This window comes from Neisseria sp. (assembly GCF_041804105.1).
Classification (GTDB): Bacteria; Pseudomonadota; Gammaproteobacteria; order Burkholderiales; family Neisseriaceae; genus Neisseria.
On the sequence record NZ_JBHCJY010000053.1, the window covers coordinates 1 to 57,527 of the forward strand.

52 protein-coding genes, 4 tRNA genes and 2 pseudogenes (1 of these 58 running past the window's edge) are annotated in these 57,527 nt (G+C 56.1%); 18 read left to right on the forward strand and 40 right to left on the reverse strand.

The genetic code is table 11. The annotated features are described in order from the left end of the window. The 7 genes from ACEYDX_RS04920 to ACEYDX_RS04950 form a co-directional block, all read right to left on the reverse strand. Positions 1-150: GTP-binding protein (locus tag ACEYDX_RS04920; RefSeq protein ID WP_040669951.1), on the reverse strand; the 150-nt coding region annotated here is incomplete at its 3' end. A 46-nt stretch (positions 151-196) separates the two neighbouring features. Further along, positions 197-271: transfer RNA gene (locus ACEYDX_RS04925), tRNA-Thr, on the reverse strand. A 6-nt stretch (positions 272-277) separates the two neighbouring features. Then, positions 278-351: transfer RNA gene (locus ACEYDX_RS04930), tRNA-Gly, on the reverse strand. Between the two features lie 37 nt (positions 352-388). Next, positions 389-472, reverse strand: a tRNA-Tyr gene (locus ACEYDX_RS04935). A gap of 98 nt (positions 473-570) precedes the next feature. After that, positions 571-822 carry a YfhL family 4Fe-4S dicluster ferredoxin gene (locus ACEYDX_RS04940; RefSeq protein ID WP_373740918.1) on the reverse strand — a complete coding sequence of 84 codons (252 nt, stop codon included), beginning with the start codon at positions 820-822 and terminating at the stop codon, positions 571-573. Positions 823-950: 128 nt separating this feature from the next. Beyond that, on the reverse strand, positions 951-1,514 hold the full coding sequence (gene rsmD / locus ACEYDX_RS04945; protein ID WP_373740919.1) for a 16S rRNA (guanine(966)-N(2))-methyltransferase RsmD: 564 nt from the start codon (positions 1,512-1,514) through the stop codon (positions 951-953). A gap of 93 nt (positions 1,515-1,607) precedes the next feature. Continuing rightward, positions 1,608-3,056, reverse strand: a complete 1,449-nt coding sequence (locus tag ACEYDX_RS04950) for an OmpP1/FadL family transporter (RefSeq protein ID WP_373740920.1) — start codon at positions 3,054-3,056, stop codon at positions 1,608-1,610. Between the two features lie 537 nt (positions 3,057-3,593). Between ACEYDX_RS04950 and pyrB the strand changes: the two genes are divergently transcribed. The 5 genes from pyrB to ACEYDX_RS04975 all read left to right on the forward strand — a co-directional run bounded on the left by pyrB (position 3,594) and on the right by ACEYDX_RS04975 (position 8,024). Beyond that, a complete protein-coding gene (gene pyrB / locus ACEYDX_RS04955) occupies positions 3,594-4,514 on the forward strand; it encodes an aspartate carbamoyltransferase (RefSeq protein WP_373740921.1) in 921 nt (306 codons plus the stop codon). 45 nt (positions 4,515-4,559) lie between these two features. Beyond that, positions 4,560-5,018 carry an aspartate carbamoyltransferase regulatory subunit gene (gene pyrI, locus ACEYDX_RS04960; protein WP_373740972.1) on the forward strand — a complete coding sequence of 153 codons (459 nt, stop codon included), beginning with the start codon at positions 4,560-4,562 and terminating at the stop codon, positions 5,016-5,018. A gap of 503 nt (positions 5,019-5,521) precedes the next feature. Then, the gene (locus ACEYDX_RS04965; RefSeq protein WP_373740922.1) at positions 5,522-6,226 is read left to right on the forward strand and encodes a hypothetical protein; all 705 of its coding nucleotides are present in this window, start codon (positions 5,522-5,524) and stop codon (positions 6,224-6,226) included. 736 nt (positions 6,227-6,962) lie between these two features. After that, the gene (locus tag ACEYDX_RS04970) at positions 6,963-7,790 is read left to right on the forward strand and encodes a GNAT family N-acetyltransferase (RefSeq protein WP_373740923.1); all 828 of its coding nucleotides are present in this window, start codon (positions 6,963-6,965) and stop codon (positions 7,788-7,790) included. Between the two features lie 102 nt (positions 7,791-7,892). Continuing rightward, positions 7,893-8,024, forward strand: a complete 132-nt coding sequence (locus ACEYDX_RS04975) for a hypothetical protein (RefSeq protein WP_373740924.1) — start codon at positions 7,893-7,895, stop codon at positions 8,022-8,024. Positions 8,025-8,094: 70 nt separating this feature from the next. Here the strand turns inward: ACEYDX_RS04975 and ACEYDX_RS04980 are convergent, their stop codons facing one another. Beyond that, complete coding sequence (locus tag ACEYDX_RS04980; RefSeq protein WP_373740925.1) at positions 8,095-8,478, reverse strand: helix-turn-helix domain-containing protein; 384 nt, start codon at positions 8,476-8,478, stop codon at positions 8,095-8,097. Positions 8,479-8,603: 125 nt separating this feature from the next. Between ACEYDX_RS04980 and ACEYDX_RS04985 the strand changes: the two genes are divergently transcribed. The 3 genes from ACEYDX_RS04985 to ACEYDX_RS04995 are packed head-to-tail and all read left to right on the forward strand — an operon-like array spanning position 8,604 to position 10,793. Then, positions 8,604-9,752 carry a hypothetical protein gene (locus tag ACEYDX_RS04985; protein WP_373740926.1) on the forward strand — a complete coding sequence of 383 codons (1,149 nt, stop codon included), beginning with the start codon at positions 8,604-8,606 and terminating at the stop codon, positions 9,750-9,752. 20 nt (positions 9,753-9,772) lie between these two features. Further along, on the forward strand, positions 9,773-10,090 hold the full coding sequence (locus ACEYDX_RS04990) for a hypothetical protein (protein WP_373740927.1): 318 nt from the start codon (positions 9,773-9,775) through the stop codon (positions 10,088-10,090). A 7-nt stretch (positions 10,091-10,097) separates the two neighbouring features. Then, the gene (locus ACEYDX_RS04995) at positions 10,098-10,793 is read left to right on the forward strand and encodes a hypothetical protein (RefSeq protein WP_373740973.1); all 696 of its coding nucleotides are present in this window, start codon (positions 10,098-10,100) and stop codon (positions 10,791-10,793) included. Between the two features lie 55 nt (positions 10,794-10,848). Here the strand turns inward: ACEYDX_RS04995 and ACEYDX_RS05000 are convergent, their stop codons facing one another. The 14 genes and pseudogenes from ACEYDX_RS05000 to def all read right to left on the reverse strand — a co-directional run bounded on the left by ACEYDX_RS05000 (position 10,849) and on the right by def (position 25,353). Next, positions 10,849-11,235 carry a type II toxin-antitoxin system VapC family toxin gene (locus ACEYDX_RS05000; RefSeq protein WP_373740928.1) on the reverse strand — a complete coding sequence of 129 codons (387 nt, stop codon included), beginning with the start codon at positions 11,233-11,235 and terminating at the stop codon, positions 10,849-10,851. Beyond that, positions 11,232-11,474, reverse strand: coding sequence for a type II toxin-antitoxin system Phd/YefM family antitoxin (locus ACEYDX_RS05005; RefSeq protein WP_373740929.1), 243 nt, complete (start codon positions 11,472-11,474; stop codon positions 11,232-11,234). Before ACEYDX_RS05005 ends, ACEYDX_RS05000 begins: the two co-directional genes overlap by 4 nt. Before the next feature lie 177 nt (positions 11,475-11,651). Next, entirely contained in the window at positions 11,652-13,976 is a 2,325-nt protein-coding gene (gene topA / locus ACEYDX_RS05010) for a type I DNA topoisomerase (RefSeq protein ID WP_373740930.1), read from the reverse strand. Between the two features lie 171 nt (positions 13,977-14,147). Then, positions 14,148-14,603, reverse strand: a complete 456-nt coding sequence (locus tag ACEYDX_RS05015) for a DUF494 family protein (RefSeq protein ID WP_373740931.1) — start codon at positions 14,601-14,603, stop codon at positions 14,148-14,150. A gap of 244 nt (positions 14,604-14,847) precedes the next feature. Then, positions 14,848-15,000: pseudogene (locus ACEYDX_RS05020) on the reverse strand (DNA-protecting protein DprA); the annotation flags it as partial. Between the two features lie 192 nt (positions 15,001-15,192). Next, positions 15,193-16,116: pseudogene (gene dprA, locus ACEYDX_RS05025) on the reverse strand (DNA-processing protein DprA); the annotation flags it as partial. Between the two features lie 70 nt (positions 16,117-16,186). Next, positions 16,187-16,561, reverse strand: a complete 375-nt coding sequence (locus ACEYDX_RS05030) for a hypothetical protein (protein ID WP_373740932.1) — start codon at positions 16,559-16,561, stop codon at positions 16,187-16,189. A gap of 300 nt (positions 16,562-16,861) precedes the next feature. After that, positions 16,862-18,142, reverse strand: coding sequence for a sigma-54-dependent transcriptional regulator (locus tag ACEYDX_RS05035; RefSeq protein WP_373740933.1), 1,281 nt, complete (start codon positions 18,140-18,142; stop codon positions 16,862-16,864). Beyond that, a complete protein-coding gene (locus ACEYDX_RS05040) occupies positions 18,129-20,267 on the reverse strand; it encodes an ATP-binding protein (RefSeq protein ID WP_373740934.1) in 2,139 nt (712 codons plus the stop codon). The genes ACEYDX_RS05035 and ACEYDX_RS05040 overlap by 14 nt, the downstream gene beginning before the upstream one ends. Before the next feature lie 3 nt (positions 20,268-20,270). Continuing rightward, complete coding sequence (locus tag ACEYDX_RS05045) at positions 20,271-20,867, reverse strand: DUF4390 domain-containing protein (protein ID WP_373740935.1); 597 nt, start codon at positions 20,865-20,867, stop codon at positions 20,271-20,273. Further along, entirely contained in the window at positions 20,833-22,095 is a 1,263-nt protein-coding gene (gene rsmB / locus ACEYDX_RS05050; RefSeq protein ID WP_373740936.1) for a 16S rRNA (cytosine(967)-C(5))-methyltransferase RsmB, read from the reverse strand. The genes ACEYDX_RS05045 and rsmB overlap by 35 nt, the downstream gene beginning before the upstream one ends. 357 nt (positions 22,096-22,452) lie before the next feature. Then, on the reverse strand, positions 22,453-23,145 hold the full coding sequence (locus ACEYDX_RS05055) for a GNAT family N-acetyltransferase (protein ID WP_373740937.1): 693 nt from the start codon (positions 23,143-23,145) through the stop codon (positions 22,453-22,455). A 385-nt stretch (positions 23,146-23,530) separates the two neighbouring features. After that, positions 23,531-24,457, reverse strand: a complete 927-nt coding sequence (gene fmt, locus ACEYDX_RS05060; protein ID WP_373740938.1) for a methionyl-tRNA formyltransferase — start codon at positions 24,455-24,457, stop codon at positions 23,531-23,533. Positions 24,458-24,849: 392 nt separating this feature from the next. Continuing rightward, complete coding sequence (gene def / locus ACEYDX_RS05065) at positions 24,850-25,353, reverse strand: peptide deformylase (RefSeq protein WP_373740939.1); 504 nt, start codon at positions 25,351-25,353, stop codon at positions 24,850-24,852. Positions 25,354-25,510: 157 nt separating this feature from the next. Between def and ACEYDX_RS05070 the strand changes: the two genes are divergently transcribed. Further along, on the forward strand, positions 25,511-26,791 hold the full coding sequence (locus ACEYDX_RS05070) for a LysM peptidoglycan-binding domain-containing protein (RefSeq protein WP_373740940.1): 1,281 nt from the start codon (positions 25,511-25,513) through the stop codon (positions 26,789-26,791). A 561-nt stretch (positions 26,792-27,352) separates the two neighbouring features. Here the strand turns inward: ACEYDX_RS05070 and ACEYDX_RS05075 are convergent. Together ACEYDX_RS05075 and ACEYDX_RS05080 are read right to left on the reverse strand one after the other, a co-directional pair. Continuing rightward, the gene (locus tag ACEYDX_RS05075) at positions 27,353-29,002 is read right to left on the reverse strand and encodes an ArnT family glycosyltransferase (protein ID WP_373740941.1); all 1,650 of its coding nucleotides are present in this window, start codon (positions 29,000-29,002) and stop codon (positions 27,353-27,355) included. 90 nt (positions 29,003-29,092) lie between these two features. Then, positions 29,093-29,260, reverse strand: a complete 168-nt coding sequence (locus tag ACEYDX_RS05080) for a hypothetical protein (protein ID WP_373740942.1) — start codon at positions 29,258-29,260, stop codon at positions 29,093-29,095. Positions 29,261-29,938: 678 nt separating this feature from the next. Between ACEYDX_RS05080 and ACEYDX_RS05085 the strand changes: the two genes are divergently transcribed. The 3 genes from ACEYDX_RS05085 (at position 29,939) to coaD (ending at position 33,230) form a co-directional block, all read left to right on the forward strand. Continuing rightward, positions 29,939-30,496 (forward strand): DUF2238 domain-containing protein, encoded by a 558-nt coding sequence (locus ACEYDX_RS05085; RefSeq protein WP_373740974.1) that lies wholly within the window; start codon positions 29,939-29,941, stop codon positions 30,494-30,496. A gap of 140 nt (positions 30,497-30,636) precedes the next feature. After that, positions 30,637-32,538 carry a bifunctional alpha/beta hydrolase/class I SAM-dependent methyltransferase gene (locus ACEYDX_RS05090; RefSeq protein WP_373740943.1) on the forward strand — a complete coding sequence of 634 codons (1,902 nt, stop codon included), beginning with the start codon at positions 30,637-30,639 and terminating at the stop codon, positions 32,536-32,538. Positions 32,539-32,714: 176 nt separating this feature from the next. Beyond that, entirely contained in the window at positions 32,715-33,230 is a 516-nt protein-coding gene (coaD, locus tag ACEYDX_RS05095) for a pantetheine-phosphate adenylyltransferase (protein ID WP_373740975.1), read from the forward strand. A gap of 361 nt (positions 33,231-33,591) precedes the next feature. Here the strand turns inward: coaD and ACEYDX_RS05100 are convergent, their stop codons facing one another. Both ACEYDX_RS05100 and ACEYDX_RS05105 read right to left on the reverse strand, forming a co-directional pair. Beyond that, positions 33,592-34,509: a peptidylprolyl isomerase gene (locus ACEYDX_RS05100; protein WP_373740944.1), complete on the reverse strand. Its 918-nt coding sequence runs from the start codon at positions 34,507-34,509 to the stop codon at positions 33,592-33,594. Then, entirely contained in the window at positions 34,506-36,911 is a 2,406-nt protein-coding gene (locus ACEYDX_RS05105) for an LPS-assembly protein LptD (protein ID WP_373740945.1), read from the reverse strand. The genes ACEYDX_RS05100 and ACEYDX_RS05105 overlap by 4 nt, the downstream gene beginning before the upstream one ends. A gap of 77 nt (positions 36,912-36,988) precedes the next feature. Between ACEYDX_RS05105 and amgK the strand changes: the two genes are divergently transcribed. Continuing rightward, positions 36,989-37,993, forward strand: a complete 1,005-nt coding sequence (gene amgK, locus ACEYDX_RS05110) for an N-acetylmuramate/N-acetylglucosamine kinase AmgK (protein ID WP_373740946.1) — start codon at positions 36,989-36,991, stop codon at positions 37,991-37,993. Between the two features lie 85 nt (positions 37,994-38,078). Here amgK and ACEYDX_RS05115 read toward each other — a convergent pair whose 3' ends face one another. After that, positions 38,079-38,276 (reverse strand): hypothetical protein, encoded by a 198-nt coding sequence (locus ACEYDX_RS05115; protein ID WP_373740947.1) that lies wholly within the window; start codon positions 38,274-38,276, stop codon positions 38,079-38,081. A gap of 82 nt (positions 38,277-38,358) precedes the next feature. Further along, the gene (gene trpC, locus ACEYDX_RS05120; protein ID WP_373740976.1) at positions 38,359-39,141 is read right to left on the reverse strand and encodes an indole-3-glycerol phosphate synthase TrpC; all 783 of its coding nucleotides are present in this window, start codon (positions 39,139-39,141) and stop codon (positions 38,359-38,361) included. Positions 39,142-39,607: 466 nt separating this feature from the next. Between trpC and murJ the strand changes: the two genes are divergently transcribed. Together murJ and ACEYDX_RS05130 are read left to right on the forward strand one after the other, a co-directional pair. After that, a complete protein-coding gene (murJ, locus tag ACEYDX_RS05125; RefSeq protein ID WP_373740977.1) occupies positions 39,608-41,146 on the forward strand; it encodes a murein biosynthesis integral membrane protein MurJ in 1,539 nt (512 codons plus the stop codon). Between the two features lie 94 nt (positions 41,147-41,240). Further along, on the forward strand, positions 41,241-43,100 hold the full coding sequence (locus ACEYDX_RS05130) for a ribonuclease catalytic domain-containing protein (protein ID WP_373740948.1): 1,860 nt from the start codon (positions 41,241-41,243) through the stop codon (positions 43,098-43,100). 76 nt (positions 43,101-43,176) lie between these two features. Here the strand turns inward: ACEYDX_RS05130 and ACEYDX_RS05135 are convergent, their stop codons facing one another. The 5 genes from ACEYDX_RS05135 to ACEYDX_RS05155 all read right to left on the reverse strand — a co-directional run bounded on the left by ACEYDX_RS05135 (position 43,177) and on the right by ACEYDX_RS05155 (position 48,588). Then, positions 43,177-44,670, reverse strand: coding sequence for a DUF1266 domain-containing protein (locus tag ACEYDX_RS05135; RefSeq protein ID WP_373740949.1), 1,494 nt, complete (start codon positions 44,668-44,670; stop codon positions 43,177-43,179). A 221-nt stretch (positions 44,671-44,891) separates the two neighbouring features. Next, positions 44,892-44,968, reverse strand: a tRNA-Met gene (locus ACEYDX_RS05140). A 239-nt stretch (positions 44,969-45,207) separates the two neighbouring features. Further along, positions 45,208-46,593: a GntP family permease gene (locus ACEYDX_RS05145; RefSeq protein ID WP_373740950.1), complete on the reverse strand. Its 1,386-nt coding sequence runs from the start codon at positions 46,591-46,593 to the stop codon at positions 45,208-45,210. 167 nt (positions 46,594-46,760) lie between these two features. Further along, a complete protein-coding gene (gene gudD, locus ACEYDX_RS05150; RefSeq protein ID WP_373740951.1) occupies positions 46,761-48,089 on the reverse strand; it encodes a glucarate dehydratase in 1,329 nt (442 codons plus the stop codon). Between the two features lie 190 nt (positions 48,090-48,279). Further along, positions 48,280-48,588, reverse strand: a complete 309-nt coding sequence (locus tag ACEYDX_RS05155; RefSeq protein WP_373740952.1) for a hypothetical protein — start codon at positions 48,586-48,588, stop codon at positions 48,280-48,282. Positions 48,589-48,684: 96 nt separating this feature from the next. Here ACEYDX_RS05155 and garL point away from each other — a divergent pair, with 96 nt between their 5' ends. Then, a complete protein-coding gene (gene garL / locus ACEYDX_RS05160) occupies positions 48,685-49,452 on the forward strand; it encodes a 2-dehydro-3-deoxyglucarate aldolase (RefSeq protein WP_373740953.1) in 768 nt (255 codons plus the stop codon). Positions 49,453-49,582: 130 nt separating this feature from the next. Beyond that, a complete protein-coding gene (gene garR, locus ACEYDX_RS05165; protein WP_373740954.1) occupies positions 49,583-50,473 on the forward strand; it encodes a 2-hydroxy-3-oxopropionate reductase in 891 nt (296 codons plus the stop codon). Positions 50,474-50,567: 94 nt separating this feature from the next. On the opposite strand, the gene ACEYDX_RS05170 is transcribed toward garR, so the two are convergent. The 4 genes from ACEYDX_RS05170 to ACEYDX_RS05185 form a co-directional block, all read right to left on the reverse strand. Beyond that, complete coding sequence (locus tag ACEYDX_RS05170; protein ID WP_373740955.1) at positions 50,568-50,858, reverse strand: hypothetical protein; 291 nt, start codon at positions 50,856-50,858, stop codon at positions 50,568-50,570. A gap of 41 nt (positions 50,859-50,899) precedes the next feature. Next, on the reverse strand, positions 50,900-51,145 hold the full coding sequence (locus ACEYDX_RS05175; protein ID WP_373740956.1) for a hypothetical protein: 246 nt from the start codon (positions 51,143-51,145) through the stop codon (positions 50,900-50,902). Between the two features lie 1,017 nt (positions 51,146-52,162). Continuing rightward, the gene (locus ACEYDX_RS05180; RefSeq protein ID WP_373740957.1) at positions 52,163-53,296 is read right to left on the reverse strand and encodes a glycerate kinase; all 1,134 of its coding nucleotides are present in this window, start codon (positions 53,294-53,296) and stop codon (positions 52,163-52,165) included. 198 nt (positions 53,297-53,494) lie between these two features. Then, on the reverse strand, positions 53,495-54,754 hold the full coding sequence (locus ACEYDX_RS05185) for a GntP family permease (RefSeq protein WP_373740958.1): 1,260 nt from the start codon (positions 54,752-54,754) through the stop codon (positions 53,495-53,497). Between the two features lie 182 nt (positions 54,755-54,936). Between ACEYDX_RS05185 and ACEYDX_RS05190 the strand changes: the two genes are divergently transcribed. After that, positions 54,937-56,091, forward strand: a complete 1,155-nt coding sequence (locus ACEYDX_RS05190; RefSeq protein WP_373740959.1) for a sugar diacid recognition domain-containing protein — start codon at positions 54,937-54,939, stop codon at positions 56,089-56,091. 78 nt (positions 56,092-56,169) lie between these two features. Here ACEYDX_RS05190 and ACEYDX_RS05195 read toward each other — a convergent pair whose 3' ends face one another. The 3 genes from ACEYDX_RS05195 to ACEYDX_RS05205 all read right to left on the reverse strand — a co-directional run. Further along, entirely contained in the window at positions 56,170-56,346 is a 177-nt protein-coding gene (locus tag ACEYDX_RS05195; RefSeq protein ID WP_373740960.1) for a zf-HC2 domain-containing protein, read from the reverse strand. Between the two features lie 17 nt (positions 56,347-56,363). After that, the gene (locus ACEYDX_RS05200) at positions 56,364-56,945 is read right to left on the reverse strand and encodes a sigma-70 family RNA polymerase sigma factor (protein ID WP_373740961.1); all 582 of its coding nucleotides are present in this window, start codon (positions 56,943-56,945) and stop codon (positions 56,364-56,366) included. A 97-nt stretch (positions 56,946-57,042) separates the two neighbouring features. Further along, a protein-coding gene (locus ACEYDX_RS05205; protein ID WP_373740962.1) for a DUF2063 domain-containing protein crosses the window boundary here: on the reverse strand, positions 57,043-57,527 show its 3' portion. Its footprint extends 244 nt past the window's final position; 485 of the gene's 729 nt are visible here — the last part of the coding sequence; its start codon lies off the right edge, out of view — the gene reads right to left on this strand; its stop codon occupies positions 57,043-57,045.

A 57,527-nucleotide genomic window follows, 5' to 3' on the forward strand; every position in this document is an offset into this window, starting at 1 on the left:
GATTTGGTCGTAACCTTTGGCCTGACCGCCGAATTTTTCGGCAAGAATGGTGGTCAGCGCTGCTGTCAGTGTGGTTTTACCATGGTCAACGTGACCGATGGTGCCAACGTTTACGTGCGGTTTGCTCCGCTCGAATTTTTCTTTTGCCATGGCAATTTCCTATCCTAAAAACTTTGGGTTTCGGGTAAACAATAGATGGTGCCCATGGGCAGAATTGAACTGCCGACCTCTCCCTTACCAAGGGAGTGCTCTACCCCTGAGCTACATGGGCCTGTAATGGAGCGGGTGAAGGGAATCGAACCCTCACCGTAAGCTTGGAAGGCTTCTGCTCTACCATTGAGCTACACCCGCTGACTTACTTCAATCTGCTCCAAGTAAGATTGGATTTTGGTGGTGGGAGAAGGATTCGAACCTTCGAAGCTTTCGCAACAGATTTACAGTCTGCCCCCTTTGACCGCTCGGGAATCCCACCTGAGTGAAGCCGTGATACTATCCAACCTTACTAAACGCGTCAAGCTATATTTTTAAAAATCCCTGCCACACCAACCAACGAAATGATTTATATGGGGTTTATTTTGCTTCTACGATACGGTAATACTTAGTCATCAACTCGTCGTGGGTTTCGGGGTTTTCTTCGTCAATCAGGATACAGTCGACCGGGCAGACCTGTTGACATTGGGGTTCGTCGTAATGTCCGACGCACTGCGTACACAGATTCGGGTTGATTTCGTAGATTTCTTCGCCTTGCGAGATGGCGTCGTTGGGACATTCCGGCTCGCAGACATCGCAGTTAATGCACTCATCTGTAATAAAGAGCGACATTTTTTATTTTCCTCTTAATTTGGATTTTCAAAACCGATGGCGGCGGATTATAGCACAGGCATCGTTCTTTTCAGACAGATATACTGGGATGTTTTTACCGTAGAAATGATTATCAAACCATATATGATTCAGACACTTGGCACATACAGCCGCAATTCGAAACCGCTCAATCCGGCTTTGCCGCTGCGGTGGCTTTGCAGCCAATCGGGGAAATCCGGCAGACGGCCTGCTTCTATATAGACTGCTGCATTGTCTTTCAGACGGCCTTTGAGCAATGCGAACAACACCTGCCAGTTTTGCCACGCAAACGGCGGATCGAGAAATACGGTATCGAATGTTTCATGAGTGTGTTTCAAATACGACAGGCCGTCTGAAAACACCGTTTCCACCTGCGACAATCCGAGCAGCTTGATGTTTTGCTGCAAAACCTGCACCGTTTGGCGATTGTTTTCCACCATAACCACCCGCGCGGCGTTGCGCGATGCGGCCTCCAGTCCCAATGCGCCGCTGCCCGAGAACAAATCCAACACTACTTTTCCGGTCAAATCCTGACCGAGCCAGTTAAACAGCTTTTCACGCACCATATCCGGGGTCGGGCGCAGGCCTTCGGCGGCGGAAAAGTTCAGCTTCCGCCCCCTGCAACTGCCGCCGATGATGCGGACTTGGTTTTGGTGTTTGCCGTGCTTCGACATAATGTTGCCGCTCCTGTTTGATTTTAAAGGCCGTCTGAAAACTTTTCAGACGGCCTGCTTCCTATGCTTACCGGAACTAAAAGAATTTCCGAATCAAAAACGGTAACTGTATTGCAGTCCGACGATGTTTGCATAATTATTGAAATCCGCGCGCGCGCCGCCTTTGCTGTCCACATTTGTGCCGTCTGAAGGCGCGGCCTTAAAGGCCGTATCGTTGATGTGGATGTGGCTGTAAGCGGCATCGAAAACGTGTTTCTTGCGGTATAGGTATTTCGCGCCTGCGGAAAACCAGATGCGGTTGCCGTCGGGCAATGTATTCAGACGGCTTTCGGCACTGCGCACGGGGCTTTGGTCAAACGCGATGCCGGCACGCAGTTGCAGCGGTTCGCTGTATTGGTAGGAACCGCCGAACGCCACTCTGTATGTATCGCGCCAGTCGGGCAGGATGACGGTACGGTCGGACAGGCGCGGTGTACCGTCGCCGTTGAGAGCGATATGTTTTGCGTTTTCAAACGTCAGGTCGGCACGGTTGAAACGGCTGTGGCGCGTCCAAGTTACATCGCCGAACAGATTGAGTTTGTCGCTGGCCCTGAACATGCCGTGTACCGACAAAGATTCGGGGGTAACGATTTCCACGGAAGCCTTTTCACCCGGCACATACCCCCTGCCGCCTTGGGCAACGGGACGGCCAATCAGACTGTCGAACACCGGTTTCACATACTCGCCGTCGGCTTTCCAATCGGCCGTGCCTTCAAGATTGTGTTTCACTTTGGAACGGTAGTTCACGCCGATGCGGGTGCGGTCGTTCACATCCCAAAGCCAAGCCAGGTGGTAGCCGAACCCCCAGTCTTTGCCTTTGACCGAAGCATGGCCGTCTGCTTTGCCTGTAGCATCGACGGCAACGGGCCGTCCGGCCGCGCGCGAAGCCTGTGCGCTTGCCAGCGCGCTTACCGTTCCGCCGACATCCCAATCAGCAAACTTGCGCATTTCGGCACTTGAATGCTGGGCAACCGCACCCACGCCGAACGAATGCCGTTCGTTCACTTTGAACGACACCACGGGTTCGACCGCAACCGATGTCAGCCCGAGCTGGTTCAGATGGTGGCGCAACACCGATTTTTCGCTGTATTCGGTGGACGATGCAAAAGGCACATACACGCCCACGCCGACAGCCACGCCGTCGTTGACTTTATATGCGCCGTAAAGATGCGGCGCAAGCGTGACATCATCGGTGATTTTACCGCCGGTTTCGCCTTCGACCGCTGCGCCCGTGCGCTTGTGCTGCGCCTCGGCATTGCTGTATTTGATGTGCGGGGCAACCAGATTGGCCGCCGCCGTGATTTCGCTGCCGCCGAGTTTCGACAGGCCCGCGGGATTGGTAAACAGGGTGGACGCGTCCGCCGCTTCTGCTCCTGCGGAGTTGGCGGTGCTCTGCGCGGTAACGGACTGCGTACCGAAATGGTAGCCCGAAGCCGATGCCGTCTGAACGTAAAATGCGGCGGCGATGAATGCCGTGTGCCGGATGCTGAAAATGGATTTCATGGTTGTAATCGGTTTCCCAAAACAATGCTGATCGGAAAAATGCCCTGCCTGGATGCATCGGCACGAGCAGGCCGTCTGAAACGGCGGAATACAGTCTTGCTGCCCGCCGTATTCCGCCGTTTTAAAGTAGGTGCTCGATTCTATCGAAAACAGACGGGTTTTCAAATGCTTTTTTTTACACAAGGTCTGCGGTTTCCCCGATACGGACACGCCGATACCGACAATGGCAATACCGACAATGGCAATACGTTCGCGAATGAAAGCCCGCACGTTCCGGCCATTTTGCATCGAAATTTTCCAACGGCATGCTAATATGCTGTCTTGAAAAAGTTTTTTCCTTTCCGGTATGGCGTGCGGCATCGAATCCGTGCGATAATCACAGCCGTTTGAATTCCAGTCCTAAGTCTGCCGCCATGACACCTGCCGTTTTTACAAACCGCACCATCTGCCGTGCTGCCTCATGCAGCGGACTTGCTGTTTTCCGTTTTCTTTAAGCCCGTGTTTACACGGGCTTTTTTATTGTTGAAAGGAAACCCGATGGCCAACCTGCTTTACCGACAACACATCATTTCCATCTCGGATTTGACTACCCCCCAACTCGAACTGCTGCTTCAGACGGCCTTAAAGCTCAAAAAAGAGCCGCGCAGCGACCTGCTCGAAGGCAAACTCATCGGTTCGTGCTTTTTCGAGCCGTCCACGCGCACACGGCTGTCGTTTGAAACCGCCGTACAACGTCTCGGCGGCAAAGTTATCGGTTTTGCCGACGGCGGCAACACCAGCGCCAAAAAAGGTGAAACGCTGGCCGATTCCGCCCGCATCATTTCCGGCTATACCGACGCGATCATCCAACGCCACCCGCGCGACGGTTCGGCACGCGTAACCGCAGAATTTTCATCCGTTCCCGTCATCAACGGCGGCGACGGCACCAACCAGCACCCGAGCCAGACCCTGCTCGATTTGGTAACGATTTACGAAACGCAAGGCACGCTTAACGGTTTGAAAATCGCCATGGCCGGCGATTTGAAATACGGCCGCACCGTCCACTCGCTCGCCCAGGCACTCAAACGCTGGGGCTGCGAATTCGCATTCGTCTCACCGCCCAGTCTCGCCATGCCCGACTACATTACCGAAGAACTCGACGAAGCCGGCTGCCCGTACCAAATCCTCAACAGTCTCGAAGAAGCCGCCCAATGGGCCGACATCCTCTACATGACCCGAGTCCAGCGCGAACGGTTCGACGAACAGGAATTCGCCAAAATCCAAGGCAAATTCAACCTCGACGCGTCCATGCTCGCCCATGCCAAACCCAACCTGCGCATCCTGCACCCGCTGCCGCGCGTCGACGAAATCCATCCGAATGTCGACGAAACGCCCTACGCCTACTATTTCGAACAGGCTGTCAACGGCGTGTACGCACGCATGGCGATTCTGTCGCTGGTGTTGAACGAAGAAGTGTGATGCCGTCTGAAAAAAGATTGAATTGAAAGGAATCCAAACATGGACATGGAAAACAAAAAACTGAGCGTCGAAGCCATCGAAAACGGCACGGTTATCGACCACATTCCCGCCGGACTCGGTCTGACCATCCTGCGCCAGTTCAAACTGCTGCACTACGGCAGCGCCGTTACCGTCGGCTTCAACCTGCCCAGCAAAACGCAGGGCAGCAAAGACATCATCAAAATCAAAGGCGTATCGTTCAGCGAACACGATGCCAACCGCTTGGCGCTGTTCGCCCCGCAAGCCGTGGTCAACCGCATCGAGCAGTTCAAAGTCGTCAAAAAAATGCACCTGTCGCTGCCCGACACCATCAGCGAAGTGTTCCGCTGTCCCAACCCCAACTGCGCCAGCCACAGCGAGCCGGTCAAAAGCCGCTTCTATGTACGCAGCCACCAGCAGCAAACACGGCTGAAATGCCACTACTGCGAAAAAACCTTTACCCGCGATTCGGTGGCCGACGCATAGTCCCGCCTCCGCCAGAAATGCCGCAACGGCGGGACAACGGGAATCCGTTCTTTCCGTTATATTACCGTTCGGCACATACCGCAAAGGCCGTCTGAAAAGCTGTGTTATGCTTTTCAGACGGCCTTTAAACATCGGGCAAACAAGATGTTAGCTACATCAGGGGCGAACACGCTTTCGGAAAATCGAAAGACGAGCGGATGATGTGCGGATGGATTCGGCTCCGTTGGCAAGCGTGATTCCCGCGCAGGCGGGAATCCATGCCGAACAGACTGATTCATGCCGTTGCAAATCTCCACAACAGCCTCCCGCCTGCACGGGAATGACGGCACCCCCACCGTGCGCTTGAACCACACCCCGACTGCCGATACCGCCGTACCCAAAATCCGCCGCCCTGCATCCATATTCGCCACGAAGCAACCGGCAAGACCCGTTAGCGCCTGCATCACAGTATGCGCTTACACTGCCGCACGGCATCCGTTTTCAGACGGCATCCGCAGCCGCAAATGCACACCCGACGCTTTGACCGCAAAGCCCTTCCCAACCCGCAACCGAACACGCCTACCGCCATGAACCCGTCCACCGTATCCCGCCGTTTCGCCCCCGCACTCTACATCCTGTTTTTCCTTACCGGCTTTTTGGCCGCCCGCCTCTGGTTCAACCCCCAAAACCATCTGGCCGAACTGCCCACCACCCTCGCCGCCGTTGCCGCACTCGCCGTCGCCTACCTTTCCTACCTGGTCGCCATGTACGGCATCCGCCTGCGCGCGGAAGAACACCGCCGCACCCAAACCGCCCAACGCGAAAGCATCCACCCCATCCTGCATGCCGCCGTTACTGTACCCGCAGACCGCCCCTACCTGCTCACGCTCGACATACACAACAGCGGCAAAGGCCGTGCCGCCGACATCCGCTTCCGCGCCGCACCCGTGGCCGACAAACCCGCAGCCCGCGCCCTGATTGACAACCTGCAAGCCCTGCCCGTGTTCGACACCGGCCTCGACACACTCGGCACAGGCGAACACAGCCTCATCGTTTTCGCCGACACCGCCGACATCTTCCAGCTCCTGTCCGAACACGGCCTGAACGGAGCCGTCCGCCTGACCGCCGAATACAGAAACATATTCGGCGAACCTTGCAAATCCGAAAGCATTTTGGACTTGGGTGCCGTAAAAATTCTCGCAGAACAAGGCGCATTCGCCGCCCGATGATTTCAGACGGCCTTATCCCGGCCTAACCGTCCATACCGTCCATTTCCACAAAAGCAGCTTGCCGGTTTCAACTCAACGGAACGGATCTGCCGTTTGGTTTTCAGGCAGGTTTTCAGACGGCTGCCGTTGGTTCAGGCAGACTTTTCAGACGGCCTGAACGTTTTATCCCCCAGTCCCCACAAGGGAGGGAGCAGGTTGCCGACGTGTTTAAAATCAGAGGAATAAATCTACCGTTTTGTTTTCAAACCAGCGCCGTTTTCCACATTTTGTAAGGTGGGTGCAAACCCACCGTTTATATTTTCAGACGGCCTGAAATTTTCAGGCAGACATTTGCTTATAGCTGATGCCGTCTGAAAAGTTTAGCGTTCCAACAACCCGTACCTTCTCCCGCAAGAGAAGAGCCGTTCAAGTTTAGATAAACGTTTCAGACGGCCTGAACATTTTACCCGCCCACCAACCCTTTCCCCCTTCCCATCCGCCACACACCATTCAGGCCGTCTGAAATACCTTTTCAGACGGCCTGAAGCCCCACTTGAAAAATGCGAACGGCTTCTGTTGTAATCTTGTGTAATTTTCACATTTTTCCACCGTTTTTCTTCTGAACTGCCCGCACAGTCGGTTATAATCCCGCCACCAAACGAAACCGAAGCAGCCGCAGGAAAACACCCGTTTCCCATAAAAAACAACCACCTGCACCAAGCCGCACCGACCGTCCACCTTTTCCGGAGGAAACACCATGCCCAACGGACAACCCTACGAAATCATCATCCACGGCACCACCAGCAAAGGCAAAGTCTTCCGCCCGAGCGACTGGTCGGAACGTCTCTGCGGCATCCTGTCCTCCTTCGACAAAGACCACCGCCTTTCCTACCACCAATGGGTTCATCCCGTTCTCATCGACAACGTCCGCAGCGTCGCCATCGACGCCAAACTCGAACAGATCAACCCGCCGATGTTCCGCTTCCTGATGGACTTCGCCGCCGACAACGACCTGCGCGTCATCAACCAAGCCGAACCCGCTGCGGAACCAAACGAAACCGCCGAACCCCAACCCCTTTCAGACGGCCCCGCCGCACACACAGCCGATACGCCGTCTGAAACCCCCGCAACGGCCGCAGACACCGCCGTCCTGCGCGAAATCCACCCCGAAGAAACCGCCACCGCCTTTGCCGCCCTCAGCACCCTGCGCCCGCTCCTGACCGACGTACAGCGTTTCGTCGAACAGGTCAACAACGTACAGCGTCCCGCCGGCTACCGGTTGATCGGCATCTTCGAAGAAGGCAAACACAACGCCGTGGCCGTCTGCGGCTTCCGCGAAACCTGCAACCTCGCCAGCGGCCGCCACATCTTCGTCGATGACATCGTAACCGTCCCCCAAAGCCGCAACAAAGGCTACGCCACACGGCTCCTGAACGAAGTGCGCCAAACCGCAGCCGACGCAGGCATCAAACAGCTCCACCTCAACGTACACGCCCGCCAAGACCGCACCGACGCCCACCGCCTGTTTTTCTGCAACGGCTTCGAAGTCAGCGCCCTGCACCTGCGCTGCCCGTCGGTATCCTGATAACGGCCCGCTACAATCCGTTACGCACTGTTCCGCAACATACCGTCCGCAATACACGCAGCCGCATCCATTCCGAAAACCGCTTCCCGAGAAAGGAAACCCATGAAAACCCTACTGACCTCATCCCTGCTCATCCTGCTCTCCGCCTGCTCTTCCGTTTCCGACAGCGGCAGCAGCCAAATGTACGGCGAAATCAAAACCGGCATCGAAACCAGCCGCACCACCGTGAAATAAAACCCGGGCATTCCAAAGCGGATTCAAACAAAAGGCCGTCTGAAAAAATTTTCAGACGGCCTTTTATATTTTATTTGCCCACTGTATCAACCAATTGGCGCAACAATTCGATTTCCCGTTCTTTCTGCGCTAGCATTTCACGGCAATGCTTCAATTCCTGTTTCAGCAATTCCAGCCTGCCGTTCATGTCTCCGGAAGCATAAAGGGCAATGTCGCCACCACTATCGCCTTCATTAATCTGCAACACCAAACCGCTGTTATTTGACTTTAACAAATCCCACATATCCACCTTAAAAATCGCCGCCAACTGTTCCAAACGCGGAATATTCAACTGCGTTTCGCCTCGCTCAATCTTGGCATACCCGCCTGCCGACATTTCCAGCTTCTCCGCCATGTCCTCCTGCGACCACTTGTGCAGTTCGCGCATCAAGCGGATTTTTTCGTGGGTTTCCATAATTGAACTTTCTGTATAGATGGTTAAATTTTAAGGATAGATTTTAAACTTTTGGACACTGGCTAGGCAAGCGCATGACAAATAAAATGGTCTATTTAACGTCTTAAAATCAAAGGGATATTTTCATGTCTAAAAAACTGCTTTCCTTTTTAGGAATCTGCCTGTCCATTACCTTAAGTCTGTTCGTATTTTCAATGATTTATGAAAATACGCTGCCCAAAATTGTCGAGGAAATCAATAACAGCGCAATCGGTGCAATTTTAACCGCGATTGTTACCGTTTTCCTGCTGCAAGGCCAGACCGCGCAGGAAGAACAACGGGACAAAAGTTTAAAAGTATTTGAAAAGAAACAAGAAGTCTATCATGAATTTCTGGATAAACTGAAAGAAATCGTACAAGACGGCAAAATCACTATTTCGCGTATGGAAAACGGCAACGACGGCACAGACGAATTAAAGGATTTACTGTTCCAGCTCTCTTATATCCAAATGCACAGCAATGATGAAAACACCAAAGCGATATTTGAGAGTGTTACCAACTTAATCCGCAAGATGAATCATTTTACCGTGCGCCTGAAAACTGCTCATGGCGACCGAAACGAACTCATCGCCCGATTTTATGCCGATTTTTCGGAAGAACTGTTTGCGATTGTAGCGATTTTGAAAAGCGATTTGTACAGCACCGACAGCAAGGCTATTAGCAAAGAATTGGTGCAGTCATTGCTGCACCAATGCGATTTGTATGTAGAAGGCCAAAAACTGGACAAATATCAAATGCAGACCATGTTTTGGCATGAACTGCAAAAACGTTTGCGCGAAAAACTGCCTGAAATGGCAATCGAGCAGCAGGATTTCACCAATGACGTACGCGAATATTATGCCCGCACACGCAACCGCCACCGCTATTTCGGTATTCAGTTTCCGATTTATCACACGCAACAGGGCGAACAGGTCGATTTTAAAGTGGAAATCGAAAACGATCTCTGCATCGGTTTCAAACGTAATCCGAATGCGGCTTATCCGTCTGAAAACAAACTGGTTGCCATCAGCCAAGCGCAGTATTTTCAAGGTGCTAACCAACATTGGTTCGGCTGGAAAAATCCTTCGCGATACCGCTTGAACTTTTGGAACTTGAACGATACGGCCGAATTAAGCGGCGACTTTGTCCATTTTAACCACCCGCAAAGCATGCAGCAGATGGTGGACGAAATGGCCGATGAAATCGCGAGTGCAGTTCAATTATTTGTGCAACAGGCAAAAGAACAGTCCCTTTAACAAAAAACAGGGTTAATAACATGAACAAGATTATTTTACCGCGCGATTATGTGTGCGACGGCAGCGAGTTAAAACCCAAATCAGGCGCACGCTTGGATAACACTTGGATTTTCAACGGTAGAGAATTAAAGCCGAAAACAGGGGCGCGTTTGGACAATACCTGGGTTTTTGACGGCAGGGAATTGAAACCCAAAACGGGGGCAAGATTGAGCAATACATGGGTAATGGACGGCGACAAAATCAAACCGAAAACCGGAGCGAGATTAAACAATACTTACGATATGAACGGCAAGACGATTTTGGCTGCATTCGGCCAATTGGTTTTACATTTATGGTAAAGGGAACATCATGTCAGATTTAAACTTAGGCAACAGCCTGTTTCAAGGCTATAACGATCAAAACGGTTTGATGATTTGCGGCTACGAGTGGGGCTGGAGCAAAGCCGATGAAGCGGCTTATGAGGCAGGAGAGCTTCATCAGCCCGAAACCGAAACTGAGCATACTTTCGCCAACAGAGCCCGTCATTACGGCGAACAGGCGAAAAAGTGGCGTTACGACAATGCGGTTAAAAAATGGTTCGAGCTGTGGGGGCACCCCTTAGATGAAAACGATTTGGGCGGTGCATTTGAAAAATCCATCGTACTGACCAATTGGGCAGCCACTCAGGGCAACCAAATCGACAACAAAAACAAATTTATCCAGCCCGAACACATCGAGAATTTTCTCTACCATATCGAAAAACTGCGCCCGAAAGTGATTCTCTTCATGGGCAGCAGACTGATGGATTACCTGAATCACCGCGACGTATTGCCGCGCTTTAAACAAATTGTCGGCGAGCAAACCGCACCGTTAAAGGTTGAACAGAAAGCATCTGACGGAACGCGCTTCAAAGTCCGTTTCCAATCCTTTGAACACTGTGAAGTAGTCTGCCTGCCCCACCCCAGTGCCAGCCGCGGCTTATCAGATAAATATATTGCGCTGTTCGAGCCGGAAATGAACCGGATTTTGTCGGACTTCAAAACCGAGCGCGGATTTAGATAAACTGTAAGGCAAAGGCCGTCTGAAAAATTTTCAGACGGCCTTTGCCTTTGCTGTCTCACACACCCAAAACCGTATGTCCGTACGCGATCACTTTCTCATCGGCACTCATCAGCGTAATACCTTCGGTTTGAGATTGTGCAATCAGAATGCGGTCAAACGGGTCTTTGTGAATATCCGGCAGGGTTTCGGTCAGCGCGGCATGGCGGCTGTCGATGGGCAACTCTTGGTAACCGTTGTCGAGCAACAGGCGACGGAACAGGCTGGCACTGACTTGAAATTCGGGCTTGCCCAACGCGGTTTTGATGGCGATTTCCCAAATGCTGCCCGCGCTGAAATATAACTCGTTGTCTTCGTTTTCTATGATGGCGCGCGCATCTGCGCTCAGTTTGGGGCTGTCGCCAGCCGCCCACAGCAGCAGATGGGTATCGAGCAGATATTTCATGAACCCTCCCCCGCAAACAGGGCTTGGATTTTATCGTCAGCCAAGGTATCAAAATCATCGGGAACCACCAAAGCCGGTAAGAAGCCGATACGCTTGGGCGCTTTCGGAGGGTTATGGTAAGGAACGACCTGTGCAACAGGCTTACCTGCCTTGGCAATCACAAACCGCTCGCCCTGTGCCACCGCTTCGGTAAGCCTGGACAAATGGGTTTTGGCTTCATGGATATTGACGATTTGCATGATTACCCTTTCTATTCAAAAGGTTTTGAAACAGGATTAAGTTAAACTAAGTTTAATGGACTAAGTAACAAATGGCAATAAAAGGCCGTCTGAAAAATTTTTCAGACGGCCTCAGACCTCTGTCTGATATTGTACAGCTTGCGTACGGTTACACCGCCTTTAGGCAGCTAACCGTACCTACTCTTCAACCTTACTTCCTTTCGGCGCAGGCGGTTCGATTTGCTCTTTCCAGCCGCATTCTTTCTGCGGGCAGACTTTTTCCACGCCCCAGCGTTTGGTGGTTTTGATGGTTAACACCGGCCATTGGCATTTGGGGCAGGTTTCGGCCACGGGCGGGTTCCAGGTGGCGTAGTTGCAGTCGGGGTAGGTGCTGCAACTGTAAAACAGTTTGCCGTAGCGCGATTTGCGCTCCACCAGATGGCCTTTTTTACATTGCGGGCATTCGACGCCGGTGTCTTTGGGTTTTTCCAAAGGCTCGATGTGTTTGCATTTGGGGTAGTTGGCGCAGCCGATGAATTTGCTGCCGGTGCGGCTGTATTTGTACACCAGTCCGCCGCCGCATTTGGGGCATTCGCGGCCTTCGAGTTCGGCTTGTTCGGCGGCGTCTTTGGCGGCGCGTTCGGCGGCCTGTTCGGCGGTTTCACCGATGTTGCGGGTGTAGCCGCATTCGGGGTAGCCGGCGCAGGCGACGAAGCGGCCGTTGCGTCCGAACTTGATTTGCAGCTTGTGGTTACCGCATTGCGGGCAGGTTTCGTCAAGTTCTTCGGTGGTGAATTTGGCGCGTTCGATACCTTCTTTTTCTTCGACCTGCTTGCTGAAGCCTTTCCAGAAGCCGTCCATCACCGGTATCCATTTGCGTTTGCCGGTGGCGATTTCGTCGAGCTGGTCTTCGAGTTTGGCGGTGAAGTGGTAATCGACGTATTGGGCGAAGTGTTCGGTCAGGAATTTGTTGACGATGTCGCCGGTGTCGGTGGGGGTGAAGCGTCTTTGCTCAAGGGTAACGTATTCGCGGTCTTTGAGCGTGGAAATGATGCTGGCGTAGGTCGACGGGCGGCCGATGCCGAATTCTTCGAGCGCTTTCACGAGCGTGGCTTCGTTGAAGCGCGGCGGCGGGGTGGTGAAATGCTGTTCGCCGTAAAGGTTGTCGACGGGCAGTTTTTCGCCTTCGGCCATTTCGGGCAGTTTTTTGTTGTCTTCGCCTTCTTCGTTGTCGTCAACGCCTTCTTCGTACACGCTCAAAAAGCCTGCGAAAGTCTGCACTTGGCCGGTTACGCGGAACACGCCTTCGCCCACTGCAATATCGACAGTGGTTTGGTCGAATTTGGCCGGCGACATCTGGCAGGCGACGGTGCGCTGCCAAATCATCTGGTAGAGCTTGAACTGGTCGGCGGTCAGGAACGGCTTCACGCTTTCGGGCGTGCGGTACACGGAAGTCGGACGGATGGCTTCGTGCGCTTCCTGCGCGTTTTTCGATTTGGTTTTGTACTGTTTGGCCGCAGACGGCAGATAGTCTTTGCCAATTTTGTTTTCGATGTAGTGGCGGATTTCGGTAAGCGCTTCGTCGGACAGGGTTACGCTGTCGGTACGCATATAGGTAATCAGGCCGATGGCGCCCTGGCCGACGTCGATGCCCTCGTAAAGCTGCTGTGCGGTGCGCATGGTGCGGTCGGTGGTCATGCCCAGTTTGCGCACGGCATCCTGCTGCATAGTCGATGTGGTAAACGGCGCGGCGGGATTGCGACTGCGCTTTTTCTTTTCCACGGCAGACACTTGCGCGTCTTTGCCCTGCAAAGCGGCCAGCACTTCGGCCTGCGATGTTTCGGAGGGCAGGGAAAATTGTTCGAGTTTTTCGCCTTTGTATTGCACCAGTTTGGCGGTGAATTTACTGCGGCCTTTGTGGCTGTCGAGGTGCAGCGTCCAGTATTCCTGCGCTTCAAAGGCTCGGATTTCGTTTTCTCGCTCGCAAATCAGGCGCAGGGCGGGGCTTTGCACGCGCCCCGCGCTCAAACCGCGGCGGATTTTTTTCCACAGCAGCGGCGACAGGTTGAAGCCGACCAAATAGTCCAGCGCACGGCGCGCCTGTTGCGCGTCCACCAAATCGATTTCGATTTCGCGCGGATGGGCGATGGCATCGAGCACCGCGTTTTTGGTGATTTCATGGAACACCACGCGCTGCGGCTTGAGGTTTTTCAGGCCGCGCTTGGTTTTCAGGATTTCGTTCAAATGCCACGAAATCGCCTCGCCTTCCCTATCCGGGTCGGTTGCCAGATAAAGGTTTTCGGCCTCTTTCGCCGCCGACACAATCGCATCGACGTGTTTGCTGTTGCGGGCGACAAGCTGGTATTTCATGGCGAAATCGTTTTCGGGATCGACCGCACCATTTTTCGGCACCAAATCGCGCACATGGCCGTAGGAAGCCAGAATTTCATAATCGCTGCCGAGGTATTTTTTCAGCGTTTTGGCTTTGGACGGAGATTCCACAATTAACAGGTTTTTTGCCATGAATTTTCTCTTCTTTATCTGTGATCTGTATTTTTAAATCCGGATTCGGGTTCAGACGGCCTTAGGGAACAGGCCGTCTGAAAAACGGTTTACCGCCCGATGCCGCCGGCTCTGCACACAGTCCGAACCGCACAACGGGCGCAACGTGCGCCCACGCAGTTTCAGACGGCCTCAGTGCATAACCGCTTCGCCGTGCAGCGCGGCCATCAAATCGTCGCCGATCAGCACGGGCAGCTCGGATTTGTGCGCCCACAACACCAGCAGCGTGAGCACTTTTGCGGTATCGACGCTGATTTCCTCGGGCGGGATGTGCATCAGCGCATGAATCACCACTTCGCGCTGTGCCGACGTAACCGCATTGGCGGTTTCGAGATAGTGCATCAGGCCGAGCACTTCGGCGGGCAGCGCTTCGGCTTCGTCGCGGCTGTACACGCGGATGGCGTGCGCACTGTAAGGCTCGGCTGAAAATTCGGAGCTGTTGAACAAAATCTCCATCATCATCAGCGTGTTGCCGATTTCGCTGCTGTCAAAACCCGCATCTTCGAGAATGCGCCCTAAATCGTCGGGCGGCGGGCAGGTATCGAAATCTTGGAAATGTTCGATTAAAAAGGCGATGACTTCGGTCATGCGGTTTCCTTAAAAACGGACAAGGCCGTCTGAAAAATGGGAACGGGCGGCTGGCCCGTGTCTGATCGGGTATGCCGGCCAACGGTGTTTTCAGACGGCATCGGAACAAGGTCTGTTTCAGGTTTGCGGCGGCGGATATCCGCAAACCCATGTTTAATTATGGTATGCCGTCTGAAAACGGAACAATCTTAATCTTCGGCACAATGCAGGCGTTTCTGCAACGGCAGGCAGTTTGCCCTGCACGCTATCGAACACGCTGGTAACGCCCGCCCGGAAGAACGGCAACCATACCGTCCAATTCCAACTCCATCAGTTGCGCATACACATCGTAGGCGGCCATACCGAGCCGTTCGGACAATGTGTCGGGGTGGACGGGATCGTAACCCATGGCATCCAATAATATCGGATTGCCGCCGTTTTGCGTTTTTTCAAGGGTTGGCACGGGCGGCTGTGCTTCCGGTGCTTCTGACTGTACCACCCGTTCCTGCGGCTGATACGGCGGCTTGGATACCGCAGCTTCAAAACCGTTCCGATGCGCAGGCGGCGGCTCTGCCGGTTTCCCGTGCTCCGGCGCGGTCTGCTGCGTTACTTTATTTATAGAATAAGGCCACAACGGGTTACTTTGCAACAGTTGCGGGCATTCTTGCACAATATCGTCCAGACATTCCACCAGTTTCGCGCCTTCTTTGATGAGCTTGTGGCAGCCTTTGGCGTGCGGATTGTGGATAGAACCGGGCACGGCCATCACTTCGCGCCCCATCTCCGCCGCCAAACGTGCGGTAATCAGTGAGCCGGATTCGGGCGCGGCTTCTACCACCAGCGTACAGTGCGCCAGCGCAGCGATAATGCGGTTGCGGCGCGGAAAATGGCCGGCAAGCGGCCGGGTACCGAGCGGGAATTCGCTGATGATCAGCCCTTTTTCGGCAATTTGATAGGCAAGCTGTTTGTTGGACTGCGGATAAATGCGGTCGATGCCCGTTCCCCACACGGCAACGGTATGGCCGTCTGAAAGCAGCGCACCCTGATGGGCGGCGGTATCGATGCCTGCGGCCATACCCGAAACCACGACAATGCCTTTTTCAACCATCGCGCAGCCGAATTCCTGCGCGGTCTGCATGGCCTGCGGCGTGGCGTGGCGGCTGCCGACGATGGCGGCTGCGGGCTTTGCCAAAAGACGGGGATTGCCGCGCAGAAACAGCACGGGCGGCGGCGTGATGCCTTCGGTCAGCATCACGGGATAATCTTCGTCGCCCAACAGCATCAGGCGGCAGTTGTCCTGCATCGCCCATTTCAGCGCGGCTTCTGCGGCCTGCTGAGCCTGCGCGCGCTTTTCGCCGCCCCGCCATGCCGATGCGGCCTGTTTGTGGTGGACAAACGGCAAAATGTCGTCTGCCTGTGCGGACAATGCGGCGGATGCACTGCCGAAACGTTGCAGCAGCATTAAAAAGCTCTCCGCACCGATATGGGGCGTGAATGCCAGTTGCAGCCACGCATAGCGTTCGGTTTCGTTCATGTGTTTTCCCGTTTTGTGTGTTCAGACGGCCTGATGCCCGTGCGGCTTCAGGCCGGTCGGTTTGTTGTGATTATTCAGACTGATTGCGCTCGTAGGCTGCCGCAAACTCTTGCTCGGCAGGGGGATACAGATTGTACCAACCGTATTGATACACCGATTCACGCGAACTGTTTAAGTCCTGCGAAACAGGAATGCCGTCTCCCGGCAAACCTGTTGTTTCGTTGACAACCAGCACATTCAGCGGCGGCAGGCCGTTTTCAACACAATAAAAAGCGATATGTCCCAATATGCCGCTCATCACATTCGGCACCGGTTTGCCGTACATCAGTTCGGATAAGGTTTTATAACTGTGAATCTGCCTGTTCATCGCGGCGGCAATCAGAATCTGCCATGCCTGAACGGCTCGTCTCGGGTTTGTTGAACTGGGATTAAAGTGTTGAAGCATTTCGGTTTCCTTAATGTAATGTTGCAAAGTCATTCCAAAGGCCGTCTGAAATCCGAACCGTCGGTTTTCAGACGGCCTGTCAGCCATTCGGCGAATGGATACGGGACGGCAAACCGCAGGCGGCACAAACGGCAGAGCGGATTGGCACCATCACGAAAGTTTTACAATAACGACCGTGATAATGCACAATTCCGAAATATTTTACAGGTTTATCAAACCGCTGCAACCGCATACCAAAGGCCGTCTGAAAAACTTTCAGACGGCCTGTTTGCCCATATCGGCCAGACGTTAAAACAAACCTTACTCTTCGCCTTTATCCGCACCGTTTCGGCGGGTAACGCTGATGCCGAGCTGTTTGAGTTTGCGGTAAAGGTGGGTGCGCTCCAAACCTACTTTAAGCGCAACGCGACTCATGTTTTGGTTTTCCTGCGCGATGTGGTATTCGAAATAACGGCGTTCGAGTTCTTCGCGCAATTCGCGCAGCGGCATATTGAAATTGAAGCCGCCGATGATTTCCGAACCGCCGCCCGAACCGCCCTGCCCGAAGGCTGCACCCGCGTCCTGTTCGCTCACTTCGCCGCCGTCGGCTTCGAGCATCAGGTTTTTGACGATGCCGCGCAGTTGGTCGTAGTTGCCCGGCCAGTCGTATTGGCGCAGGATGTTGAGTGCGCCGACGCTGAACGTTGCGGGCGGGATTTTTTGGGTGTCGCTCAATTCGCCCTGCACTTGGTTGACCAGAAAGGCAATGTCGTCGGGCTGGCTGCGCAGCGGCGGAATGTCGACGGTAACCGCTTTGGCAAGAGCAGGCAGTTTGCTGTCTGCGCCGGTAAATTCTTCCGGATCGTCGCTGCATGCGCAAACGATGCGGATGTTCTGACGTTCGGCCTTACCGAACAGGAAAGCAATGCCTTGCAGGATGTTTTTGCTGTATTCGGATACGTCGCCCAAATACAGTACGCCGCCGACGGATTTTTGCAGCAGTTCCATCGGAATATCGACGATGTGTTCGGTTTTTGCAGGCTCTACCCAAGGCGTGTTGGGCTTTTGGAAATAACGGGCAACGATTTTGAAAGCGGAACCGGGTTCGCCGGTCAGCAGGATGGGCGTATTGGCTTTGGTGGCCGCGGCAGCGGTCAGCGCGTGGCTCAAATCCTGAACCACGGGGCTGTTGCCCAAACGGTCGAAATTCAGCCCCGAAGCCGCCTGCATTTCGCTGTGTTTGAGCGCGCGGTCAACGGCGGCAAGGAGTTTTTGCAGGGCGATGGGTTTTTCGAGAAAGTCTATGGCGCCGATTTTGGTGGCTTCGACGGCGGTTTCCACGCTGGCATGGCCGCTCATCATCACCACGGGCATGTTGAGCTGGCCGTTTTTCGCCCATTCTTTCAATAATGTAATGCCGTCGCAGTCGGGCATCCAGATGTCGAGCAGCACCATCGCGGGGCGCACCTGATGGCGCAGGCGGCGGGCTTCTTCGGCGTTTTCGGCCAAAGCGACGGTGTAGCCTTCGTCTTGAAGGATTTCGGAGAGTAGGTCGCGGATGCCTACTTCGTCGTCAACAATCAATATATCACTGCTTCGCATAGCTTTCTTCTTTTACCAATAAGGGTAAGGAAATCCGGACACAGGCCCCGCCGCCGTCCTGATTGCTCAGGCTGATGCGGCCGCCGTGTTCTTCGATGATTTTCTTTACGACCGGCAGGCCGAGTCCGGTGCCGGTGGGTTTGTCGGTTACATAAGGGTCGAACGCCTGATGCAGCATTTCTTTGCTGAAACTTTTGCCGTTGTTGCAGACGGCCAAAACGCTTTCAACGCCGTCTGAAGAGAGGTAGGTTTCAATCCGGACCTGCGGTTCGGCATCGCTTTCGGCCGCTTCGGCCGCATTTTTGAAAATGTTGTGCAACACCTGCCTCATGGCGGTGGTATCGGCGTTGATCAACAGCGGTATATTACTGAATTTGGCAGTAAATGTACACGCGCTGCCTTCGTAGAGCAGCAAAACTTCTTCGGTAATGGCATTCAGATCAAGTTTTTCCAAAGTCAGCGACGGGGCGCGGGCGTAATTGCGGAAGGCTTCGACCATTTCCTTGAGCGCGGCCACCTGCTTGACGATGGTATTGGTGGAACGGGTCAGGATTTGCGCGTCCTGCTCCCCGAGTTTGTCATGCAATTTCCATGCCAATCTTTCGGCGGCAAGCTGGATGGGGGTGAGCGGATTGCGGATTTCGTGCGCCAAACGCTTGGCCACTTCGCCCCATGCGGCTTCTTTTTGGGCGCGCACCAGCGTGGTGATGTCGTCAAACACCATCACGATGCCGTGGTCGTTGTCTTCGGGTAAAACGGTGGCTTTGGCCAGCAGGATGCGGGCTTCGTCGGGCGAGGCGTAAGGAAGCTGCACCGGTTTGGGCGAAGCCGCGCTTTCGGTAATGGCGGCGAAGGTTTCGGCCAAAATGTTCTGCCGCGGCGACTGGCCGCGCCAATCATGCCAATCGCTGCCCTGCAAACCGGCCAGTTCCACACCCAAAATGCGTTCGGCGGCTTTGTTGTAGGTTTTCAGACGGCCTGTATCGTCGGTGGTGACCACGCCGGTGGTCAGGCTGCCCAATACGGTTTCGAGATAATGCCTGGCGGCTTCCTGTTGCAGACGGTTTTGTTCGCTGGCTTCTTGGGCAATCGCAAGCTGTTCGGTCATGTGGTTGAACAGATGCGTGAGCCGTCCGAATTCGTCGTTACGGAACACGGGGCGCTTCTGGGTAAAGTCGCCCTGTGCCACGGCGCGTGCGCCTTCCGCCAGCGACAATACCGGTTCGACAAAGCGGCGCGAGAAATACAGCGCCATCACGAGTGCAAGGAAAATCGCCAAAAGCGCCGCCACCAGCAGTGTAATCAGGAAGAAATTCTGCAAACCCTGCTTGGCATAAGACAGTTCGGCATATTTGGCGCGGGCGGATTCGATCAGCGTGGCATCTTGCGCCACATTGTCGGGAATCGGCTGGCGGAAAAACAGCGCGTAATTCTGTTTTTTGTATTCGCCCAAAGCCAGCCAGCCTTGCGCATACAGTTTGCCGTTGATGTTTTCGATGCTGCGCGCCGAACCGGAAGACTCCAGCAACGCGGTTTCTTCAGCGTTGAGTGAAGGCATGCCGAGTTTTTGCGGGTTGATGTTTTTGTCCACCCGTTTTTTGTCGAGGTTGAACAATGCAAGCTGCACGAAATCGGGGGCATTCGGGGCATTCTCAAGCGCCTGGCCCAAATCGCTGTTGAGCGAAGAGGCGGTAATCAGATCGATCTGTATCGGCGTGGCATGGCTGACGGTATTGTCCACCGCCAGATTCAGCGCGGATTTGCTCAAATTCAAGCCGCGTTCGAGCGCCTCGTGGGTATCGTTACCGAACCACGAATTAATCGTGCCGCCGATAAACTGGGCGGAAATGCCGAACAGAAACAACCCCGGCAACACCGCCACCAACGTAAACATCGCCGCCAGCCGCCGCGCAATCTGCGAACCGAACAGGCCGCGCTTGCTGTCGCGCAGCAGCATCCACACATAGCGCACCAACACCGTCGCCAAAACCGTCAGCAACAGCACGGTCAGGGCGATAATCCACCAAAAATAAGCTCCCAGCAGGTTGCTGTTGTCGGTGGCGACGGTTAAGGCATAAAGCAGTATGACCGCCAGAAAAGCGGCGGTAAGAAGAAAGCGCCGCATGGCTTATTCCTGCGTGATTGAAAGGGATTTCCAACCGGAGTCGAGGCTCCAGTTTTTAGAAGTCAAAGCGTTGATTTGGAAAGGTTTGGGCAGTTGCGACGTACTCAACTGCAAGCGGATTTCGGCACGGGTTTCAGACGGCTTCACGCCTTCGAGCGTGCCGCTGTCGAGTACGCGCCAGTTGGCAATCGCGCCCACGCCGCGCAACGCGGTCTCAAGGCCGGCGTATTCGGTGGAAAACGTGCCGATGGAAAGGCGGTAACGGCTGGTCAGCGGATGGTAGGAAAGTTTGTAGCGCACGCTGTTTTCGCCGCCCACCAGTTCGTTGAGCTTGAAGCGGTACGATGCCACGGTCGGCGCGGAGAGCCGGTAGCTCAAGGTGAAATTCAGCGGCACGCCCTGCTTGAGCGCCTGTTTGAGCTGATCGGGCAGTTCGGTTTTGAAACGGCTGCTTACGGCGAGTTGACCCGATGCCGTCAGTTTCGCTTCGGCACGGGTAGCACTGATGCCTTCGGCCGCCGTCTGAAAAGACACAAGCAGCAGAAGCGGCAACAGCAGCAGTGTTTTACTGCTTTTGAATAAGCGCGTAATAAAAGCCATCTTGGTGTTTATTGGGAAGAAGCACATGGGATTCGGTACACACCGCATCCGCATGGCGGTTTAAAAATTTTTCCAACTGCTGCCCGTTTTCTTCCGCAAATATCGAGCAGGTTGCCAGCAGCATAGTGCCGTTTTTTGTCAGAGTCTGCCAAAGCCTGTCAAGAAGTAACTCTTGTTGGCGGGCGGTTTTCGCAGCATCGGCCGGACGGCGCAGCCATTTGATGTCGGGATTGCGCTTGGCCACGCCCGAAGCCGTACACGGCACGTCGGCCAACACCGCATCAAACGGTTTGCCGTCCCACCACGCATCCAAATCGGCCGCATCCGCGCATTTCAAATCGGCGCGGTTTTCAAAACCCAAGCGGCGCACGTTGTCTTCCACCCGTTTCAGACGGCCTGCATCGATGTCCAACGCGGTTACGGTACAGTCTGCCCATTCCAGCAGATGCCCCGTTTTGCCGCCGGGTGCGGCACAGGCATCAAGTACGCGCCAACCGTTTTGCGGGTTCAGCAGATGCGCAGCTTTCTGCGCACCGAAGTCCTGCACCGACACCAGGCCGTCTGAAAAACCGGGCAGCCTGCCCACCGGCACGGCTTCGGCCAAAGTAATCGCATAATCGTCCAACACGCGGGCTTCGATACCCGCTTCGGCCAATTTCGCCGCATAACCTTCGGCATCACCGAGACGGCGGTTAACCCGCAACGTCAGCGGCGGATGCTGCTGCAAACTCGCGGCAATGTTGTTCCAATGCTTCGGATAATGGTTTTTCAGGTATTCAATCCACCACTGCGGCAGGTTGAATTTCGCCGTATCGTTGAATTTGCAGGATTTTTCCAACCCTTCGCGCTCACGCACGAAACGGCGCAGGATGGCGTTGGCAAACGAGCGGTACTGCCCGCGCCCGATTTTCGCAATGCTTTCCACCGCTTCGTTGACTACCGCATGCGGCGCATTGCGGCTGTAATGGAGCTGGTACATCGCCGCAATCAGCAGGCTTTCGAGCTGCGGATTGTCGATGGGCTTTTTCAGCATCTTGCCGAGCATATATTTCAAACTGCCCAGATAACGCTGGCTGCCGTAGGCAATGTCCTGCAACGCACCCGCTTCCTGCGCGCTCAACTCGGGATGCGCCGCACGGATACCCGCCAGCACGTCCTGCAGGTTGCGGCCTTCCGCCACTTGGGCGATGCTTTGCGCAGCGAGTTTTTGGGCAAGTGCCATACTCATGTCAACGGGCTTTCTTGAAATAAATGTTTTTGTTGGCGGCCGCATTAAGTCAGCGCGTCATTTTCTGCATCGGCGCCGCCTTTTCCAAGCGGCACAATCCACGGTTTTCTCCTTGAAACCAGATTCCCGCCTTCTAAAGAAATAACGGAAATCCAACCGACACAGGAAAAAACACGGCCTGATTTCAGACGGCCTGCGCGTTTCTTCAAAGCAGTTTATCAGGCCGTCTGAAAACTGCCGTCATGCCTGCACATGAACCCTGGTTTCGGAACATCGGAATCCTGCGGTATTGATAGAAATCAGGCATTCGGACATCCCTCATCCATCGAATCCGCCTTTCCGCAAGCGGCATCAGGGCTACCGGATTTCCCCCAAAGCCGCACGCTGTCGGCCGTTTTCATCAAAATTCGCGTCATCGAGCCAGCACACGAAACGCTGCCTGATCTGCGGCCACTCCGAATCCAGCATCGAAAACCAAGCCGTATCGCGGTTACGGCCTTTGTAAACCATGGCCTGACGGAACGTGCCTTCGTATTGGAAACCCAACCTCAATGCAGCTTTGCGGGAAGGTTCGTTCAGCGCGTCGCACTTCCATTCATAACGGCGGTATCGCAGCGTTTCAAACACATATTCCGCCAGCAGAAACTGTGCTTCCGTAGCGATTCGCGTGCGCTTCAACCTGTCGGAATACACCACCCAGCCGACTTCCGCCGTGCGGTTGGCGGTATCGATGCGCTGCAACGCAACCGAACCGACCGCCCTGCCGCTTTCATGATCGACAATGGCGAAATAATACGGGTCAACCGATGCCTCATTGCGGCCCAGCATCTGCGCCAGTTCGGCTTGGTCTGCCACAGGATTCAGCGACAGATACGTCCAATTCTGCAACGGGCCGGCGTACACCTCATACAAATCGCCGCCGTGCTTGGCCGCCGAAAGTTTTTCCAAACGGCAAAACCGCCCCTGCAACAGCGTTGCCTCCGGTTTTTCGCCCGCCTGATAATCAGACAGCACATCGCCGACGGGCTGGTTGAATTCGTTGTAACGCATGAGGTTTCCTTAAAGGCGCTTTCAGACGGCCTGACGGGTACGGCTAAGGCCGACAGCCAAAGGCCGTCTGAATCAATCTGTGGAATGATGAATACCCGACAAACGGTTGGGCGTTTATCCGCACCATCATTATCCGATTCGGCATACCCGAACCAGCAGCCTTTCACCATTCCGCATCAGGAAGATTGGCGGCAGGGACAGTTTTTTCAATCGCATTCGGCACCGCAAACCAACCGGACATTCAAAACGGCAAACCGCACCCATTCGTCCGCTTCGGAACAGACGCCGTCTGAAAACCGGTTTCAGGCGGCCTGTTGCGGTTTTGCGGTCATCCATACTTTCCAAAAGCACGGACCGAACCCAGATTGCGGCGGACAAACCCGCCCTACAAAACCGTTCCCGTTTCAACCGTCCGCCCGGCCGCGAACGCGGCGATGTCCATCCGCTTGCTGCCGGCGGGCTGCAATTCCGTGATTTTCAGCGCATTTTCCCCGCAGGCAACAATCAGGCCGTCTGAACCGCAGTACAGCACTTCGCCTGCCTTGCCGCCTCGGTTAACCGTTTCGGCGCGCCAGATTTTCAGCGGTTTGCCGTCCCATTCCGCCCATGCGGTGGGTACGGGATTGAAGGCGCGGATTTTGCGTTCAATCACATCCGCAGGCTCCCGCCAATCGATGCGCGCTTCGTCTTTGCTCAATTTTTGTGCATAGGTTACACCATCTTCGGGCTGCGGCGTGCTTTTCAGACGGCCTTCCTGCTTCAGGCGTTGCAAATCGGCAACAATCGCAGCCGCACCCAATTCCATCAACATATCATGCACTTGGGCGGCGGTATCGTCGGGCTTGACGGCATAACGGTGTTCGCTGACCACATTGCCCGTGTCCAAACCGGCATCCATCTGCATGATGCACACGCCCGTTTCGGCATCGCCCGCTTCAATGGCGCGCTGAATCGGCGCGGCACCGCGCCAGCGCGGCAGCAGCGAAGCATGGATGTTCAAACACCCGTGGCGCGGCGTATCGAGCACTTCCTGCGGCAGAATCAGGCCGTAAGCGGCCACCACCATCACATCGGCCTGCACGTCTTTCAGCATTTGCAGCGCGTCGGCGTTGTTGCGCAGTTTTTCAGGCTGCTCCACCTGCAAACCGAGCGACAGCGCCGCCTGCTTCACGGGCGACGGCTGAAGCTGCATTCCGCGCCCTTTCGGGCGGTCGGGCTGGGTCAGCACCAACGGGATGTCGAACCCTGCGGCGGCAACGGCTTTCAGGGCGGCGGCGGCAAAATCGGGCGTTCCTGCAAAAATGACTTTCATGGCTGTTCTCGCTGTGGAATGGAGTTTCAGACGGCCTTAGCGGCACACGGCCGTCTGAAACAATGGGAATCGTCATATCGGACGGGGACAAGGCCGTTGCGGACTGCGGCATACTGCCCGCCCTGCCGGTTCGGACAACTGCCGTTTTGGAGGATATTCGGCATTCGGGCGGCAACTTGCCGGCAGAACCGCCGTTTTCATGGATATTTCCGTTTACGGAAAACAAAAATGTATCGCTTCCGCGACAATATCGCGCCGTTAAAAAACAGCGGTTTTTTCAGACGGCAGCGCATCTGTTGCGCAAAAGCGACTAAATCCGCCCAGCCTTATCAAACCGAACCGGCGTTTTTTTCAGACGGCCTTCACACGGTAGCAAGGCCGTCTGAAAAGCCTTACAAATCATGCTTCATCCGTTTTTTCAGCTTGGTTTTGATGCGGTTCTGCTTCAGTTGGGACAAATATTCGACAAACACTTTGCCCATCAGGTGATCCAGCTCGTGCTGGATGCAGATCGCCAGCAAACCGTCGGCTTCAAGCGTGAATTTTTCGCCGTTTTCGTCCAATGCTTCCACGGTAACGCGTTCGGCACGGGTTACCGTATCATAAATCCCGGGCACCGACAGACAGCCTTCTTCGTAGGTGGTTTCGCCGTCTTTATGCGTAATCACGGGATTGATGAACACGCGCGGCTCGCTGCGGTCTTCGGTCAAATCCATCACCACCACGCGCTCGTGCACATCCACTTGCGTGGCCGCAAGGCCGATGCCGCGCGCTTCGTACATGGTTTCAAACATATCCGCAACAAGCGTTTTGATGCGCTCATCCACCGCTTCCACCGGTTTGGCCACGGTATGCAGGCGTTCGTCGGGATATTTCAAAATATTTAATAAGGCCATAATTAGTTCCAACAATAATAGTATGTGCGTTTAGTGCTATGATGACGGCAACATTCAGTGATAAAATGTCTTTTTCTGAATTTTAGTGTATCAAGGGCAGCGAAGCCCATTGTTATTATCAATTAAAGCAAACCGAAACGTTTCAAGGGAAACCGTCATGCAAAAACGTATTATAACCCTGCTTTGCGCCGCCGGTCTGGCCATTTCCGCGCAAGTACAGGCCGCCGAACTGAAAATCCGCCCCAATGCGCCGCAGCGCTACGTCGTCAAACCGGGCGACACCCTGTGGAGCATCTCCAACAAATACCTTTACAGCCCGTGGCAGTGGAACCGTCTGTGGGGCGCAAACCGCAGCGACGTGCGCAATCCGCACACCATCTATCCGGGCCAGGTACTCGAACTGCGCCGCGTCAACGGCCGCGCCCGTTTAGGCTTCGAGCGCAGCAGCGACGGCAGCAACATTCCCGTCATCAAACTGCGTCCGCGCGTGCGCGAAACATCCGCGGGCTACGGCATCCAAACCGTCAACGTCAATTTCTACCGCATGTTTATGCAGCATCCGCAGGTCATCCCGCAGATGCAGACGCAAAACGCCCCCCGTCTGATTGAAGGCCCCGACAACCGCCTGATTTACACCAAAGGCAACCGCGTGTACGCCTACGGCGTTACCGAACCGGGCCGCTATCTCGTTTACCGTGCCGTTAAAGACATTACCGACCCCGACACCAAAAAATATCTCGGTCAGGAAGTCGTGTTCAGCGGTATCGTCAGCACCCTGCCCTACACCAACAGCGCGCTGGACGGACGCAGCGAAAAAGATGCGGAATACCTGAAAGACGGCGAATACTACACCCGTCTCCACCCGCTCGTGAAAGTGCCGACCCAAACCGCGCAGCCGATGATTGTGGAAGAAGCGGTATCCGAAATCCGCAAAGGCGACTTCCTGCTGAAAATGACCGATGAAGGCGACAGCTTCCACATGATGCCGCACGCACCCGCGCAGCACGTCAGCGCCAAAGTCGTTTCCATCTTCGAAGGCGTGAGCGAAGCCGGCCAGTTCCAAACCATCACGCTCAACAAAGGCGAAGCCGACGGCCTCAAAAAAGGCACGGTATTGAGCCTCTACAAACGCAGCCGCCAGGTTAAAGTGGACATGGAAAAAAATCCCAAAACCGGCAACCGCAGCGTGGTGAAATATGTGTCCACCCCTGCCGAAGAAGCGGGCTTGGCGATGGTGTACCGTACCAGCCAAAATCTGGCATCCGCCATCATTCTCGAAAGCCTGACCAACATCAACATCGGCGACACCGCTTCCGAGCCGGGCCAGGATTTGGACAATATGGCCGACGACAAGCCGCACGCTCCGAACGTTCCGCAGGAGTCGCACAGTGCCGAATTCGACACCAACAACATCACGAGCAACATCCGTCGGGATTGATGGATGCTGTGAAAGCATAAAAGCAAAAGGCCGTCTGAAAATATTTTCAGACGGCCTTTTGCTTTTATTTGATTGACTGCCCGTTCGGCCAATTGGATTGGCGTATTTGAAGATTGTTTTGCCGGTGTGCCCAACATATCCAAACGCAGCCCAACAGTTCAGGTTTCAGACGGCCACATTAAAAATTTCTCCACGGCTTCAGGCTGTCTGAAAAATCCCTAAAAAACAAGGCTGTGTTCAGGCGTTCGGATATTCCGTCGAGGCTGTTATTTTTCGTCATTCGCGCGCAGGCGGGAATCCAAGCTTGGAATCGGTATTTGTATTTTCAACAAGCACTTGTGAATATCAAGATGGTTTCCCGCCTGCGGGAATGACGGCGCAATCTCGTATCAACACAATATCACACAACCTACTTTTATTTTGATTACCCACCGTTCAATCAATTGGATTCAGACGGCCTTTCTGAATGCGGCGGCCAAACTCCGGACTAATGTTCCAACACGTCCGGCAGCCGAAAAACTTCCCGTATTTTCAATGCACAAATTCTGTCGGAACGCCACTTCACCGCATCTCCGGCTTAATATCCCACAACGCAAAACCTTCCACCTTATTGCGCGGTCTTGCGCCTTCCCAAACCAACACGCTGCCTTGCGGAACCGGCGTGCCTTTGGGCGTGTGGACAAGACGGTAACGGCAGTTGCCTTCGGGCACGAGCGGAATGCTGCCGTACTGTTTCCAGAAAATACGCATACGGATGTCGGCGGAAGAAACGGCCACACAGGCCCGGCCGTCTGAAAGCTGCCGTTGCAAAGCCGGCGGCAAGGCGGCTTCCATTTGGCGGACAACGGGGGCATGGCTCTTGGCAGCATCGAGCCACGGCAGAAACAGGGTCATCAGCAGCGCCCAGGCAAGCGTAACGCCCGCCGCCCAGTTGGTAACGGCCTGCCTGCCGCGGATGTGTTTGCGGGTAATCGCCCACAACCACAGCGGCGTAAACGACAAGGCCACCAGCATCGGCATCAGGTCGATTTCGGGGATGTAATACGGGCTGAAATAGCGCGACCGTTCGGCCAGCTTTTCCGGCCAGCCGAAATTCATGGCGAAAAAGCCCGTCCAAAGAAACACGGCAAACAGGCCGAAAGCCGCAATGCCGAACCAATTGATAAACGCCGCCGCACCGCGCCGCAAACCGTCGAGCTGCGCCGCACCCGCCAGCGCGAGCGGCGGCATCAGCCAGATTAAATGATCTTGGAAACGGTGCGGCGACAACGACAGCAACACCGCCGCCACAACCAGCCAAGCCAATGCCAACACGCCCCAGCGGGTATCGGCAATGCGGCTGCGACAGGCCGTCCATACCGCCAGCGGCCATGCAGGCAAGGCAAACCACAACAGGTTTTTCAGATAATACGGCAGGCTGAAGGCCATCTGAACGGTATCGAAACCGCCGAATGCGCCCAACGCATAAGCACTGCGCCACACGGCAAACGCTTCGGGTTCGGCATAACGCAACACCAGCGGATACACGGGAATCAGCGGCAGCGCCAACACCAGCGCGCCCACCAGCGTGACGTAATAACGGCGGAAACGCCACTGCCTGCTGAACAGCAGCGCCAAAGCCAGCAGCATCATGGCCGCCGTCAGCACCAACCCGCCCGACAGGGAAAGCAGCACCCAGCCGCCGCCCAACAGCAGCGGCGCGGCAACGGCACGGTGCTGCGACAGCGCAAAACCGCCCAACACCATCGACAGCGCGGCAAACACCACCGACATCCCGCTCATCAGGTGCGCCATCGGCAGCATGCCCACCGAACCGAGCAGTATCAGCACCACACTCCTGCCGTGATGCCTGCCCAAAAAGCGGTAACCCGCCATGCCGCAACAGGCCAGGCCCAGCGCGGTAAACGCCACGCTGGCGAAACGCGCCGCCGGATAAGTATCCGCCGCCCACGGCGAAAGCAGCCGCTCAAACAGCGCCGCCGTCCACACATACACGGGCGACGCATCGAAAAAAGGCCGCCCGAACACCTGCGGCAGCCATCCGCCGCCGCCCAACCCTTCCACCGCAGTAAAAATCTGCGGTTCGGCAGGATTCCACAAATCGTGCGAAAACACGCCCGGCCACAGCCAGGCAAACGCCAAAAGCAGCAGCAGCCAAGGTTTTTCGCGGGTGGGCACGGAACGGGATTCGGGGGGCGTATAAGTGAGCATGGTTTCGGGAAACGGGCGTTGGAAACAGGTACGGCAGACAGCCGAAAGATGCAACAGTGTATCACAGGTATGCCGGCGTTTCAGACGGCCTCAGGCTGCAAACGGCGCATCAACGGGGCTTCCAACGGCATTCGGGTTCGGCAGATTCGGCAGCGGGAAGATTTGCCGCCGATGCCGCCAACGGATTTTTCCCCGTCCGAAACCGATGCCGCCCAGCCCTGCCGACCCTTCATCCCGAAGGCTGCGTTTGGACAGCATTAACGCTTATTTTCGTTATGCCGGTGCAGGAGGGAAACTGGCTGCAATGTTCACAAATATTTGTTTCACAACAAGATACCGGATTTCAAACATAGATTCCCGCCTGCACGGAAATGGCGGAAATCGGGAAAATCCGTCGCACCGGTGTGTGATTAACGCCGTACCCGAAAAGATTTTCCCAAACGTGCGGCAAGGCCGTCTGAAAACACAGTTAGCATCCGAACATCGAAACCCGTCTTACCGCACCGTATTTTCAGACGGCCTGCGTGTTCGGCCATCGGGAAACACCGTCCAATCCGAAATTCTGCCGTTTTTTTACCGCCGCAACATAACGGCGGGAAAATGACGGATAATCCCGAACAGACTTGCCGCGCGCGGAACAGGCCGTCTGAATGTCCCGACCCGGATACCAACGGGCTGTGTTTCAAATTCCCGCCGACTGATTCGGCCGCCGTCAAATTGCCCGTTACCGGCGTACTTCCGAGACGCAGCCTGCCGGCACCGACCGCCGCCGCGCCGCCCGACAAAAACCATACGGTAAAACAGCCCGGCCACACACCCGCACGGCGGCTTACGAACCGCGCAGCCGCACCGCACACACCCGAAGGAAACCTTGTGTCCCGAAACAAAAACAGCATCCTGTTCCCCCTTTTTCTCGCGCTGGCCGCCGCTGCCGTTATGGTATGGTCGGCCATCGCTCCCGCCAGCCGCGCCGTATGGTGGGCGGAAATCCTGCCCGTGATGGCGGTGTTTGCGGGCTTGGTATTGACCGCGCCGAAATTCCGTTTCAGCAACACCGCCTACCTGCTGATGAGCCTGTGGATTCTGATGCACACCGTCGGCGCGCACTACACGTTCGCCGATGTCCCGTTTGATTGGGCCAACCGCCTGCTCTCGCCGCTGTTGGGCGAAGGCCGCAACCATTTCGACCGCGTCGGCCACTTCATCATCGGCTTTTACGCCTTTCCGATGGCCGAATGGCTGCTGCGCCGCCGTCTCTGCGGCCTGCCGCTGGCGCTGTTTTTCTCGCTGTTTTTCATCATGAGCGTGGCGGCGGCCTATGAAATCATCGAATGGCAGTATGCCGTCATCGAAGGCGGCAACGCGGGCACGGAATTTCTCGGCTCGCAGGGCGATATTTGGGACGCGCAGAAAGACATGCTGGCCGACACTTTGGGCGCGGCGGCATCGCTGCTGCTGTACCTGTTCGTCCGCCCCGATTTGAAACGGCAATAGGTTTTCAGACGGCCTGACGCCGTCTGAAACGCAACATCCGCCCGTTTCCGCTGTCTATAAAAAACAGGCTGTATTTTGTGTTCATGCTTTCGGTTTGCCCGTGCCCCCCCCCCCGAACGGGTAAGGCAGAACATCCCGCCATGATTCCGATACCGCCGAAACAGAACAAATCCGAAGAACCCGTTTGCAGCTTTTTTCAGACGGCCTTCCGCAACAGGCCCTCTGAAAACGTTACACCCGAGGACACCCCCATGCAGGAACAACAAAAAACCTTCACCGCCGCCGACGGCACGGCCCTGTTCTACCGCCACCGCCCCGCCGGGGGCGCGGACAAAGCCGTCATATTCCTCCACGACGCGCTCGAACATTCCGGCCGCATGATGGCCGCCGCCGACAAAATCGGCTTCGGCGGATTCTCCCTGTTCGCATTCGACGCACGCGGCCACGGCAACAGCCCGGGCGAACGCGGCGACATCCCGAAAGCCGCCGCCGCCGTTGCCGACACCGACGACTTCATCCGCCACATCGGTACGGAATACGGCATCCCGCCCGAAAACATCTGTATTGCCGCGCAAGGCACGGGCGCGGTTTGGGCGGCGGCATGGCTGCACGATTACGCACCGCCCGTGCGCTGCGCCGTACTGCTCGCGCCCGCATTCAGGCTGAAGGCCGACTTCCTGCCCGTACGCACCGCCCTGAAAGCCGTGCAGCGTTTCAAAGGCAACTTCTTCATCACCGCCGACCTCGATCCCGAACGCCTGACCCACAGCCGCGAAGGGCAAACCGCCTACCGCCAAGACCCGCTGGTTGCGCGCAAAATATCCGCACGCCACCTGCTTGCCCTGCACGATGCCGCCCGCCGAGTTTTGTCGGACGCACAGGCCGTTACCGTGCCCGTGCAGCTTCTACTCGCCGGCAGCGACCGTTTTGCCGATGCCGCCGCACAGCACGATTTTTACAGCTTTCTGGGCAGCCGCATCAAAGAGCGCCATGTCTTCGAAGGGCTGTACCACGACCTGGCTAACGAAACCGACAACGGGCCGGTGTTCCACGAAATCCGACGCTTTGTCCGCGAGCGTTTCAACGAGCCGCTGCAAACGGTCGACTGCACGCAAAACCATCTCTCGGGCGACAGCCGCCGCGAAGCCGACCTGATGGCCGCACCGCTGCCGCCGTACAGCCTGCGCGGCGCATTCTGGGCAGGCTGCCGCGCCGCGCTCAAACTCGGCGCCCAATGGAGCACCGGTCTGAAAACCGGCATGGAACACGGCTTCGACTCCGCCGCCGCGTTCGATTATGTGTACCGCAACGAACCGCAGGGCGAAAATGCCGTCGGCCGGTTTATCGACAAATACTACCTCGACGCGGTCGACTGGCACAGCCTGCGCCAGCGCCGCGCCGACACCGCCGTCGCCGTTCAGACGGCCTTCGCCCGCCTGCAGGCCGCAGGTATGCCCGTCCACATACTCGATGCGGCCGCCGGACAGGGTACGGTCATACTCGACGCGCTTTCCGGCAGCATCCGTCCCGATTCCGTGCGCCTGCTCGACGGCAGCGCAGGCAATGTCGCCGCAGGACGGATGCTGATTGAAGAACGCGGCCTGCAAAACATCGCCCGCTTTGAAGAAGCCGACGCATTCCATCCCGATGCCTACCGCTCGCTCAGCCCGCGCCCGACGCTCGCCGTGGTCAGCGGCCTGTACGAACGCTGCTCCGACAACGGTTTGGTCAGCCTCTCGCTGCAAGGGCTGGATGCGGCCGTTGCACAGGGCGGCTTCCTGATTTACACCAACCGTCCGTGGCACCCCTGCCCCGAAGCCGCCGTGCGCGCACTGTCGCTCCCTGCCGTACGCCGCCGCAGCCAGCAGGAAATCGACCAGCTCGTCGCCCAAGCCGGTTTCAAAAAAATCCGCCAATGGACCGACGACGACGGAATGTCCACCGTCAGCCTTGCCGTCAAAGTTTCAGACGGCCTGGCCACCGTCCCCCTGCCCAGCCCCGAACAGGTAGCTCGCAACAGCGGCCGCCGGATGTGGTTTTAACCGCCGCCTGCCGCTGCCGTGAAAACTTGCCAAACGGTTCCGTTCAGGCAGACAGGCCGTCTGAAAAATATTTTCAGACGGCCTGTGTCCATGTACAGCCCCGTATGCAGGCTGCGGGTTTACATCCGCCGCCCGCACCGTTATCCTGCCGTTTTCCCGATTCTGAAACCCGCGCCATGAACACCGACACCACCCGCCGCGCCGTGTATGCCGGCAGCTTCGACCCACCCACCAACGGCCACCTTTGGATGATCCGCGAAGCGCAGGCCGTGTTCGACGAACTCATCGTCGCCATCGGCATCAATCCCGACAAACGCAGCAGCTACAGCATCAGCGAACGCTGCGACATGCTCAAGGCCGTTACCCGCGATTTCCCCAACGTCAAAATCACCGTGTTTGAAAACCGCTTTCTCGTGCAATACGCCCGCGACATCGGCGCACGCTTCATCATCCGCGGCATCCGCACCGCCGCCGACTACGAATACGAGCGCGCGATGCGCTACATCAACAGCGATCTGGCATCCGAAATCACCACCGTTTTCCTGATGCCCCCGCGCGAAATCGCCGAAGTTTCGTCCACCATGGTCAAAGGCTTAATCGGCCCCGAAGGTTGGCGCGACATGATACGTCGCTACCTGCCCGACGCGGTGTACGAAAAAATCCTGAAGGATTACGAAAACAGCGGCATTTAAACCGACTGGAAAAACTGATTGGAAGCCGCATCCGTGCGGAAACCGCAACATCCCCGCATCCCGGTACGGCTTGCCCTATATTCGGCAGGATATGGCGGCATCCCTGCATCAATGGCTGTGTTTGGATATTGGTGTTGATACTTGGTTTTTCGTCATTCCCACGCAGACGGGAATCCGGCTTTGGTATGCACAAGTGCCGGTTAAAAAAATACCGGATTCCAAATATAGATTCCCGCCTGCGAGGGAATGAAAGAAATCCAACCTCAGCCAGGCAAATCAACGCACGATTACAACTCTTCTTAAAACACAGGCCGTCTGAAAATTTTCAGACGGCCTGTTAAGTTATCCGCACGTTCTGCGGTTACTGGCGGATTTCGATATGCGAACCTGCCTGCAACTGCTGCATCAGGCTGTTGCCGGCCTGCTGGGCTTTCTGCTGGGCAATGTACTGGCGCACCGCATTGCGTTGGCGCTCTTCGGGCGTGCCTGCTTCGCGAACGTCCACCAGCTTAATCAGATGCCAGCCGAACTGGGTACGCACGGGCGGGCTGATTTGGCCGGGCTTGAGTTTTTTCACGGCATCTTCGAATTCGGGCACCATCGTACCGTCGCCGAACCAGCCCAAATCGCCGCCCTGCTGGGCGCTGCCGTCCTGCGAGTACTGGCGGGCGAGTGCAGCGAAGTCCGCACCTTTTTTACGCGCCTGCGACTGAAGTTTGCGGATGCTGCTCTCTGCCGCGGCAAAACTGGAAACGCCGCCGGTTTTGGCATCTTTTTCTTCGGCCTTAATCAGGATGTGTTGGGCGCGGTATTGGCGCACGGGTTCTCCTTGGGGCAGAGCCACGCCCTGTTGTTTGGCGCGGGCAATCAGGCCGTCCACCTCCGCATCGCTGACGCGGGCATTCTGCATCACGGCCTGCTGGCGGACTTTTTCCACGATGATGGCATTTGCGGCATTACGGCGCTGCGCTTTGCTTGCGCCCTTGCCGACCGCCGCATCGATTTCGGCTTCGGTCGCACCGATGTTGCGGCGTTTGCCGGCCTGAAGCATCAGCGAACGGGTAACCAGCTGGCTGAGCACCTGTTTGCGCAAATCTGCTTCGCCGATGCCTTTGGCGTTTTTACGGGCGGCGGCAACGGCTTGGTTGAGCTGACGCTGGGTAATGACTTCGTTGTCGACGACGGCTGCGATGCTGTCGGCAGGTTTGATGTCGGCGGCCTGTGCGGTATGCAGGGCGGCTGCCGCGGCAGCGGCGAGAATCAGGGTTTTGTAATTCACGGTTTGACTACCTCGTTGGTTTTGCTGTAGCCCGGAATGGCCAAGCGTAGTTTTTCAAAGGGATTGTTACCGATATTGCTCAAGTCTTTGAGCTGGAGGTTGAAGAATACGGCGTTTTTGCTGCTGTTGAGTCCGGTAACGTAATGCTGGCCGACAACGCTGGCGCTCCAGCAGCCGCAGCCGCTCTTGTATTCCAGCCCGCCTAGGATTTCGAGCGGTTTTTTGGCCTGCAAATCGTAATTGTAACGGGCGACGGCGTAGAGGTTTTTGCGCAGCGGCCATTGCGCGCCGAGGTCAATCTGGCTCAAACGGTCGTAGTGGTAGCTGCCGTTGTCCTGCAGGTAGGTTTTTTCGTTGCGGCCGTATTTGTAGCGCGCGCTCAATGTCTTGCCCGGTTCAGGGTTGTACACGATGCCTGCCGAATAGCTTTCGGCACGGCTTTGGTTTTGGTTGTAATGGATGTCGGCATCGGCATACACGCTGCCGCTGACTTTGCCGCGCGCAAACGCCACCCAGTCGGAACGGTTGCGTTCATATTCGCCTACGCTGCCGTCGAGCAACACGCTGTCTTTTTTAATGTAGAACTTCTGGCCGACACCCGCACGCACGAGTTCGCTGCCGTTTTCGGGGTCGAGCAGACGGGTTTGGACGGCGGCGGAAATACTGTTCGACGAATTGATGCGGTCGTTGCCCGAATACAGGTTTTCACGGAAAAGCTGTTCGTAAGAGAAACTGTTTTCCGAAGAATCGAAATTGGGCAGGTCGTTTTGCGCTTTGGTGGGGATATAGTTGTAGAACAGGCGCGGCTCAAGAGTTTGGCGGTATTCGCTGCCGAACAGCGAGGCATCGCGCTCGAAGGTCATGCCGGTATCGATGCTGGCCATCGGCAGCACACGGCTGACGCTGCGGCTCGGCAGACCGCCGAAACCGTCGAGGTCGTAATGGGTGGTGTGCAGGCCGACACGGGGACGGAAATAGCCCCATTGGTTGTGAAAATTCCAAGTGGCATTGGGATACAGCACCAAACGGTTGCCCGACTGCTTTTCATCGTGTTCGAAACGGGTAAACTGACCGTTGACTTCAATGTCGGCATCACCGATGCTTTTTTCCCAACGGCCCGACAAACGCGGCATCAGCGCATAGGGTTCGTCTTTATAGCCGACGGAATTGGCAAGCGTTTGGTATTTCTGCGCGGTCAGATTGCCGTTAAACGCACCGCCCCACAGCTTGTCGCTGTAATTGAGCCATGCTTGGCGGTTGAGGTTGACATTGCCTGCGATGTCGTCGCGGCCGTAGAAATCGCGGTAATAGTCGTCATCGGAAACACGGTTGAAATCGATGCCGCCGCTGATTTTGTCGGTAATTTGATGGGAATGTTCGAATTTGACCTGATTGCGGTTGTTGTGGACGCTTTTCTTATCGTCCGGCATCCAGCGGCCTTCGACCTTACCCGCATATTTCGGCTGCAAATAACGGAATTCGCCGCCGATGTGCGCACCGCGTCCGCTGATAACGCCGGGCGTAACGGTGGCATCGTAATTGGGCGCAAGGTTCAGATAATAAGGCGTGGCCAACTCAAGGCCGTCTGAACCGGTGCCGACGGTGGGCACGAGAAAGCCGCTTTTGCGGTTGCCGTTGAGCGGAAAATCGGCCCACGGCGTATAGAGCACCGGCACACCGCCGAACACCAGCGACGCACCTTTGGCCACGCCGATGCCTTTGTTCTGATCGGCTTCGATGCTGCGGGCTTTGATATACCAGCTCGCATCACCGGGCGAACAGGTATTGAATTTGGTGTTAATCAGCTTATAGCGGCCTTTGCCCTGCATCTCGGCGGTTTCGCTCACGCTTTGCAGACGGCGTCCGTCCCGTTCCGCCTCCACCCGCGCATTATGGGTAACGCCCGTGCTGTCGACGAGATTGTACTCGATGGTGTCGCCGGCCACGGTCGAACCGTTTTGGTGCAGCACAAACTTATCGCCCGCCGTAATCTTCTCGGCAGGCTGGTCGTATTTCACCCATTGTGCATTGAGCACTTCGTCGTTGCGCTCGACGATCACGTCGCCTTCCGCGCCCACGCCCACATTGGTCTGCCCGGCCACCGAATCGGCGGTCAGACGCGTATAGTCGGCAGGCAGCGCCTCCCCGCCGCTGCGGCGGATTTCCGGCACGGACACTGCGGCAGCGTGTTCCTTCAGTTTTTCGGGCGAACAGCTCAGACAAGTGCTTCCCAGCGACAGCACGTCCGACGGCGCGGCCTTGGGTATCGCCACATAATCCGCCGCCGACGCCTCCGACTTTTCAGACGGCCCCTGTTCGGCAGGCGCAGCCTGAGCGGCCGTCGCGGCACAGCCCATCGCCAACGCAGCCGCCAGCGGTTTTAATGAAAATAAACGAGCCAAAGTTGTCCCTTAAATCGGATTTGCCAGTTAGAATACCGTTTATTTTAACCTGATAAACTCAAAAACCGCAAAACGCCATGCAACGACAAAACGAACTGAACAACTGGTTACGCACCGTTTACCCAGAAGAAAATTTCGAACTTTCCTTCGCCGCTGCCGACGCAGACTTCCGCCGTTACTTCCGCGCCACCTTTTCAGACGGCCGCACCGTCGTCTGCATGGACGCCCCGCCCGACAAAATGAGCGTCGCGCCTTATCTTAAAGTACAAAAACTTTTTCACACGGTTAACGTACCGCAGGTGCTCCACGTTGACGAAAAACAGGGTTTCATGGCACTCAACGACCTCGGCAGCACCACCTATCTCGCCGCCATGCAGCAGGAAACCGGCGAAGCCGCCCACAAAGCCCTGCTGCTCGAAGCCATCGACGAACTCGTTACGCTGCAAAAATCAGGCAAAGCAGGCGACCTGCCCGAATACGACCGCGAGACCATGCTGCGCGAAATCAACCTCTTCCCCGAATGGTTCGCCGCCAAAGAACTCGGCAAACCGTTCAACTTCAAACAAAAACAACTCTGGCAGCAAGTAACCGACACCCTGCTCCCGCCCCTGCTCGCCCAACCGCAGGTATACGTCCACCGCGACTACATCGTCCGCAACCTGATGCTCCAACAAGGCCGCCCCGGCGTACTCGACTTCCAAGACGCACTCTACGGCCCGATTTCCTACGATTTGGTCTCGCTCCTGCGCGACGCATTTATAGAGTGGGAAGAAGAATTCGTATTGGACTTGGTCGTCCGCTACTGGGAAAAAGCCCGCGCAGCCGGCCTGCCCGTACCCGAACAGTTCGACGAATTCTACCGCTGGTTCGAATGGATGGGCGTACAACGCCATCTGAAAGTCGCCGGCATTTTCGCCCGCCTCTACTACCGCGACGGCAAAGACAAATACCGCCCCGAAATCCCCCGCTTCCTAAACTACCTCCGCCGCACCTCCCGCCGCTACGTCGATTTGGCACCGCTCTACACGCTGCTGGTGGAGTTGGTGGGAGACGACGAATTGGAAACAGGGTTTACGTTTTAAAGGCCGAAGTGGTTTTCAGACGGCCTTCAAGATTTATCCGAATTTAAGGCCGTCTGAAAAAAGTTGAGCAGTTCCCGAGCATTGATTAGCAGAATTCACTATTCATAATTGATGGGTCGTGTATTGAGGAGTAACCGGCAAGATTGATTTCTCCAACTTCCGTTATTCCCGCGCAGGCGGGAATCCATGTTTGAAATCCGGTATTTTTTTGACAATCACCAAGCCAAACTCCCGCCTGCGCAGGAATAACGAAAAATAAAGTATCAACATAATGTCCTAACATAGCCTAAATACCTTAGTACAGGAATCACAATAAAGGCCGTCTGAAAACTTTTTCAGACGGCCTTTGTCTCTTCCGCAGCCCTTCAAAACAGCTTTTTCACTTCCGCTTCAATATCGTCCGCGCGCATAAACGTTTCGCCGATCAGAAACGTATGCACGCCGTGGTTTTGCATGAAATCGACATCGGCTTTACTGCGGATGCCGCTTTCGGCAACGACGGTTTTTCCCGTCAGTTGCGGCAGCAGATCGAGGGTTTGGTTCAGGGAAACTTCAAAAGTGCGCAGGTTGCGGTTGTTGACGCCGACGAGCGGGGTGGTGAGGTTACGGCATTTTTCGAGTTCGGACGCGTCGTGCAGTTCGAGCAAAACGGTCATGCCCAAGGCGTGGGCGGTTTGTTCGAAACGTTTGAGCTGTTCCGCTTCGAGTGCGGCGGCGATGAGCAGGACGGCGTCGGCGCCCCATGCGCGGGCCTGGTAAACCTGATAGTCGTCGATGATGAAGTCTTTGCGCAAAACGGGCAGGGAAACGGCGGCTCTGGCCTGTTTCAGGTATTCGGGCGAACCTTGGAAATACGGTTCGTCGGTCAGCACCGACAAACACGCGGCACCTGCGCGTTCATACGCGCGCGCGATTTCGGCGGGGTTGAAATCGGCGCGGATCAAGCCTTTGCTGGGGCTGGCTTTTTTGACTTCGGCAATCACGGCGGGCAGTTGCTGCGCGTGTTTGGCGTGTACGGCTTGGAGAAAACCGCGCGCCGGGGCGGCTTCGGCTGCGAGCCGCTGCATGGTTTCGGGGGAAATCTGTGCTTTTTGTGCAGCCACTTCTTCGGCTTTGGTGGCCAGGATTTTGTTGAGAATGTCGGTCATGGCGGGCTTTCGGAACGGGGGTTTCAGACGGCCTCTGAGCTTGCGGCAAACCTGCGGGACGTATTCCGTCTGCGGTTGCGGCATTTCAGACGGCCTGAGCAGTTGAAACGTATCTTATCATCAATCGGTGGATACAGGCCGTCTGAAACGTTTCAGACGGCCTGTCGGGGCAGGCAAAACGGTTGCGCATTCCTGATAAATAAAGGAATCTTCCCGACTGTTCCCTGAAGCCGCCGCCACGCCGTACATTGCACGCTGTACCGGCACCGCCGAATTACGGCCGTGTTCAGGCGCACGAACTTGCCGCCGCATCAAAACGGCGCATCCGCACCTTCCCGCCCTGCGGAAGAACACATTGGCACAGCCGCGCAACGATGGAGTACAATGCGTTGCCTTTGGCAACCGAAGGCCGTCTGAAAACCTTTCAGACGGCCTTGTTCCGAAAACCAAACAGAAAAAACAGATTATGAATTTATTAGGCGCATTGGCGAAACTCGGCAGCCTGACCATGGTGTCGCGCGTACTCGGTTTCGTGCGCGATTCGATTATTGCCCGCATTTTCGGCGCGGGCGACGCCACGGATGCGTTTTTCGTGGCCTTCAAGCTGCCCAACCTGCTGCGGCGGATTTTTGCCGAAGGTGCGTTTTCTCAGGCGTTCGTGCCGATTCTGGCCGAATATAAAACCAATAAAACGCCCGAAGCCACACAAGCGTTCGCACAGCATGTGGCCGGTATGCTCACGTTTGCGCTGACCGTCGTTACCGCATTGGGCATTTTGGCCGCGCCGTGGATTATCCACCTGACCGCGCCCGGTTTTGCGGCAAAACCCGACAAATTCGCGCTGTCGGTTGACCTGCTGCGGATTACTTTTCCCTATATCCTGTTGATTTCCCTGTCTTCTTTTGTCGGCTCGATTCTCAACACCTACCATAAATTCGCCATTCCCGCGTTTACGCCCACGCTGCTGAACATCGCCTTTATCGTGTTTTCGCTGTGGTTTGTCCCCTATTTCGACCCGCCTATCATGGCGCTGGCATGGGCGGTATTCGTCGGCGGCATATTGCAGCTCGCATTCCAACTGCCCTGGCTGGCGAAACAGGGTTTTCTGAAAATGCCCAAACTCAATTTCCGCGATGCCGCAGTCAACCGCGTATTGAAACAGATGGCACCTGCGATTTTAGGCGTGAGCGTGGCGCAGATTTCCCTAGTCATCAACACGGTTTTCGCCTCGTTTCTGCAAACCGGCAGCGTGACATGGATGTATTACGCCGACCGCCTGATGGAGCTGCCCGCCGGCGTACTCGGCGTTGCGCTCGGCACCATCCTGCTGCCCACATTGACGAAACACGCGTCCGGCGGCAATCCCGAAGAATTTTCCGCCCTGCTCGACTGGGGACTGCGCCTGACCATGCTGCTCGCGCTGCCCGCCGCCGTCGGTTTGGCCGTATTGTCGCTGCCGCTTCTGGCCACGCTGTTCATGTCGGCAAAATTCACCATGCACGACGTGCTCATGACCCAGCAGGCGCTGATTGCCTATTCCGTCAGCCTGATCGGCATGATTATGGTCAAAATCCTCGCCCCCGGTTTTTACTCCCACCAAGATGTGAAAACACCGATGAAAGTCGCCGTCTTCACCCTGATCTGCACGCAACTGCTCAACCTCGCCTTCATCGGCCCGCTCAAACACGCCGGCCTCGCCCTCGCCATCGGCCTGGGAGCCTGCCTCAACGCCGCGCTGCTCTACACCCTGCTGCGCAAACAAGGCCTTTACCGCCCCGGCAAAGGCTGGCGCGTATTCCTGCTCAAACTCACGGTTGCCCTGACCGTCATGGGCGGCGGCCTGTGGGCGGCACTGAACTTCCTGCCCTTTGCATGGCAAAACGTTTCCGGCTGGTACAAAGCCGCCGAACTCGGCGCACTGATTACACTGGGCATCGTCCTCTACTTTACCGCCTTGGCCGCCCTCGGCTTCCGCCCGCGCGATTTCAAACGGATGGAGCGGTAATGCCGAACATATCAAGGCCGTCTGAAAAACAGTTTTCAGACGGCCTTACCTGTTTCCTGATAAAATCACGTCCATTATCAAACCGCTTGAAACCATGAATATTTTTTACGAAGAATCCGGCCAGTTCAAAGTGGCCTCGGTCGTTCAGAAAAACGACGCCACTTATCAGGCCGATACGCAGCACGGGAAACGCACGAAGGTGAAGGCGAACAATGTATTCGTTGAATTTACCGAACCGATGGACGTTTTTTTGAACCGTGCCCAAGCCGTTGCGGAAGAAATCGACACCGATTTGCTGTGGGAGGTATGCGGGGAAGACGAATTCACCGCCGAGGCCATCGCCGAAGAGTATTTCGGCCAGGCCCCTACCCAAACGGAGCTGGCGGCCACTTTTATCGCACTCTACGCCGCGCCGATGTATTTCCACAAAAAAGCCAAAGGCGTGTTCAAGGCCGCGCCGGAAGAAACGCTCAGGCAGGCATTGGCCGCCATCGAACGCAAAAAGCAGCAGGATGCGCAGATTGAAGCATGGTCGCAGGCTCTTCAGCGCGGGGAGATGCCGTCTGAAATCGCTGCCGACCTGAAATCCATCCTGCACGCGCCCGACAAACAGTCGCTCACATTCAAGGCTTTTGCCAAAGCCGCCGATGCGTTGAAAATGCAGCCTTATGATTTGGCGAAGAAAACCGGCGGCGTGAAAAATTTGCCGCAATACCTGCGCGACGGTTTCGAGATGAAGCATTATCCGCAGGGTACGGGCTTTCCCGATATTCCCGTGCCGCTGCTGCCCGAGCTGCCCCGCGCCGACGTTTCGGCGTTTTCGATTGACGACGATGCCACCACCGAAGTGGACGATGCTTTGAGCGTAACCGATTTGGGCGGCGGCGCGAAACGCGTCGGCATCCACATTGCCGCGCCCGCGTTGGCGGCGGAAAACGGCAGCGCAATCGAACAAACCATCTTCGGCCGTCAAAGCACGGCCTATTTCCCCGACGGCAAAATCACCATGTTGCCGGACAATTGGATTGCCGCGTTCAGTCTGGACGCAGGCGGCTTCCGTCCTGCCGTGAGCATCTATTTCGATGTTGATGCGGATTTCAACGTCGGCAAACCCGTGAGCAGGGTGGAAGCCGTCAACATCGCCGAAAACCTGCGCATCCAGGCCATCGAGCCGCATTTCAACACCGAAACGGGGCTGGATGCGGAAGGCGAAGCCATGTTCGCCCACCATCAGGATTTAATCTGGCTGCACCGTTTTGCCGTTGCCCTGCAAAAAGCGCGCGGCAAATACGAAGAAAACCGCCCCCCGCAATACGATTACGGCATCGAAGTGGATTCAGACGGCCAAGTGTCGGTATCCCGTCGCGAACGCGGTTCGCCCATCGATACGCTCGTGAGCGAAATGATGATTCTCGCCAACAGCACGTGGGCGGAAATGCTCCATGAAAACGGGCTGCCCGGCCTGTTCCGCGTACAGCCCGCGCTGGGCAAAGTGCGCATGAGCACCAAATCCGAACCGCATGCCGGCATGGGCGTGGCGCACTACGGCTGGTTTACTTCCCCGCTGCGCCGCGCGTCGGACTACATCAACCAAAAGCAGCTTCTGAGCCTGATTTCAGACGGCCTGCCCCGTTATGAAAAAAACGATGCCGACCTGTTTGCCGCCCTGCGCGATTTCGACACCGCCTACACCGCCTACGCCGATTTCCAACGCCAAATGGAAACCTACTGGAGTCTGGTGTACATCAAACAGCAGGGGTTGAAAGAGCTGGCCGCCACGCTCTTGAAAGAAGATTTGGTACGCATCGACGGCCTGCCGCTCGTTACCCGAGCCACCGGCATTCCGTTCGACACCCTGCCGAAAACGCGGATTCTGCTGAATGTGGCGGAAATCGATACGGAAAAACAGTTTGCCGCGCTGCATTATGCCAAAACAGCCATGCCGCAAAGCTGATGCCGTCTGAAAACAGCGGGGCCGTCTGAAAAATTGTTTCAGACGGCCCTGTTTTTCAGACGGCCTTCAATCCGACTTATGCCGCAACTTCCCGCCGCACAAGTTCATCACGCAGGTTGGCAAAGGCTTCGCGCAGGGCGGCAAGTTCGGCTCGGAAGGTTTTTTGGTTGGCTTCGTCGTCGTTGCCGTTGTGCTTGCCGGACAGTTTCTCATAAGCGGCCAGTTCGATGTCGATGTAGACTCCGCCGCCGACGGTAACGCGGATGTGTCCCATGCGGCTGACGGAAGCATCGAAAACGGCATCCTTCCAAAGGATGCGGTGCAGCTTTTTGCGGAACAGGCCGCCGCAGTAGCTGTAAACGGCTTTGTTGGTCAGCAGGTAACGCCCGCCCTCGGCTTCATTGTCGGCCATAATCGGAAATTCGTCGGACTGACGTTGCAGTTTCATTTTCGCCATAAAACGCTCGGCCGCCGCATAAAGCGGGTCGGGCTGAGGTTGCGGCAACTGACCGTGCGGCACAAGCAGGCCGCCTCCGTCGGGGGCAACCAAATGGTCGGCACGGTAGCGGTTGAGCGTGCGCAGAAACGCAGAATAGTAAATATCGAGCGCGGTTTGGACGGTATCGGCATGAAAACCGTTCCGTTCGCTGTTTTGACGGCAGGCATCGAGCATATCGTGCATATTCTGCCACAACTGCCCGTGCGCTCCGACATCGGCATATCGGGCGGCAACGGTAACGATGCGGGCCGTCTGAACACCGATGTCCCGCGCCCAAATGCCGCTTTCGCGCAAAACGTGATACGGCGAAGTCAGCAGGGTATAGAGCGCATTGACCTGCTCCTGCACGGCCTGCGCCTTAAAACCGCCGCTGCCGGTGTGTTCAAACGCCGCACCGATGATGCAGCTTGCCAGATATTCGTCCCACCCCTTAAACAAACGCTGCACCGTTGCACCGTATTGCGCCACAAGTTCGGCATAACGGGCTTCGTCGAGCAGTCCGGCGGCCAGCCCGCTGCCGAGTATCTGGAAAATACGGGCGTAATCGTAACCGCAGATGCCCGATTGCGGACACAGCGCGTAAAAATCCGCGGCATCTCGGCAAAGCGCGGCGTAATGCGTCAGAAAATCGGGTTGGGACAACATGTCGGCCGCACGGCTGTAAAATTGCGCCGCATCCCATTCGAAAGTTTGGGCAGTATCCAAACCGAAATAATCAAACGCCTCTTTCAGACGGCCTTCCTCAACACCCTCAACCAGCAAATTACGGGCAGCATCCTCAAATGCACCACCGTGTTCCGAATACAGGCCATGCAGGATATACAGCAACACCCCCGCCGATTCGCGCCTGCGGTCGAAATCACGCAGCACACCGGTCAGACTTTCCGCATCTTCAATGCCGTACCCGCCGTATAACCCTTCACGCAGCGTACCGGTATGGTCGGGATGATAAGTTTGAACGGCACTGAAAAAACGGTGCGCCGCCACCTTTTCCGCCAACAGCACGCAGTCGGCATCCGATGCTCTGAACAAGGCCTGATAAGCGTTTTCGGGCACAAAGCTCAAATCCATTGTCTTCTTTCGTTCCGTGTTTTTACGTATTGAATCAGGATATTTTGAGCGGTTTGCCGCCAAGACAGGGAAATTTTTTGACAGGCCGTCTGAAAAAGGAACGAACGGCAAAGTCTGAAAATAAAAAACGCCCGCAAAATAACGGGCGTTTTTTATTGTATCTTGTATTTTCAATAAACAAATAGCAATCATCAAGCAAAAAAATAACCGCGAAGTGCGGTTGGTTGCGGGGGCAGGATTCGAACCTACGACCTTCGGGTTATGAGCCCGACGAGCTACCATGCTGCTCCACCCCGCGTCAGAGAACGTAACTATACGTTTTTCGGTAGCGGCTGTCAAGCGGTTTTCGGCAGATTGTTTGGCTGCGGGCGGGGCAGAGTCATGCCTGATATTGTGATGCCGTTATAAAGGCCGTCTGAAAAACTTTTTCAGACGGCCTGTTAAACGGATTTCTTCAGCGTATCAGGACACCATGCCGGTTCTTCGGGATGGCTGCCCGATTCAGGCTAAACCTCAATACGGGATAACGGTTAAAGGCTACATGAAGGCATTGACAATCAGCACCAGGGCCAGTGCGGAGAAGGCGCCGATGAAGGAAACCATCGTCTTGGCCATGAACTGGTCTTTAACGTCTTTCAAACCGTAGAGTCCGTTGAACACCCAGAAACCGCTGTCGTTGAAGTAGCTGAAGGATACTGCGCCTGCACAGGTGGACATGGCGACCATGGCCGGATTCAAGCCCAGTTGGGGAACGAGCGGTGCGGTCAGGGTGGCGGCGGTAATCAGGGCAACGGTGGCGCTGCCGAGCGAAATACGCATCAGGGCGGCGATGACGAACGGTATCAGGATACCCGGGATGCCCATGTCCAAAACGGCTTTGCCCAAGGCTTCGCCGATACCGGCATCGCGTACGACGTAGCCCAAAGAACCGCCTGCGCCTGTGATGAACAGAATCATACCGGTGGATTTGATGCCGTCTTCAATCGATTTGTTGGTTTCTTCTTTGGAAAGGCGTGCGCCCAAGCCGTACAGGGCAATCAGAAGGCCGATAATCAGGGCGATAACGGGATGGCCTGCCATTTTCACGAAACCGGCAAATGGACCTTCGAGCTTCAGGAAGGTAACGGTTGTGTTGCCCAAAATCAGAATCAGCGGAATGATGATGGGGGCGAATGACAGGGCTGCGCCGGGCAGTTTTTTGTCTTTGTAAATCTGTTCCATGTTTTCAATGGATTTGATGTACGCTTCCTTGAAGTCTTTGCGCTCGAAATCGGTGCCGTCTTCGGTGGGAACTTGGTAGATTCTTTTACCGAGCCAAATCGAATAGAGCGTGGAGGCAATCAAAACCGGCAGTGTCATGACCAAACCCCAAACAATCATCATGCCCATATCCATTTCCAGAATACCGGCAACAGCCAGCGGACCGGGGGTCGGCGGGATGAAAACGTGTGCCAACTGCAAACCGGTTGCCATCGCCAAGCCGAGGCCGACGACGCTCTTGCCGGTCATGCGCGACAGGGATTTTGCCAGCGGGGTCAGAATCACCAAGCCCGAATCGGCGAATACGGGAATGGCGACCACATAGCCGGTTAAGGCCAAAGCCCATTCTTCTTTGGCCTTGCCGATGAGTTTGATGATGGAGAAGGCCATCTGCTCGGCCGCTCCGGAACGTTCCAAAATGGCTCCCATCATCACGCCGACGCCGATGATAATGCCTGTGCTGCCCAGCGTGCTGCCGAAGCCTTTGGTAATCGAACCGATAACGTCGTCAAACGGCAGGCCGCCAATCAAACCCGTTACCAGCGAAGAGATAATCAGGGCGACGAAAACGTGAATCCTGGTTTTCATCGCAAGCACCAAGAGAAGCGCAATCCCGATTGCCAAACCAATCAGCATCTGTGTCGTACTTACTGCTGCTTCCATTTTTTGCTCCTTTACAAAGCATTATTTTCAGAAAATGTATTCAGTCCGTAACGGTTGGAAAACAGGTTGGGCATATGCGGGACGGGCACTGTCCGATTGTCGGAACATTTCGAAGCCCGTCCCGCACGTTTCCCATTTCCTCGTGTTTTCCTACCGCAGTTGCGCTTTTAACGCACCAGACACGGTTTTTTGTTGTCGAATTCCCAGCCCGGAATCAGGTACTGCATCGCCATCGCGTCGTTGCGTGCGCCCAAGCCCATGTTTTTGTAGAGTTCGTGGGCTTTTTGGACTTGGTCCATGTCGAGTTCGATGCCCAAGCCCGGTTTTTTCGGCACTTCCACCAAGCCGCCTTTGATTTGCAGCGGCTCTTTGGTAAGGCGTTGGTTGCCTTCCTGCCAAATCCAGTGGGTGTCGATGGCAGTAATGTTGCCCGGAGCGGCCGCGGCAACGTGGGTGAACATCGCCAGCGAAATATCGAAGTGGTTGTTGGAATGCGAACCCCAAGTCAAACCCCATTCGTTACACATTTGGGCAACGCGAACGGAACCCTGCATCGTCCAGAAATGCGGGTCGGCCAGCGGAATGTCGACGGATTGCAGCGAGATGGTGTGTCCCATCTGCCGCCAGTCGGTCGCAATCATGTTGGTGGCGGTCGGCAGGCCGGTGGCACGGCGGAACTCGGCCATCACTTCGCGGCCGGAATAGCCCTGCTCCGCACCGCACGGGTCTTCGGCATAAGCCAGCACACCTTTGAGTTCCTTGCCGATTTCAACGGCTTCGGCCAGCGACCATGCGCCGTTGGGGTCGAGCGTGATGCGGGCTTCAGGGAAACGTTTTGCCAAGGCTTTGATGGATTCGGCTTCTTCAAAACCGGCCAACACGCCGCCTTTGAGTTTGAAATCGTTGAAGCCGTATTTTTCGTAGGCGGCTTCGGCCAAACGCACCACGGAATCAGGCGTCATGGCCACTTCGTGACGCAGGCGGTACCAGTCGCAGGCATCGTTTTCCTGATTTTGGTACGGCAGGTCGGTTTTTTTGCGGTCGCCGATGAAGAAGAGATAACCGAGCATTTCCACCGCATCGCGCTGTTGGCCGTCGCCCAAGAGCGAAGCCACGGTAACGTTCAGGAATTTGCCCAACAGGTCGAGCATGGCCGCTTCGATGGCGGTTACGACGTGGATGGTGGTGCGCAGGTCGAAAGTCTGCAAACCGCGTCCGCCCGCATCGCGGTCGGCAAATTGATTGCGGACCGCAGTCATCACGTTTTTATATTCGCCGAGCGTTTTGCCGATGACCAAAGGTTTGGCATCTTCCAACGTCTGACGGATTTTTTCGCCGCCCGGCACTTCGCCCACGCCGGTGTTGCCGCTGTTGTCTTTCAGGATAACGATGTTGCGCGTGAAATAAGGGGCGTGCGCGCCGCTCAGGTTCAGCAGCATGCTGTCGTGGCCGGCCACGGGGATAACGGTCATTTCGGTGATTACCGGGGTAGACATGGTGCAACTCCTTGTTGGTTGGTTTTCGTAACGGGTTCGGGCGGCTCGGATGTATACAGGCCGTCTGAAAAACAGGTTGTCCGCCAAAGCTGTCCGGATAGGCGGGAAACTGCGGCTCCGCCCTTTTCCGGCATACCGACGTGATGAAATTTCCCAATCACAGCCATTGATACGGTCGACTTGCAAGTCATTATAGGTAAACCGTTTTACGAAAGAATCGGCTAAACACCTGAAAATCGGCGGCTTTTTTTGTGATTTTTTGGGCTTCGGCACAACAAACCGCATCCGCACCGTCAAAAACACACCATTCGGCCCGCATACACAGGCCGTCTGAAACATCCGTTCCAACCAAACCGCCCCGCTTCATCCGCACCGCCCATATACAGCGGCACGCGGCCGGACGGGCACTCGACAAACCGAAGGCCGTCTGAAAAACGGTTTTCAGACGGCCTGCCCTGCCACCGAAGCCGACCCAATCGGCGCATGCACATATTTTCACGGATAAACGCCGTTTTTTTTGTTTATCTGCACAATGAAAAAATGCCCGAAAAAAATTAGACTGTCCGCAATTTCCAAAAACAGAGGAGCTTTCGCCGTGAACGAAAAATACTTCCCCAATCCCCTGCGCCAACGTCTGCTCAAAGGCGAAACCCTTATCGGCTGCTGGAGCGCGCTGGGCAGTCCGGTTACCGCCGAAATTCTGGGACTTGCGGGTTTCGACTGGCTGCTGCTCGACGGCGAACACGCCCCCAACGACGTATTGTCGTTCATCCCCCAACTGATGGCCTTGAAAGACAGCCCGAGCATGCCCGTGGTGCGTCCGCCCAAAAACGACCCCGTCATCATCAAACGCCTGCTCGACATCGGCTTCTACAACCTGCTGATTCCCTTCGTGGAAACCGAAGAAGACGCGCTTCAGGCCGTCGCATCCACCCGCTACCCGCCCGAAGGCATACGCGGCGTATCGGTTGCCCACCGCAGCAACGGCTACGGTACCGTCCCCGACTACTTCAAAACCATCGGCGGCAACATCAGCGTCATCGTACAAATTGAAAGCGGGCCGGGCGTGGACAACGTCGAAGCCATCGCCGCCGTCGACGGCGTGGACTGCCTGTTTGTCGGCCCGGGCGATTTGTCGGCCGCACTCGGCTATTTGGGACAGCCCAACCATCCCGAAGTGCAGAAAGTGATTCAGGATATTTTCGCCGCCGCCAAACGCCACGGCAAAGCCAGCGGCATTCTCGCCCCCGTCGAAGAAGACGCTCGCCGCTATCTCGAATGGGGCGCAACATTCGTCGCCGTCGGCAGCGATTTGGGCGTATTCCGCAGCGGCACGCAAGCCCTGCGCAACAAATTCAAATAACCCGAAACGGCCGCACATCCCGACCCGCACGGTTTTCAGACGGCCTTTCACGCCGTCTGAAAACCGTCCCGTTCCAACCAAACAAAACCCACCGAATCCATCCGTGATTTACTTAAAGAAAGGACATCCCATGAAAATCGGTTTTATCGGCTTAGGCATTATGGGCAAACCCATGAGCAAAAACCTGCTCAAAGCAGGCTACGAACTCGTGGTGCTCGACTTCAACCAAGACGCGGTCAAAGAAGTGGTTGACGCAGGCGCAACCGCCGCCGCCACCCCCAAAGAAGTCGCGCAGCAGGTCGACGTCGTCATCACCATGCTGCCCAACTCGCCCCATGTCAAACAGGTCGCATTGGGCGAAAACGGCATCGCCGAAGGCGCAAAAGCAGGTTTGGGCTTTATCGACATGAGTTCCATCGCACCGCTGGCCAGCCGCGAAATCCATGAAGAACTGGCCAAAAAAGGCATCGAAATGCTCGACGCGCCCGTGAGCGGCGGCGAACCCAAAGCCATCGACGGCACCCTGTCCGTCATGGTCGGCGGCAGCAAAGCCGTGTTCGACAAATACTACGACGTGATGAAAGCCATGGCAGGCTCCGTGGTGTACACCGGCGAAATCGGCGCGGGCAACGTCACCAAACTCGCCAACCAAGTGATTGTCGCGCTCAACATCGCCGCCATGTCTGAAGCCCTCGTGCTCGCCACCAAAGCCGGCGTCGATCCCGAACTCGTTTACCAAGCCATCCGCGGCGGCCTGGCCGGCAGCACCGTACTCGATGCCAAAGCCCCGATGGTGCTTGACCGCAACTTCAAACCCGGCTTCCGCATCGACCTGCACATCAAAGACCTGGCCAACGCGCTCGACACCTCCCACGGCGTAGGTGCCAGCCTGCCGCTGACCGCTGCGGTGATGGAAATGATGCAGGTGCTGAAACTCGACGGCCACGGCCAGTCCGACCACAGCGCGCTGGCACGCTATTACGAAAAACTGACCAACAGCGAAGTCAAACGCGGCGGCTGAGCCGACAAACAAACGGCGGCTGCATGATTGCACCCGCCGTTTCTGTAACCGTCAGAAACCGTCGCAAGTATTTTCAGACGGCCATATATACAGCTTATTGAAGCGCACCGGCGACAGTACCGATACCTGCTCCCACACCGGCTCCTGCGATACCGCCGGCTTTGGCACCGGCTCCCGCGCCGACAAATGCACCGGGAGGGCCGCCTACTACAGCTCCGCCGATAGCACCGCCGATGCCGCCGACAACGCCGCCAACGGCACCGCCGATTCCCGCACCGGCGGCACCCCAGCTGAACGCCTTATCCCAACTGCCTCCAGCGACCATTTGGATTTCATCAAAAGTCAATTCGTGCATACCTAAGTCATTTACAGTAATTGCCTGCATATTGAAACTCCTTATTTAAAAAATTCTAAACAAAACGTAGATTATTGTGCCGCACCGAGGCCCACACCGATACCACTGCCGATAGCAGCGCCTCCGGCTCCTAAGTATTTGGCACCGGCAATACCGCCGGCCACAGCACCGGCAGGGCCGCCGACAGCAAAGCCACCGGCCGCTCCGCCGACACCGCCGAGAAGTCCGCCGACAGCACCGCCGATTCCCGCACCGACAGCACCATATCCGGCAGCTTCTTTCCAGCCGCCTCCGGCAACCAATCGGGTTTCGCTCAAGGTCAATTCCTGCATACCTGCAGTATTAAAAACATTTGTCTGCATATCCAGCTCCTTAAAACAAAAATATAAAAATCAAAATAAAGTCGGAATCGTCTTATAAGAAAAAATGCTTAAAACCAAAAAAATCAAAAACGATTTAGCATAAACAGCAGCGGCATCCCATGAAAATCCGTCTGCATACAATACATATCCCCCCCTGACAAGGGAAGCTATGCATAAAACGATAAAAACATACATGCATAAATTTAGAAAACCATGCAGTACAGTATGCAACATAATGTCCTCCATATTTCCATCAAAAAATTAACCGAAAACAGAATATGGATGAATTCAATACTTAGGGAATTTCAAAGAATGCGCACAACCATTCCATTGTTTTGATTCATCTCAAGCATCTTTCATCCGACGCATATAGAACGGGTTATCCGGATTGCCAGCATTTTGCCGGCCGTCTGTTCCGATTTACATTTTCTTCGGATTCTTCATCACCACCTCCTTCAACTGTCGGTTGGAAACGCCGAACGCAGTTTTCAAGCGTTGGTATTCTGTACGGCTCCGTTTTCCGGTTTTTGTTTCTTCAATTTGACTCTTTTCCGGTAAATAAAATTTAAATTTTATTTACCGGAAAATCATTCGTGAAACTTCATTTTCATAACCATACAGACAAATTTGCTACAAAAAACGCCACACCGCAGTTTCCAGGACAAAGAAATACCCGAACGGCCGTGTGAAATCATTTTTCCGACTGTTATTGGCGGGACAACCCTATATATATAATCCAATCCCAAGCAGATTCTCCCGTTTATGCTTTGCCGCAAAGACAAACCGAAAAAACAAGCCGAAAGGGAAAAAGGCCGTCTGAAAACTTTTCAGACGGCCTTTGCCGTATATTTTGCTTACGTCTGCCCTACAGCAGCAAAACATATTCTTTATGAAAAACAGTAAGTTGAAGACGACACAGGCAGTACAGCAGAGCGCAGCACCGCTGCGGCGGAAATAAAGTTTTTTCCGCCGTTATTTCCCCAGCCGATACAGTCTGCCGACATTTTGTGCGGTGGAAACCAGATTTTCCCGACCTTGTTTCAGAATCTCTTCCAGCGGGGCGGTGTGGCGGATGATGGGGAACACGGCGTCGATACCGGCCTGATAGACGACTTCGTAATCTTCTCGCAGGCAGCCGACAATCGCGATGACGGGTTTGTCGAACTTTTTGGCGGTTTTCGCCACGCCGACGGGTGTTTTGCCGCGTATGCTTTGGGCGTCCATACGGCCTTCGCCTGTGATGACGAGATCGGCGTCTTTGACTTTGTCGGCCAATTGTGCGGCTTCGATGACGATTTCGATGCCTGCCTTTAATTTGACTTGCGGCAATACGAGCAGCCCGCCGCCCATTCCGCCCGCCGCGCCCGCGCCTGCGTGGTCGCGGATGTTCAGGCCGGTGTCGCGCGATACGGTGGCGGCGAAATGTTCGAGTGCGGCATCCAGCGCGGCAACGGCTTCGGGGCTTGCGCCTTTCTGCGGGCCAAACACGGCGGATGCGCCGTTCTCGCCGCACAGGGGGTTGTCTACGTCGCAGGCAACTTCAAAAGAAACGTTTTTCAGACGGCCGTCGAGTGCGGACAAATCTACTTTGGCGAGTTTCGCCAGGCTGCCGCCGCCGTAGCCGATGTCGAGGCCGTCTGAGCCGGTGAGTTTCGCGCCCAAGGCTTGCAGCATGCCTGCGCCGCCGTCGTTGGTGGCGCTGCCGCCGATGCCGAGGATGATTTTTTCCACGCCTTTGTCGAGCGCGGCTTTAACGAGTTCGCCCGTGCCGTAGCTGGTGGTGATCAGCGGATTGCGTTTTTCAGACGGCACCAAATGCAGGCCGGATGCGGCGGCCATTTCGATAATGGCGGTTTTGCCGTCGCCCGACACGGCGAATGCGGCGGTAACGCGGTTGCCCAAGGGGGCGGTAACTTCGGTTTCGACGAGCCGCCCGCCGGTGGCGTCGGCCAGCGACTGCACCGTGCCTTCGCCGCCGTCGGCCATGGGCACTTTGACGTATTCGGCATCGGGCAGCACTTTTTTCAATCCGGTTTCGATGGCTTCGGCCACTTCCAATGCGGTCAGGCTTTCTTTGAAGGAGTCGGGGGCGATGACGATTTTCATGGTGTAGTCCTTTTGATTTTTTACGGGGTACGCTGCGGTCGGTTTCAGACGGCCTTTGTTTGGCAAAAACGTGCGGATGCCGTCTGAAAATCCGGGGTTTGCGACACGGCCTATTCGAGATGCTGTATCGGTTCGGCCGTGTGTTTTCAGACGGCATGGGGCGTTGCGCGAACATTCAGGGCCGTCTGAAAACGGGTTTTAAAATTTGAATACGCCGAACATCAGGGTCGAAATCACGGTCATCATCAGGCCGATGGCGCTTTCGTAGGGAATCAGCTTCAGGCGTTCGTTGATGTCCATGTTGACGCTGCCGCCGGTGGCGTGGAAAAACGAGCCGTGCGGCATGTGGTCGGCCACGGTTGCACCCGCGTGAATCATGGCGGCGGCGGCGATGCCGGTTACGCCCAGCTCGACCAGCGTGCTGCCGAATACGTTGGACGCCACCACCGTACCGGCCGTGGTGGACGCGGTGGCCAGCGACATCAGGATGCCGGACACGGGAGCGAGCAGGTAGGACGGCAGGCCGGAGGCGGTCAGGCCGTCAATCAAAACGTTTTTCAAACCCGAGTTGGCGATGATGCCCGCCAGCGCGCCCGTTCCCAACAGCATCACGGCCACGGGCGCCATTTTGCCCAAACCGCTGACGGCATAAGTGTTGATCATCCGGATTCTGCCCATCAGCAACGCACCGGCCAAGCCGCCCACCGGCAGGGCAATCAGCGGATCGACGGCGATGTCCGCCAGCGGGCGCAGCGCGAGCAGCAGAATCGCCACCAGCGGCGCAACCATGGCCGCGGCGAAAGAAGGCAGTTGGCCGGCATGTGCCGCGGCGGCTTCGTCCCCGCTCACGCGCGAACCTTTCTTCATCAGCCGTTTGGCCAGAAAATAAGTGCACACCAGCCCGACCAACGCGGGAACGATGCCCGCCGCCATCACGGAAGTGAGCGGCAGTTGGAACGCGTCGGACGCGGCAATCGCGTTGGGGTTGGGCGAAATGATGTTGCCCGCCTTGCCGCCGCCGATCATCGCCAGCAGCACGGCGGGTTTCGACAAATCGACGCGGCGCGCCAAGGCCAGCGCAATCGGCGACACGGTAATCACGGCCACATCGACGAATACGCCCACGGCGGTCAGAATCATCGTGGCGGCGGCCAAAGCCAGCAATGCGCGGCTTTCGCCCAGTTTTTTCACGATGGTTTCGGCAATGGAAGTGGCCGCGCCCGACTCAATCAGCACACCCGCCAACACGCCCGCGGCCAAAATCCGCATCACGGCGGTGGTGATGCCCTGCGCGCCTTCAATCATCAGCTTGACCGTAGCGGCTAAATCCGCCCCGCCGACCAAACCGCCGGCCAATGCACCCGCAATCATGCCGTAGGCAGGCGGGACTTTTCTCAAAATCAGGAAGATGGCAACAATCAGGGCAACGATTGCACCGAGTGCGGATACGGCAGGCATGGCGGAGCTCCTTAAAGTTTTAATGTCGGGAGTCATTATGGCGGCAAGACGGAGGAAAGTCTTTGTGCAGCCGTCTGAAAAATCAGCCGCACCCCGCCGTTTTTTTTAGATAAACTGCCAGTTTCAGACGGCATATCCTGTGGGAAAATCATTGTGCCCCCAACCACCGGCCAGGAGAAACCATGTCCGCATACCCGCTCAATACCCAACTCGCCCAAAAAATCGTCGCCCGCACGATGGACATCATCGGCTGCAACGTCAACATCATGGACGCCAAAGGCGTCATCATCGCCAGCGGCGACCCCGAACGCATCGGCAGCGTACACGACGGCGCACTGCTCGCGCTCTCGCAAGAACGCGTGGTGGACATCAGCGAAGGCAGCAGCCACAACCTGCACGGCGTGCGCCCCGGCATCAACCTGCCCCTGCGCGCCGACGGCGGCACCGTCGGCGTGATCGGGCTGACCGGCAACCCCGACCATCTCCAAGAATACGGCAAACTCGTGTGCATGACCGCCGAAATGATGATTGAACAGGCACGGCTGTTCGACATGCTCGCCCAAGACGCGCGCCTGAAAGAAGAGCTGATACTGAACCTCATCAACGCCGAACACATCACCCCCGCCCTGCGCGAATGGGCCAACCGCCTCGGCGTGGACGTTACCGTCCCCCGCGTTGCCTGCATCATCGAAATCGGCGGACGGCAGCTCGGCATCGAAGAAATGCGCGACGAGCTGCAAAACATCCAAAACCTGCTGCGCCACCCCGAACGTGACAACCTCATTGCCATCCTTTCGCTCACCGAACTCGTCATCCTCAAACCCGCACTCGACACCTACGGCCGCTGGGACGTACAGAACCACATCGAACGCATCCGCCTGCTCCAATCGCGCATGAGCGAAAACGCCAGGCTCAACGTCCGCATCGCCTTGGGCAACTATTTTCCCGACAGCGCCAACGGCATCGCCCTGTCGTACCGCACCGCCAAAACCACGCTCGAAGTCGGCAAAGCCCGCCAGCCCGACGAACTCGTTTTCAACTATCAGGAACTCATGCTGCCCGTTTTGCTCAACCAGCTCAAAGACGGCTGGCAGAAAGAAGAACTCGAACGCACCGTCAACAAACTCAAACAGGCCGACCACAACGGCACCCTGCGCAAAACCCTGTGCGCCTGGTTCGACCACAACATGCAGGCCGTAACCACCGCCCAATCGCTCTACATCCACCGCAACACGCTCGAATACCGCCTGGGCAAAATCGCCGAACTTACCGGCCTGAACATCGCCCGCACCGACGACCGCTTCCTGCTGTATATGGCGGTGAATATGCTGCTTTAGCGTTTGAAAAACGGAAGAAAACCGAAGGCCGTCTGAAAAATCTTTCAGACGGCCTTTGTTTCAGGCTGTATTTGTCCCCTACTTATCCCGAACCCACTGCCGCATGCTTTGGCGGATGAAGGCCATCTGCTTTCGGTAGCGGCGGCAGTGCGGGCAGAACATCAGGTGCAGGCGCAGCAGCAGGCGTTCTTTGCGGGAAAGGCGGCGGGCTTGGCTTTGCGACAGCAGCACGGTGGTCTGTTTGCAGTTGAGCATGGTGTTTCCTTTCGCTTTCATACGGGTTTGCCCAAGTCGAACCAGCGGTGTTGCAGGCATTGGCGCAGGCCGTTGCGGGCGCGGTGCAGGATGACGTAGCAGTTGTCGGGGCTGATGCCGAAATCGCGGCAGATTTCGTCGGTGTCCCAGCCCATCACTTCGCGCAGGTAGAAGATGCGGGCGGTGTCTTCGGGCAATCCCTGCATACAGTTTTCGAGGGCGCGGAAAAAGTCCTGCTGGTGGACGGCTTCTTCGGGTACGGCCCGCCATTCCTGCGGGCCTGCTTCGGCCGTCCAGTGGCCGCTGCTGTCGAAACAGCCGTCGAACGCGGCATCGATGCCGGCGTTTTCTTCTTGCAGGTGTTTGATGCTGACCGTGGGTTTGCGGCTGCGGAAATGGTCGGTGATTTTGTTTTTCAAAATGCCGATCACCCATGTTTTCAGCCCCGCTTCGGCGCGGAACTGTTCCGATTTGCCGATAGCGGCGGCGAGCGTGTCCTGCACGAGGTCTTCGGCCAGGCTGTCGTCGCGCAGTTGGATTTTGGCAAACCGCAGGATGTCGGGCATCAGGGCGGTCAGGTGTTGTTTGATGTCTTCCATGATGTATTTTCGTTTTTTTCGGGTTGCCGTGGGTTTTCAGACGGCCTGCCGCGCATAATACGCACCATCAGGCCGTCTGAAAACGGAGACTGTCCGGCTATCCGTTCTCCTCCGCCACCAACACGCCGGCTTCCGACCATTGTGCGATGCTTTCGCGCAAGGCCGCGTCTGCGCTGCGGTTGCCGTTGATTTCGCTCAGGGCGGCACTCAGACTGTCGTAACTGTCGGGCTGCGACAGGAAATGTTGCAGCAGGAACAGGTCGATACCGGACACGGCTTGGTAGAGCACTTCGTCGCGACGGTTGCGCCACACCAGCACGTCGCTCGGGGTATCGTCGAAACCCGCCAGGCCGCTGCCGACAAAATCGCAGGAATAGTGTTTCAGGCGCACGGACGGAGCCGGAACCAATACGGCCGCATCGTGCCACAGGCCGTCTGAAACGGGTTGGATAACGGTTTCGGCGTGCAGCAGGTCGGTTTCGAACGCCATCATCGCCAAGATGTTTTCAGACGGCCTGTCTTCGGGCGGCAGGCTGCCGAGCCATGCGAGAAACGCGGCGGGAATGTCGTTGAAAAACGGCG

Bases quoted from the DNA above. Each gene is read 5' to 3' on its own strand.
- ACEYDX_RS04940 (WP_373740918.1), bottom strand. From the start codon at position 822: ATGTCGCTCTTTATTACAGATGAGTGCATTAACTGCGATGTCTGCGAG.
- rsmD (WP_373740919.1), bottom strand. From the start codon at position 1,514: ATGTCGAAGCACGGCAAACACCAAAACCAAGTCCGCATCATCGGCGGC.
- ACEYDX_RS04950 (WP_373740920.1), bottom strand. From the start codon at position 3,056: ATGAAATCCATTTTCAGCATCCGGCACACGGCATTCATCGCCGCCGCA.
- pyrB (WP_373740921.1), top strand. From the start codon at position 3,594: ATGGCCAACCTGCTTTACCGACAACACATCATTTCCATCTCGGATTTG.
- pyrI (WP_373740972.1), top strand. From the start codon at position 4,560: ATGGAAAACAAAAAACTGAGCGTCGAAGCCATCGAAAACGGCACGGTT.
- ACEYDX_RS04965 (WP_373740922.1), top strand. From the start codon at position 5,522: ATGCACACCCGACGCTTTGACCGCAAAGCCCTTCCCAACCCGCAACCG.
- ACEYDX_RS04970 (WP_373740923.1), top strand. From the start codon at position 6,963: ATGCCCAACGGACAACCCTACGAAATCATCATCCACGGCACCACCAGC.
- ACEYDX_RS04975 (WP_373740924.1), top strand. From the start codon at position 7,893: ATGAAAACCCTACTGACCTCATCCCTGCTCATCCTGCTCTCCGCCTGC.
- ACEYDX_RS04980 (WP_373740925.1), bottom strand. From the start codon at position 8,478: ATGGAAACCCACGAAAAAATCCGCTTGATGCGCGAACTGCACAAGTGG.
- ACEYDX_RS04985 (WP_373740926.1), top strand. From the start codon at position 8,604: ATGTCTAAAAAACTGCTTTCCTTTTTAGGAATCTGCCTGTCCATTACC.
- ACEYDX_RS04990 (WP_373740927.1), top strand. From the start codon at position 9,773: ATGAACAAGATTATTTTACCGCGCGATTATGTGTGCGACGGCAGCGAG.
- ACEYDX_RS05000 (WP_373740928.1), bottom strand. From the start codon at position 11,235: ATGAAATATCTGCTCGATACCCATCTGCTGCTGTGGGCGGCTGGCGAC.
- ACEYDX_RS05005 (WP_373740929.1), bottom strand. From the start codon at position 11,474: ATGCAAATCGTCAATATCCATGAAGCCAAAACCCATTTGTCCAGGCTT.
- topA (WP_373740930.1), bottom strand. From the start codon at position 13,976: ATGGCAAAAAACCTGTTAATTGTGGAATCTCCGTCCAAAGCCAAAACG.
- ACEYDX_RS05015 (WP_373740931.1), bottom strand. From the start codon at position 14,603: ATGACCGAAGTCATCGCCTTTTTAATCGAACATTTCCAAGATTTCGAT.
- ACEYDX_RS05030 (WP_373740932.1), bottom strand. From the start codon at position 16,561: ATGCTTCAACACTTTAATCCCAGTTCAACAAACCCGAGACGAGCCGTT.
- ACEYDX_RS05035 (WP_373740933.1), bottom strand. From the start codon at position 18,142: ATGCGAAGCAGTGATATATTGATTGTTGACGACGAAGTAGGCATCCGC.
- ACEYDX_RS05040 (WP_373740934.1), bottom strand. From the start codon at position 20,267: ATGCGGCGCTTTCTTCTTACCGCCGCTTTTCTGGCGGTCATACTGCTT.
- ACEYDX_RS05045 (WP_373740935.1), bottom strand. From the start codon at position 20,867: ATGGCTTTTATTACGCGCTTATTCAAAAGCAGTAAAACACTGCTGCTG.
- rsmB (WP_373740936.1), bottom strand. From the start codon at position 22,095: ATGAGTATGGCACTTGCCCAAAAACTCGCTGCGCAAAGCATCGCCCAA.
- ACEYDX_RS05055 (WP_373740937.1), bottom strand. From the start codon at position 23,145: ATGCGTTACAACGAATTCAACCAGCCCGTCGGCGATGTGCTGTCTGAT.
- fmt (WP_373740938.1), bottom strand. From the start codon at position 24,457: ATGAAAGTCATTTTTGCAGGAACGCCCGATTTTGCCGCCGCCGCCCTG.
- def (WP_373740939.1), bottom strand. From the start codon at position 25,353: ATGGCCTTATTAAATATTTTGAAATATCCCGACGAACGCCTGCATACC.
- ACEYDX_RS05070 (WP_373740940.1), top strand. From the start codon at position 25,511: ATGCAAAAACGTATTATAACCCTGCTTTGCGCCGCCGGTCTGGCCATT.
- ACEYDX_RS05075 (WP_373740941.1), bottom strand. From the start codon at position 29,002: ATGCTCACTTATACGCCCCCCGAATCCCGTTCCGTGCCCACCCGCGAA.
- ACEYDX_RS05080 (WP_373740942.1), bottom strand. From the start codon at position 29,260: ATGCTGTCCAAACGCAGCCTTCGGGATGAAGGGTCGGCAGGGCTGGGC.
- ACEYDX_RS05085 (WP_373740974.1), top strand. From the start codon at position 29,939: ATGGTATGGTCGGCCATCGCTCCCGCCAGCCGCGCCGTATGGTGGGCG.
- ACEYDX_RS05090 (WP_373740943.1), top strand. From the start codon at position 30,637: ATGATTCCGATACCGCCGAAACAGAACAAATCCGAAGAACCCGTTTGC.
- coaD (WP_373740975.1), top strand. From the start codon at position 32,715: ATGAACACCGACACCACCCGCCGCGCCGTGTATGCCGGCAGCTTCGAC.
- amgK (WP_373740946.1), top strand. From the start codon at position 36,989: ATGCAACGACAAAACGAACTGAACAACTGGTTACGCACCGTTTACCCA.
- ACEYDX_RS05115 (WP_373740947.1), bottom strand. From the start codon at position 38,276: ATGTTAGGACATTATGTTGATACTTTATTTTTCGTTATTCCTGCGCAG.
- trpC (WP_373740976.1), bottom strand. From the start codon at position 39,141: ATGACCGACATTCTCAACAAAATCCTGGCCACCAAAGCCGAAGAAGTG.
- murJ (WP_373740977.1), top strand. From the start codon at position 39,608: ATGAATTTATTAGGCGCATTGGCGAAACTCGGCAGCCTGACCATGGTG.
- ACEYDX_RS05130 (WP_373740948.1), top strand. From the start codon at position 41,241: ATGAATATTTTTTACGAAGAATCCGGCCAGTTCAAAGTGGCCTCGGTC.
- ACEYDX_RS05135 (WP_373740949.1), bottom strand. From the start codon at position 44,670: ATGGATTTGAGCTTTGTGCCCGAAAACGCTTATCAGGCCTTGTTCAGA.
- ACEYDX_RS05145 (WP_373740950.1), bottom strand. From the start codon at position 46,593: ATGGAAGCAGCAGTAAGTACGACACAGATGCTGATTGGTTTGGCAATC.
- gudD (WP_373740951.1), bottom strand. From the start codon at position 48,089: ATGTCTACCCCGGTAATCACCGAAATGACCGTTATCCCCGTGGCCGGC.
- garR (WP_373740954.1), top strand. From the start codon at position 49,583: ATGAAAATCGGTTTTATCGGCTTAGGCATTATGGGCAAACCCATGAGC.
- ACEYDX_RS05170 (WP_373740955.1), bottom strand. From the start codon at position 50,858: ATGCAGGCAATTACTGTAAATGACTTAGGTATGCACGAATTGACTTTT.
- ACEYDX_RS05180 (WP_373740957.1), bottom strand. From the start codon at position 53,296: ATGAAAATCGTCATCGCCCCCGACTCCTTCAAAGAAAGCCTGACCGCA.
- ACEYDX_RS05185 (WP_373740958.1), bottom strand. From the start codon at position 54,754: ATGCCTGCCGTATCCGCACTCGGTGCAATCGTTGCCCTGATTGTTGCC.
- ACEYDX_RS05190 (WP_373740959.1), top strand. From the start codon at position 54,937: ATGTCCGCATACCCGCTCAATACCCAACTCGCCCAAAAAATCGTCGCC.
- ACEYDX_RS05195 (WP_373740960.1), bottom strand. From the start codon at position 56,346: ATGCTCAACTGCAAACAGACCACCGTGCTGCTGTCGCAAAGCCAAGCC.
- ACEYDX_RS05200 (WP_373740961.1), bottom strand. From the start codon at position 56,945: ATGGAAGACATCAAACAACACCTGACCGCCCTGATGCCCGACATCCTG.